This window comes from Hymenobacter telluris, from assembly GCF_017313265.1.
GTDB classification, from domain to species: Bacteria; Bacteroidota; Bacteroidia; order Cytophagales; family Hymenobacteraceae; genus Hymenobacter; species Hymenobacter telluris.
In genome coordinates this window covers 1-56,892 of record NZ_JAFLQZ010000010.1, presented here as the reverse complement: position 1 = coordinate 56,892, position 56,892 = coordinate 1, and the positions used below count along the sequence as shown (strand labels likewise).

The following is a 56,892-nucleotide window of genomic DNA, read 5'->3' as shown; positions in this document are numbered from 1 at the left end:
CTGGGCCGTGAACTACGAGGTGTTTGTGCCGCGCCGCACCGCGCTGGCGCTGAGTACCTACAACGGCGGCATTAGCATAGAAGGGGTGCAGGCCGCCGTTTCGTTTGAAGCGTATAATGGCGGCATCAACCTGGCCGACCTGGGCGGCGACGTACGCGGTACCACCAAAAACGGCGGCGTAAACGTGACGCTCACCGGTACCAAGTGGGAGGGCAAAGGCCTGGATGTAACCACCACCAACGGCGGCATCAACTGGCGGATTCCGAAAACGTATTCGGCGCAGCTCAAAACCGCCACCCAGCACGGCGGCCTCAACACCGATTACCCGATAACCGTAACCGGCAAAATCGGCCGTAGCCTTGATACCAAGCTCGGCGAAGGTGGCGCCCTGGTTTCCGTAACCACCACCAACGGCGGTATCAACCTGAGGAGCAGCAGTATGGAAGGCATGCGGAAGCTGTAGCTGACCTCACCCCTAACCCCTCTCCAAAAGAGAGGGGAATTAGGTTTTAGTTTTTAAACCAACTGTTTTCTAGAGCTAGTCCCCCTCTCTTTTGGAGAGGGGTTAGGGGGGAGGTCCCTCAGTTGCACGAAATATTTCGTACATTATACTTGCATCTACGACGTGCTTCGTATATGTTTGATGTACGAACTGATTCGTAGTATTAAAACAGCGGTAATCATGAGCAAGACCCCCATTCCCAAGCCGACCGAATCGGAGCTGGAGATTCTCCAGGTGCTGTGGCAGCACGGCCCCAGCACTGTCCGGTTCACCAACGACCAGCTCAGCCAGAAGCGCGAGGTGGGCTACACCACCACCCTCAAGCTGCTCCAGCTCATGCTCGATAAAGGCCTGGTGCTGCGCGAAGACGACTCCAAAACCCACGTGTACCGGGCCGCGGTGCGCGAAGAGGAAACCCAGGGCCTGCTGCTCGACCGGTTCGTGGATGCCACGTTCGGCGGCTCGGCCGGTAAGCTGGTGATGCAGGCCCTCGGCAACCACCCCACTTCCGCCGACGAGCTGGCGCAAATCCGCAGCCTGCTCAACCAGATTGAGCAGCAGCGCAACAACACGTCCAACGCTAAAGGTCAAACCGATGAGCCTGCTTGAACACTATGGGTCGCCGGCGCTACTACGCGCCTTGGGGTGGACGTTGCTACACTCGGTTTGGCAGGGTGCATTGGTGGCCCTCACCGCCGCCACGCTCCTGATGCTTTTGCACCGCCACGCCGCTGCGTTGCGCTACCGGGTGGCCGCCGGGGCCATGCTGCTATTGTTGGTACTGAGCGGCCTTACTTTCGGGTACTACTATACATCCTTTCAGGCTGCTGGCAGCAACTCACTAGCGGAAACTGGTGCTACCGTATGGTCCGCCACCGCGCCGGCTGATGTGGTGCCAGTACCAGAAACCGGCGTGGTACTCCATGATGGCGACGGCACCACCTTCACCGATGTCCTTACGCCACTGGAAGAGCCCAGCCGCTTGCAACAGCTGCTGCAAACCAGCAAAACTTACCTGGAGCGCAACATGCCGGTTGTGGTAGTAGCCTGGCTGCTGGGCATGCTGGCCATGACCTTGCGCTTCCTCGGCGGCCTGGCCTACGTGCAGCGGCTGCGGCGCTACCGCGTAGCAGCCCTGCCGGCCGAGTGGCAAACCCGCCTCGACGCGCTGGCCGCCCGCACCAACCTGCGCCGCCCGGTGCAGATTCTGGCCTCCGGGCTGGTACCGGGGCCGCTGGTGATTGGCTGGCTGAAGCCGGTGGTGTTGCTACCCATGAGTGCCGCTTCGGGCTTATCGGGTAGTGAGCTGGAGGCTATTCTGGCGCACGAACTGGCCCACGTCATGCGCCGCGACTACCTGTTCAACCTGTTGCAGTCGGTGGCCGAAATCCTGTTCTTCTACCATCCGGCCGTGTGGTTTCTGTCGGGCTGCCTGCGCACCGAGCGCGAAAACTGCTGCGACGATATTGCCACTGAGCTGTGCGGCGACTCGTTGGTGTTGGCGCAGGCCTTGGCTTCCCTGGCGGCCCTGCAACACGCGCAATCCACTTTCACGCCACGCTTGGCTATGGCCGCTGCCGGGCAAGAAGGCTCGTTGCTGAGCCGGGTGCGCCGCTTGGTGCAGCACCGCGCCGCCGCGCCTACCTTCTCCGATGGGTTCTGGGCGGCGTGCGTGGTGCTGTTGAGCGTGGGGTTGCTGACCGTAACCACGGTGCTGTCGTTGAGCGCCGCTTCATTTAGCACGCCCTCATCTGCCGCCACTGCCGAGCACGATGCCGTAATGCCAACGGAAGCCGAGGCAGCAAAGGAAATCGTTTTGGAAGCTCTTAGCAAGGTGCCCGACCATGGCGACTATGAGCCCGGCGACAGTCAATTGCTCGACGACACCGTGGTGGTGTACGCCCAAAGCAACCCCAAGCTGCTCACCAAGTCCGGCAAGGCCAAGCTCAACGAAATCAAAGGCCTGACCGTGGTAGTGAAAGACGAAAGCGGGGCTATTTCCGAGGTGTACGTCGATGGCAAAAAGGTGCCCGCCGCTGAGTTGCCTGCTTACCGCGAAGCCTTGGCCAAAACCGAGGAAGTGAAAAGAGCCACCAAAGCCCAGTCGGCTATTGCCCAAGACCAGCAGGAACGCATGACCGTGCTGTCCAACCGCATGGCCGCAGCGGCCCTATCCGGCAATTCGCCCAGCGCAGCCGATGCCGAAGAACTTTCCAAACTGGCTATGTCTACGGCGCGCTTATCGGTGTCGATGAGTCAGCTCAACGGGGACATGAAGGAAATGGAAAAGTCGTTCAGAATAGCTGAGAAAACTCTGACCGATGAGTTGAGTCAGAAAAACCTGAGTGAGGAGAAAGTCGAACAGTTGCGTGAAAGCCTCCAGGAGCTACGCGAGCAGCACATAGAGCAAATAGACGAAATCCGACGGGCAGAAGAGCAAAACCGGCTGGACGAAGAACAAGACCGCCGTGACGAAGACCAGGCCCGCCGCGACGAGCAGCAAGCCCGCCGCGACGCCGACCAGGCTCGGCGGGATGTAGAGCAGGCGCGCCGCGACAAAGAACAAGCCAAGCGCGATAAAGAACAGGCGGCCTGGCACAAAGCGTTGGTTGGTGAACTGGCGAAGGACGGTCTGATTCGGGACCCCAACAACTACAGTGTGTCGCTGAGCCAGAAGAGTTTTTCAGTTGACGGCAAAAAACAGTCGGATGCTCTGCGCGACAAGTACCTGAAGCTGTACGAAAGCCGCACAGGCCGCAAGATGAGCGCCACCGGCTCGATGAACTTGGTGGAGCAGCGCGACAGCAACTCCACCGTAGCCTACAACGACATGCCACCGGCCCCACCCGCGCCGCCGGCACCAGGCACCCCTATGGCCCCTTCGTTGCCACGGGTACCCCGCACGCCCAGCGTGCCACGGGCGCCATCAGCACTTCGCGCGCCGCTGGCGCCGCGTCCGCCCCGCGCGCCGGAGGACCGGTCGGAGCGGGTGCGGGAGGCGTTGTGGCAAGATGGCCTGCTCGATAAAAGCGAGAAGAGCTTCAGCTTGCAGCTCAACAGCAAAGGCCTGACCGTGAACGGCAAACAACAGTCGGCCACCCTGGCCGACAAGTACCGGAAACTGCTGGGGGCTTCCGAGGCCCAGAACAGCAAGTCAACTATAAATATTACGGTGAGTGAGTGATTCGCCGTGCCGGCCGCTGCTGCAACAGCGGCCGGCTTCATTATCAGCAAAGCTTTGGAAAGGTTTCTTCTGAAAAATACTTACCGATAACTGTAACCAATTGGCCATAGGGGAGTGTCTGCTACGCCAAGCCTCATTTTTTTAGTAGCTGTTTGAGTTAAGTAGGAACGTGTAGAGACGCATACTTGCGTCTCGTCGTATGCGTCTCTGCACCTCATGTCGTTCAACGATGAGACGCAAGTATGCGTCTCTACACCCTGTCAACAACCCACCGATTTAACTCAAACAGCTTCTTATTGAAGCAACCTTGCAACAATAAAATATAGAGTTCAGGCAACGTCTGAGGCATTGCGGGCATCTATGGCTCCGATTGCCTGGAGCGACCTTATTACCTCACCTTGTATGCCTGCGCGGCCACCAGCACAATTGGATTGTGGCCGCTACTGAGTTTATCTGAATTTCTGCCTTCTTGAACCCATTTCTATCCCGCCTTTTCGTCGTGACCAGCTACCGCTTTGTCTTTTTTTTCTGGCTGTTTCTGCTGCTGGCGGGTTCCGCAGTGGCCCAGCAGCCGGCCAGCCCCGCGGCTACCAGCGCCACCGACGCCAAGGTGCCCGCGCCCAAGCGCCAGCTGCAAGCCGTACGCATCACGGAAAGCATCAAGCTGGATGGGGCGCTCGATGAGGCGGTTTGGCAGCAGGCTCCCCTAGCCACCGACTTCATCCAGAACCGCCCTAATCCCGGCCCGCACGAGAAACACCCCACCGAAGTACGCATCCTCTACGATGATGCCAACCTCTACATCGGGGCCATCATGCACGACGTCAGCACCGATTCTATCCTGCGGGAGCTGACGCCGCGCGACGATGCCGGCAACACCGACTTCTTTGGCATTTTCCTCGATACGTACCAGGACAAACTCAACGGCTACGGCTTCTTCGTGACGACGGGCGGAGTGCAGATGGACTGCCGCTACTCGCCGGCCGGCGGCGAAGACTTTGCCTGGAACGCCGTGTGGGACTCACGCACAGCCCTCAAAGGCACCGATTGGGTGGCCGAAATGCGCATTCCGTACTCGGCTATCCGGTTCAGCAAAAACGTTGAGCAGCTGTGGGGCCTCAACTTCATGCGGCAGCGCAAGCGCGACAACCAGGCGTTTTTCTGGAATGAAGTGCGGCCCGCCGTGGATGGGTTTGTGAACCAGTGGGGCACACTGCAAGGCATCCAGGGTATCAAGCCGCCGTTGCGCCTTTCACTCACGCCGTACGTTTCCAGCTACGTCAACCACAACCCGCTCAACGCGGAAGGCACCCGCCGCACCACCACCAGCTTCAACGGCGGCGCCGACATCAAGTGGGGCATCAACGAAAGCTTCACGCTGGACGCCACGCTGGTGCCGGATTTCGGGCAGGTGCAGAGCGACAACCAGGTGCTCAACCTCTCGCCGTTCGAGGTGCAGTTCAACGAAAACCGTCAGTTCTTCACCGAAGGCACCGAGCTGTTCAACAAAGGCAACCTGTTCTACTCGCGGCGGGTGGGCGCCACGCCGGTGGGCTTCTATGATGTGGCCGTGGGCGACGACGAAAAGCTGGTGCGCAACCCCCAGGAAACCCGCCTGCTGAACGCCACCAAAGTGTCGGGCCGCACCAGCAAAGGCTTGGGCGTGGGCATCTTCAACGCCCTGAGCAACGACGTGTACGCCACGGTGCGCAACACCGAAACCGGCCAGGAGCGGGAGGTGCTCACCCAGCCGTTCAGCAACTACAGCATTGCCGTGCTCGACCAGAGCCTCAAGAACAACTCCTACGTTTCGCTCATCAACACCAACGTCACGCGCGCCGGCCGCACCTACGACGCCAACGTGACGGGCGGGCTGTTCCGGTTTGCCAACAAGAAGAACTCCTACGCTTTGGATGGGCAGCTGGTGTACTCGCGCCGCCGCGGCAACGGCTTCAACTCCGAGCAGCAGATTGATGACCAGAACGGTTACAAGTACAAAGTGGGGTTCGGCAAAATCAGCGGGGCGTTTACCTGGGGCGTGAACCACGGCATCGAGTCCGACCACTACAACCCCAACGACCTGGGCATCCTGTTCGGCAACAATAATATCTCGCAGGATGTGTACGCCAACTACAACAAGTACAAGCCCTTCTGGAAAGTAAACAACCTCTACAACTGGGTGAACGTCAGCCACTCGTTGCTGTATCGCCCGACCCGTTACCAGAACGTGAATATTTCGGCGGGCTCCCAAACCACGTTCACCAAAAGCTTCCTCACCACCGGCTTCAACGTGAACTTCGACCCCGCCAAAAACGACTTTTATGAGCCGCGTACCTTCCCGCTGGGCGAGTACTACGTGCGCGTGCCGGGCAGCGTGAACCTGGGCGGGTTTCTGTCGTCGGATTACCGCAAAAAGCTGGCTTGGGACGTGAACGGGGGCATCCGCAAATACGCCCGGGACGAGCGGGCCGAGCTGAACCGCTCCAACCGGGCCGGGTACGGGCTGAGCGTTTCGCCGCGCTACCGCGTCAACAACAAGCTCAACTTCCGCTACAGCCTCGACTGGAACCTGAGCCAAAACCAAATCGGCTACGTGAACGGGGGCATGCGCCGCGACGAGCCCCTCGACCAGGAATTTCTGAATCAGGTGATTTTAGGCCGCCGCAACGTGGTAACGGTGTCCAATGTGCTGCAAACGGCTTACACCTTCTCCAACCGCATGTCGTTCACGTTCCGGGCGCGGCACTACACCAGCAACGTGCGCTACCAGGATTTCGCCCGCCTCACCCCCGGCGGCCACGAGGAACTGGTAGACTACCGCCGTAACCGCAACAACACCTACAACGCCTTCAACATTGATGCGGTGTACTCGTGGTGGTTTGCGCCCGGCTCGCAGGTGAGCATCGTCTGGAAAAACGCCGGCTACACCGACCTGCAAGCCAACGAAGCCACGCCGCTCTACTTCAACAACCTGAGCAACACCATCAACACGCCGCACAACAACTCGGTGTCCATCAAGGTGCTCTACTACCTCGATTACCTGGCCCTCCGCCCAAAACGCGGATGATATACGCCTGAGTGCACCACAATCCGGTGCTCCTTACCTTCGGTCCGTTGCTCTTCCTATCTATAAAGGAGCAGCGGGCCGAAATCCGTTTTACGCATTCCTTTCCATCTTATGAGCCAATATATTGGAGCCCTCACGCTGCTCGTCCGTGACTACGACGAAGCCGTGGATTTCTACATTCAAAAGCTGGGCTTCAACTTGGTGGAGGATACCGACCTGGGCAATGGTAAGCGCTGGGTGCTGGTGGCTCCTAATGGGCCGGGCGCTACCCAATTGCTACTAGCCAAAGCAGTGACAGAAGCGCAAATTCAGCAAATCGGTAACCAAGCCGGCGGCCGGGTGTTCCTGTTCCTGCACACCGACAACTTCGCCGCAGACTATGCCCGCCTGTTGGCGCAAGAGGTGCAGTTTCTGGAAGAACCTCGCCACGAAAGCTACGGCAGCGTGGCCGTGTTTCAGGACCTGTATGGCAACAAATGGGACCTATTGCAACTAGAATTATAGCCCTGTCATTCCGACGCAGGAGGAATCTGAGTACAATCATTCAATGACTCTCTCCCAGATTCCTCCTTTGTCGGAATGACAAAGGCTACAACCCCAACAGTTCCGTAGCGGCGCCGAAGGCGGATTGGCGGCCTTCGAGTACGCGCTGCTGCACGGATGCCAGTTGGGCCTGCACTTCGGGGCGGGCGTAGAAGCGGGTTTCCAGCGTTTCACGGATGGTTTCGTGGAGCCAGTGTAGGTTCTGTTCTTGGCGCCGCTGCTGGAAGTAGCCGCTGGCCTGGGTTTGCTGCACGTACCGCTGCACCACTTCCCACACCTCGGGCACGCCCGCACCGGTGAGGGCCGAGCTGGTGGTAACCAACGGCGCCCAGGCGCTGGGAGCCAGCGGGAACAGGTGCAGGGCGTTTTGGTATTCGCGGCGGGCCCGGCGCGAAGCCAGTTCATTGTCGCCGTCGGCTTTGGTGATGGTCACGGCGTCGGCCATTTCCATGATGCCTTTCTTGATGCCTTGCAGCTCGTCGCCGGCGCCGGCCAGCATCAGCAGCAGGAAGAAGTCCACCATGCCGTGCACGGCGGTTTCACTTTGGCCCACGCCCACGGTTTCCACAAAAATAACGTCGTGGCCCGCCGCTTCGCACAGCAGCATGGCCTCGCGGGTGGCCCTGGTGACGCCGCCCAGGCTGCGGCCGGCGGGGGAGGGGCGAATGAAGGCGTGCGGGTGAGCGGCCAGCAGGTTCATGCGGGTTTTGTCGCCGAGGATGCTGCCGCCGCTGCGCTGGGAGCTGGGGTCAACGGCCAGCACCGCCAGCCGGTGGTGGTGCGCAGCCACCAAGTGCAGCCCCAGCGCTTCGATGAACGTGCTCTTGCCCACGCCCGGCACACCCGTAATGCCTACCCGCACCGAGCGGCCGGCGTGCGGCAGCACCGCATCAAGCACCTGCTGGGCCAAAGCCTGGTCGGAGGGCAGGGTGCTTTCCACCAGCGTAATGGCGCGGCTCAGCATTACGCGGTTGCCGCTCAACACGCCGTCGGAGTACTCGGAAACGGAAAAGCGCTTGGCCATCAACGAAGGGGCGGAGAGAGTCGGCGAAAGGCTAAATAGGAAAATAGCCAGCTAAAGTAGTTGCAAACTAAGTGATGCGCTACATTTGGCCGGAATACCAGCGTGTTGTTACCAGGTCTTTCGTCCACTTTATTTCATACACTTTGAATAAAACTAGCTACTCTCTTCTAACAACGCTGTTATTGAGCGCCGCCGCGCCCTTGTACGCGCAAAACGAGCTAAGCAACTTCACAGCCACGGGCCGCGGGGGTGTGGCCACACCGTTGGTAACTGATTATCAGGCGCTCGGCATCAATCCGGCCAACTTGGGCCGCCGCGTTGAAGGCACACCGCTCGTAACCGTGGGCTTGCTGGAGCTTGGCTTGGGAGCCGGCTCCCGGTCCCTCACCCGCGACCAACTGAAAAACCTGGTTTTTCACGCCGAAGATGGTTTGTCGGCCGCCGACAAGCAGGCGCTGACGGTGAGTTTCACCAACGGCAATGCCCTGAACGTAAATGCTGCGGCTATGTCGGTGGGGCTGTCGGTGGCGCTGCCCGTAGGAACGGTGGCACTCAGCAACCGGCAGCGCGTAGTGGGGCACGTGGGCCTCAACCAAACGGCCGCCGATGTGCTGTTTAACGGCTCCAACGCCCAGATTTACCAGGCCGCCACTTACCAAACCAACGGCCAGTACGACCCCGCCAAGGCGCCCATGATTTCGGCGGCGCTGCAAGGCACCGAGTTGCAATTGCAATGGACCGACGAATACAACGTGGGCTACGGCGCCCAGGTGATTGATGCCGATGGGTTCAAGCTGTCGGTGGGCGTGGGCTACCGTTACATCCGCGGCATCGGCATGCTCGATGTGCGCGTGGACGACGGGGAAGTGAATGCCTTCAGCTCCCTCTCACCACTGTTTAAAGTGAACTACGGCAGCGTAACCGGCAACCCCAACTTCGATTACCGCACGGGTTCGGGCCTGAAATCGGTGGGCAGCGGGCACGGGTTTGATCTTGGCGTAACGGCCGCAGCCAGTGACCTGGTGCGGGTGGGCGTCTCGCTAACCGACCTGGGCAGCATGACCTGGAAAGGCAACGTGCTGACCGCCAACGACCAGGCCCTGAAGAAAGTAACGTCGGGCGGGGTGAATACCTACAACATCTTCAAGGAAGCTTCCCAACTGTTCGGCAGCAGCTCCGACGCCGCTTTTACCTACAATCCTGACCGCCAGAAAAAGGAAAAGCTACCTGCCAAACTGCGCGCCGGAGCGGCCTTCACCATCACCGAAAAGCTCGACGTGGGCGTGGATGCCGCCGTGCCCCTCAACAATTTGGCCGGCAACCTGAACTCCACCTTGCTTGGCGTCGGCCTCGATTTCAAGCCGGTGTCGTGGGTGCGGCTGAGTTCGGGCGTGACGGGCGGCGCGGGCTACGGTACTAGCGTGCCGCTGGGCATCACCTTCTCCACGAAACACTACGAAGCCGGCATCAGCACCCGCGACATTACGGGCCTGATTTCCGAAGACAGCCCGTATTACTCGGTGGCGCTGGGTGTACTGCGCTTCAAATTCGGGCAGGCAAAGTAGTTGCTGCACTCTGCTTGTCACTGCAACCCCTGCTTCTGGATAAAACTGGAGGCAGGGGTTTTTGATGAGCCGAACTACCGAGTACTAAGGCGTATTCGGTACTACCTAACCCAAGTTACGGACTAGCCGCGTAGCGGCGAAAGGTTGGTAGCTACCAGATTCTGTTGGAACGGTGCGCCGCGTAGCGGTGCCAGAAGGGGGTGTGCCTCTGGCACCGCTACGCGGCGCGGCCCGTCTGTGGCCTGCTGAGCTACCCACCTTTCGCCGCTACGCGGCTAGTCCGCAACTTGGGTTACCTAGCTAAAATACCTACAACTAGGTATTGTGGAACGCGAATATTAACGGTCTATTTGTTGTGGAATTAATGATAAAATTTCACGACAGAATTATATGAACGTTTCTATTCATTTGTTGGCTTTATTGACTTTGGGTTTAGCCGGTAGGGCTGCTTGTGCCCAGACCGAGCTAAACAACTTTTCCACGGTGGCGCGGGGCGGGGTGGCTACCACTTTCGTCACCGACTACCAGGCCATCGGCATCAATCCGGCCAACTTGGGGCGCACCGGCAATGCACGCGTGGCGCTTACCATCGGCGAGTTTGGGTTAGGCGTTGGGTCCCAGTCCTTGACCCGCTCGCAGCTAGAGAAATTTGTGAAGCACGCCGACGACAAGCTAACCCCCGCCGATAAGCGCACCCTGGCCCGCGCCTTCACCTCCGACAACGTGCTCAACATCAACGTGGATGCTACGCCGGTGGCATTTTCGGTGGTGTTGCCTGTGGTGGGCAGCTTTGCGTTCAGCAGCCGGCAGCGGATAGTGAGCCATTTGGCCATGAACAAGAACATGGCCGAGTTGCTGTTTCTGGGCAAAGACGCGCCTATTTACCCGGCCAACTTCAACCCGGCCACCGCCCCGCTTATTTCGGAAGTGCTGGATGGTACGGCCGTGCAGCTAGCCGCCTACAACGAATACAACGTGGCCTACGGCCGCCGCATCATCAGCTTGCCGGCTTTTAAGCTGTCGGGCGGGGTGGGCTACCGCTACATTCAGGGCGTGGGCGTGATTGATATTCGCTCGGAAAACGGCAAGCTTGAAGCTTACAGCGCCCTTTCGCCACAGTTCAAAGTGAAATACGGCGCTATAGCCAACAACCCCTCGTTCAACCTGCAAAAAGACACCGACAAGCTGCTGCAACCCGTGGGCCGGGGCCACGGCTACGACCTGGGCTTGGCGGCAGAAGTAGGCAAGATGCTGCGCCTAGGTGTATCGGTGACGGATATCGGGAACATGACCTGGGAAGGCAACCTGCTGACGGCCAACGACCAGAAGCTGCGGCGCCTGAAGTCCAGCGGCGTCGACAGCTACGAGTTCTTCACCGAGCTGGCCGACCTTTTTGCCAACGGCACGGACAGCCTGCTGCAATACAAGCCCGCCGACCAGCGCCGCGCCAATTTACCCACCAAGCTGCGGGCCGGGGTGGGCCTGAAAGTAGGCACCCGTCTGGAGCTGGGCCTCGACGTAACCCAGCCGCTCAACGGCGTAGCCGGCAACATCCCCGATACTTTCTACGGGCTGGGCGTGGACGTGAAACCGCTCAGCTGGATTCGCCTGAGCACGGGCATTAGCCGCGGTGCGGGCTACGGCACGGGTTTCCCGGTGGGCTTCGCCATTGCCTCCAGCTTCTACGAACTTGGCTTCAGCACCCGCGACCTGCAAGGCCTGCTCAGCGACGAAGACCAACCCTACGGCTCCCTCGCCATGGGCTTCCTGCGGCTGAAAATCGGCAAAGTGAAAGAGTAGCTTTGCTGGAGTAACTGAGCAGCGGAGTAACGGAGTAAGTTGTTGTAATGGCGCGAATGGCGCAGTCAGAACAACTTACTCCGTTACTCCGCTGCTCAGTTACTCTATTTCCCTGGTTCGGTGATGAAATTGGGCAGGCCGAGCTTGCTGCGGCGGCCGCCGAGCTTGAAGCCGTCGTCGGTGTATTTGGCGGTGCTGGCGTCGCCGTTGGGGTTGGTAATGACGCCGAGGAAGGGGTTGTCTTCGCGCGCTACGTAAATTTTACCGTCGGGGGCACGTTGCAACTGGCCCACTTTGCGGTTAGCCGATTTGCCGATAACGGCAGCTTTGCCGGTTTTCAAATCGAACTGGAAAATCTGGGCCTGGCCGCCACCTTCCCCGTTGCTGGACCCGTACAGCTTGCTACCGTCCGGCGAAAACTCGATGCCGTAGGCCTCCGGGTAAGGCGAAAATACCTTGGGGTTTTTCACCAGGCCGGTGGCCCTATCAAAGTCGAATACCTCGTAGCGGTTGGCCTCGCGCCACACGGCCACGCCTATTTTGCGGCCATCGGGCGAGAACTTCATGGCGCCAATAGCGTTGCGGCCGGGTCCGGCGTGCATACCGCCCACGTTGCTTAGTATCGGCTTGGTTTGCACGCCGTCGGCTGTTACAAGGTAGCTCACAAAGGCGTTGGAATTCCAGCGGTGCGCCACCACCCACACGTCGCGGCCGTTGGCGTGGCGCACGGCGGCCAGCTTCTCGGCCACCGGCGAAATCAGCAGGATGTTCACGCGGGGCACGTCGCCGAGGCCATTGTCGCGGGTCATGTCTACCACCGAGTAGCGCATGCCCTCCTTACCGCCCTGCGCGCCCACCGTGAACAGGTAGAACACGTTGCCGCTGCCGGGGTCGGGCACGATGAGGGCGCTTTGGGTGCTGGCGCTGGAGCCCGTCAGCTGCCGGCCGTTGGGCATGATGGTGTGCTGGCGGTTGAACACGTTTTCGCCGTTGGTGTAGAACAGCAGCTGGCCCTGGGCATTGGTGGCTACCGCCGAGCCTTCGTAGGTGGTCATTTTGCCGTTGAGCAGCGGAGTGGGGGCGCCGCCACCCACCGGGAAGCTCAAACCCGCCTGTTGCCCAAAGTACCAGAGGCTTTGCTCGCCCTGTGCCCAGGCAGCAACGGGCGCAAGCGTAAGAAGCAGAAAAAGGAGTCGTTTCATGTCGGAAAGATAAGCCCAACCCCTAAACGCAATTTCGTGCCAGATAATGTGAGGTGGTGAGGTGGTGAAGTGGTGAGGTGGTGAGGTGGCGAGTTTTATGTTTTGATGGTGCGAGTCTGCGCAAATCGAACGTCAACTCACCACCTCACCACTTCACCACTTCACCACCTCACCACTAAGTAGCGGGCCGATGAGGGGGGTGATGATGCGGTAACTTGCGCCCCAGAGCTGGTAGCCGCCAGCAATGCGGTAAAAGGCTACGCGGCGCGGACCCGGCCAGCCGGGCAACTGCCAGTCTTCCTCGGCGTGCTGGGCGGGGTCGGCGAGGTGGCGGAGCGGAATTTCCAGCACCTCATCTACTTCGCGCTGCTGCCATTGCCACACCTCGGGCCGCCGGATGCGCCCCAGAAACGGCGAAATACGGAAGCCGCTGGGCACGGCCACCGTGGGCAAGGCGGCCAGTATTTCCACGTTGGTTGGTAGCAGCCCCACTTCTTCTTCCGCCTCTCGCAACGCCGTAGCCACCAACGACGCATCGGTAGGCTCGTGCTTGCCACCCGGAAACGCCAACTGCCCACCGTGCACCCCAAAGCTGCTCCGGCGCACCATCACCACGTGCAGCTCCCCCGCCTCGTCGCGGAAAATGGGGACCAGTACGGCCGAGTCGCGCAGGGTTGCAGGTAGCGGGAAGTCGTCGGGGGTGAGCATGGAGTGGATGATTGGATGAGTGGATGATTGGGTGAATGGATGATTGGGTGATTGGATAAGTGAGGGAATAAGGGAATGGGGGTAATTGTTTACGAAAGCAAGCTGTTTACCCACTTACTCATCACCCGCTCATCCATTCATCCAATCATCCATTCACCCGCTCATCCATTCACCCACTCATTCACTGGGCAGTTGGTGGTAGTCCTCGAAATACTGATAACCCGCCACCAGGCTCTGCCAAAAGCCGGTGTGCGGACTAGCTACACGGCGGGCCAGGTTTTCGGCCGTCAGCTCGAACGGGAAAATGTGCACCGCAATGGTGGGTTGGCCGGCGGCGCGGGCTTCCACGGCCAGCACGTACAGCTCCCGAATGCCCGCGTCGGTGATGGGCAGGCAGCCGATGGTGACGTTGGAGCCGTGGATGAAAATGTCGTTGCCGGGGTCGGGGGCGGCGTGGCGCAGGTCGGTGGCGTTGGGGTAGTCGAGGCCCAGGGAGAGGTGGTACTTGCTGTCGGGGTTGAAGCGGTTGATGCTGTAGAACCCTTCCGGCACTTGCCCGTCGCCGGCGCGGCGCTTGGGCCCGAGCGTACCCGAGGTGCCCGCTAGCCGGTAAGTCCGCAACAGCACAAACTCGCCGGTACCGGTGGGTCGGCCCCAGGCTTCGAGCCGCCGCCCCACCTTAAATGCCCGCAGATACAGCTCCAGCTGCCCCGCCGGAATACCATTACGCCGCAACAGTGCGTGCAGGTCGGCTTCGTGCAAGGCATAGGCTGCCCGCACCCGCGGAAACCGTTGCTGCTGCGCCCGAAACGCCGGATTGGACTCAACAGGCTGGGTTACAGGAGATGCCGAACGGGCACACAAAGTCAGCAGCAAGGCCGCAGCCAGCAGAGCAAGAACACGCATGAAGTAGGAGTGAGGCCTCGCCGCTGGTTTAGTGCAAACCGCCAGTTGGCCCTGTTTGCTGATGAACGGGTAAGAGGTTGCATCTAGTATGCGTCGAAAAATATATAGTCGTGAATGCAGCGCATTTGCCGCGCCCCAGTCCGATGCTGTAGGCATCCGGCAGCAATAGAATCAGTAGCCGCTTCATTTCCGTACTGGCCTTATGACTGCTCCCACTGACCCCGCTTCCTACCAACCCGACCCGCTAGGTCCCGATTTTCAGCTGCGCCACTTACCTCAGCCCAACGACTACGAAGGCGCGGTGCGGGCTACGCTGGTACGCCACGTACCGGCCCCGGCCAGCAACCGGGCAGTCCTCTATGTGCACGGCTTCAACGACTACTTCTTTCAGCGCGAAATGGCCGCCGAGTACGCCGCCCACGGCTTCCGGTTCTACGCCCTCGATTTGCGCAAGTATGGCCGGGCTCTGCTGCGCCACCAGCGCCCGAACAATGTGCGCAACCTAACAGAGTATTTCGAGGATTTGGACGCCGCACTGGCCGTAATTCGGGCCGAAGGCAGCTATACGCTGGTGCTTAGCGGGCACTCTACGGGCGGCCTCATTGTGTCGCTATATGCCCAAGCACGCCCAACTGCCGGCTTAGCCGCGTTGGTGCTGAATAGCCCGTTTCTGGATTTGTTTCAGCCCTGGTATAAGAAGTTGGCCATACCGCTAGTGGCGCAAGTTGGTGCCTTGGTTCCTAATTTGAAGGTGCCCTCGGGCTTGTCGGATACGTATGGCCTGAGCTTGCACCGCGCGTATCGGGGGCAATGGGAGTACGATTTGGCCTGGAAGCCTAACCAGGTGTTTGATGTGAATGCTGGCTGGCTGCGCGCCATTCGGAGAGGGCACCAGCAGGTGCGGCGCGGACTTCAATTACCCATGCCCGTGCTGGTGCTGCACTCCGACCGAACCGCCGCCAGCCGCAAATGGTCCGACGATTTTCTGAGTGCCGATATCGTGCTGGATGTGGCCCACATCCGGGCGCTCAGCCCCCGGTTGGGGCCCCAGGTAACGGTGCAGGCCGTAGCGGGGGGCATGCACGACCTGTTTCTGTCGGCCCCGGCAGCGCGGGCAGCGGCGTACCAGGCGGTGTTCGAGTGGCTGGAATCGGTATTACCGCCCGAGACTAGCGCGTGAGGCGGCTGCCGAGACTCACTTTCACGCCAAGCTCCAAGAGCAGGCCGTAGCGGCTATTCTCAAACTCAGGCGTGTAGTAGTACCGCCCCGACCGGCCAATCCCCGCACCGACGTAGGTATTAAGCCAGCCGTATTTGCCTACCCGACGCTGCATACCCCAAATGGCGGTAAGGCCCGAATAGCGGTAATTACTATAGTTGATGGCGGGGCGGAACACTGAAGAAGCCTGTAACGCTACATAATTGCCTACAAATGGGCCAGTGGGGCGCCCTTTCAGGCGGCGCTTTTCCTGGTTGTAGTAGTACCGGATGCCGGCATCAAAGCCGTAATAACCCACGCCGAATCTCCGATACTGATCGAACAGGCCATTATATAGATGGAAACCGCTGAACCCGTTGGCGTATAGTGAAACAGCCGGAGAAAGATGGTGCTCAACACTTAGAATCAGCGGCAGGGACAGGCCTCCAAAGCCACCAAACTCGAAGCCTGGCGTAACAATGCCGGTACCCAGCGTAATTAAAGTGCCTATAGGCCGCGTGCGGACAGCTGTTGAGTCGGGCGTTTGGGCGGCGGCAGGTAGAGAAACAAACAGCAAGGCGCCAACAACCATGCTTAGGCTAGGGATACCAACAAGGGAATACATAGGAGAGTAAAAATGTAGTGTGATACCAAATATAAGATCCTCGCAACCATAGCGAAGTTGCACGTAATTGTAATTAGCGGGACAACGAACCACTGGCATTATTCGTCTGTTTGAAGCCGTGTGAGTGAGCAGCAAACTGGTATGGCGTTGTGGCTGCCGCCTGGTCCTTAATGCCTTGGCAAACACAGGTACAGTCAGTTGAACTGGCTATACACCTTTTCACTCTGCACCACGAATTCCCTCCATATGCGTTTCACTCCTTTATGCTGGCTGCTGGTAGTTGGTGGCTTATTGCTGGCGGCTACGGTTCAGGCTCAAACCAAGCCTGCTCAACGGTCATTGGCTGCTCTCCTGAAAGCCAGCCGCTGGCAGAAGCGGGTATTGCTGCTGTGCGCACCCACCGCCACCGATGCCGCCCTGCTCCGTCAGCGGCAACTGCTGGCTCCGGCGCGCCCCGACCTCGACGCGCGCGACCTGCTGGTGCATGAGGTACTGCTCGATAACCTCTCGGTGGCCGATAAGAAGTACGTAACCGAAACCTTGCGCACTTCCGGCACCGGGTTTACGGTGCTACTCATTGGGAAAGATGGCGGGGTGAAGCGCCGCGAAACCGAGCCGGTAACGCCAGGCTCGTTGTTTAAAACCATCGACGTAATGCCGATGCGGCAGCAGGAAATGCGGAAAAATTAAAAATTGCTGCCAGCTGAATTGCTGGTTGTTATGGAGGCAGAGCCATGCCTTCTCGACAAATCAACAAGCAGCTGTTCATCAATCAACAGTCAACAATCAGCAATCCATCTGTGAACACCTCTCACCTATTTGACTTCCTCTCCGAGCTTACGCTGCACAACGACCGGGAGTGGTTTCAAACGCACAAAGCCACCTACGACCAGCTGCGGCAGGATTTCGAAGCGGCCGTGGGGCGCTGGCTGAAACAGCTGGCTACGCAAGACCCCGCGTTGGCAGGGCTGGAAGCCAAGAAGTGCATCTTCCGCATCTACCGCGACGTGCGTTTCGCTAAAGACAAGCGGCCTTATAAAACGCATTTCAGCGCTTATTTCTCGGCGGGGGGCAAGGCCGGCAACGGGCCGGGCTACTACGTGCAGCTGGGCCCCAACGGGCAGACGTTGCTGGCCGGTGGCCTCTACGAACCTGAAAAGGAGCAGCTGGCCCGCATCCGCCAGGAAATCGACTACAACGGGGAGGCATTGCATGCGTTGCTCGATGCGCCCGGCTTCCGAAAATATTTCGATGGTATGGCGGGCGACAAACTCAAGAAAGCTCCCGCCGGCTACCCCACCGACCACCCCGACATCGAGTTGCTCAAGCACAAAAGCTTCGTGGTGAGCCATGTCGTGCCCGACGCCACCGCCCGCCAGCTCGACCTGGATACCTATGTGCCCGCTGCTTTCCAAGCTATGCAGCCGTTCTGCGCGTATTTGCAGGAGGCCATCGACGGGTAAAAACCTGGGCGGGTAGTACCTTCGTTTGTGTCCGTTGCGCCTGTTACGTACGACGTAGTTATTGTAGGGGCCGGGCCGGCGGGGGCGGCCTGTGCGTTGGCGCTGCGCCACAGCGGGTTGCGGGTAGCCCTGCTAGACAAAGGCCAATTCCCGCGCGACAAAATCTGCGGTGATGCCATTCCCAGTCCTACCCTCAAGCACCTCGCCCGCCTAAGTCCCGCCTACGCTGCCGAACTGCACGAGCTGCTAACCCCGCACCGCGCCGATACCACCCATAGCCGCCTGCTGGCTCCCAATGGCCGTGAGCTACTCATCAAGTGGCACAAGCCCGCATTCAATAGCCCGCGCCTGCATTTCGATGATGCGCTGCTGACGCTGGTGCGCCGCCACACTACCACGGAAATTCTGGAAGGCTATACCGTCCGGGACCTGCTGCCTGATGCGGCGGGCATCACGCTTGTGCCGGCGGTAGGCGCGCAGCCGCCAGTGCGCGCCGGCCTCGTTATTGGCTGCGACGGGGCTAATTCAGTGGTGGCGCGCCACCTGATGCCCCAGGCCCGGCTGAACCGGGCGCACCATTGCGCAGCCGTGCGGACGTACTACCGCGGGGTAGCGGAGGCCCCCGAGCATACCTCCGACTTCTATTTTCTGCGCGAATACCAAGCGGGCTACTGCTGGGTGTTTCCGGTGGGCGGCGGGGTATACAACGTGGGCTTCGGGGTGCTGTCGGAGGAAGTAGCTGCCCGCCGGCTTGATTTAAAGCACGAGTTGCGCGAGTTGCTGGCTACGCACCCACACCTGGCCCCACGTTTCACCCAGGCCGAAGCGCTTACGCCCATCACCGGGTTTGGGCTGCCGCTGGGTGGTTCGGGCCGGGCGGTGCATGGCACCCGGGTGCTGCTGTGTGGTGATGCCGCCGCCCTCATCGACCCGCTGCAAGGCCACGGCATCGATAAAGCAGTACACAGCGGTATTCTGGCGGCCCAACAGGCGCAACGGTGCTTCCGGGCCCAGCACTTCGAGGCCGACTATCTGGCCCGCTATGCCCAGGAAGTGCAGCGCCTGATTGGCCGCGAGCTGACGCAACGCTATCACCTGATGCGGTTTTTGGCGGGCAAAGCATGGCTGGTAAACCTAGCCGTAGGAGCTGCCCGCTGGTCTTGGCTGCGGCGGCAGTTAGTGCGGGCAGTAGGCTGAGAATAAGTGTGCTAGTGGGCACGAAGCCGGATGGTAGCGCGTTGTTATAAGTAGGTGAGTACCAAGGCCGGTTGGAGTAGCTGCCGGTGTGGTTTGCTTGCTAGCTACACGGCGGCGCGTAGTTGCGCCGTGGCCTGCCGTTTGGTATATTCAGCAGGCACTATGCCAGTTGCCCGTCAGCTTTATATTATGCCGAATCACTTACAGAATTACTATACCGTGCTGGGCGTGCCGCATACGGCTACCCTAGCCGAAATAGAGCAAGCCTACCGCCGCATGCACGCCCGCATGCACCGTCGCGCCGCCGTAGACCCTGCCCAGAATGCCCGACTTCAGGATGCCTATGAGGGTTTTCAGATTCTGGCCGACCCGCGCCGCCGCTGGGCCTACGACCGGCTTTTGCAGCAAGAACCCGAGTCTTTCGCGCCGCCCGTGCGCCCCCCCGACCCCACCAAGCTGATACTGGCCCGCGCCGCACCTACGGCCCGCTGGGTGAATTGGGTGCTGCTGGCCTGCTGCCTGTTGTTTGCCTTAGATTGGGGCTTGCCCCTGCGCGAGTTTGCCAACGAAGAAGTGCTAAGCCGCCAGATTGTATCGGTGGGCTCATCGGCCGCCAACCCCCAAATGGCCTACGACATTGCAACCACCAACACCAAGTTTCGGCTGCCTAGCGCCATTGCGCCCCGCGCCCGCGAAGGCCAGCGCCTAACGGTGTGGCAAACGCCTTTGCTGCGGGTGGTGCGCCAGGTTAGTTCGCCAGCTTCCCCCGACGGAGCGGCTCCGTTTCAGCCTTACGGCGGTGGCCTGTATAGTGGCCCGATGGCCCTGCTGCCGGTTGCGCTGCTGGGCGTATCGGTGGTGGGGGTGCTGCCCCGGCGGCCTCCCGAGGTGCGCGTGAATACCGCCGTAGTAGGCGTGCTGCTGTGGGTGGTGGCTGTGGTGCTGTTGCTGATATTTTAAAGGCCAGCCCGTGAAATGCAAAGCCCCGGCGCTGAAACGTTCAGCGCCGGGGCTTTGCATTTCACGGGCTGGCTCCAACGAAAGCAGATACGTTAGGCTCCCCCTCTCTTTTGGAGAGGGGGCCGGGGGGGAGGTTGCCCGCCAGAACGATCCAACTTTTTAGCCGATGCTCCGGATAACACCGCCATCTACCCGCACGGAGGCGCCGTTGGTGGCAGAGGCGAGTGGGCTGGCCAGGTAGGCTACCATGCTGGCTACCTCGTCGGTAGTAGCAAAGCGCTGGAGCAGGGAAGAGGGGCGGGCTTGCTGGAAGAAGTCCTTTTCGGCTTCCTCCTTGCTCTTGCCCTCGGCCGACATCTTGCCGATAAACTCTTCCACGCCCTCCGATGCCGTGGGGCCCGGCAGCACCGAGTTGACCGTAACAGCCGTGCCTTTGGTGAGTTCGGCCAGGCCGCGGGCTACGGCCAGCTGGGCGGTTTTGGTGGTGCCGTAGTGAATCATTTCCTCCGGAATCTGGAGGGCCGACTCGCTGGAGATGAACAGGATGCGGCCCCAGTTCTGCTTTAGCATCAGCGGGAAATACTGGCGCGAAAGCCGCACGCCGCTCAGCACGTTCACTTCGAAAAACCGTACCCAGTCTTCATCCGGAATTTCTACGAACGGCTTGGGGTCGAAGATGCCCACGTTGTTGACCAGAATATCCACCGTCGGTACTTCGCGCAGCAGGTTGCCAACTTCCTCGGCTTTGCCGAAATCAACGGCCACGCCGCGTACTTGGGCGCCGGGCGTCTCGGCAAGGATGGCAGTGCGGGCTTCGCTGATGCGCGCCTCGGTGCGGCCGGTTAAGATTACCTCGGCGCCCTCGGCGGCCAACCGGCGCGCAATGGCCAGCCCGATGCCGGCCGTAGACCCTGTGACTAACGCTACTTTGTTGGTGAGTTGCAAATCCATGAAGCAGGAATGGAAAGAGTGAAACACAGCCTAAACCTGCCAGCGTTGGATTTGTCTGTATAAGGCCGCCGTTTGTTGGCCGCACGGCCGGGCTTTAAGGCAAGAATCAATCAATTTTGCCGGCCGGCCGTATTATCCGCGAAGCTTAACCGAATTTCACCTGCTGACCTCATGGATTTCACTTCTTCCCGTCCCGAAGACCTCTTGTTTGATGCCGCCCGCCGCGGCGACGTAGCCACCATCAGCGCCCTACTGGCCGAAGGCACCGACGTAAACACCCAAGACGGCCGCGGCTACACGGCCCTGATTCTGGCCGCCTACGACAACCACATCGAGGCCGTGCGGGTGCTGCTGGAAGCCGGCGCCGACCCCAACCGCCACGATGCCAGCGGCAACACCGCCCTGATGGGCGTCAGCTTCAAAGGCTACCCCGAAATTGCCCAGCTCCTCATCGACAACGGCGCCGACCTGAACGCCCGCAACGGCAACGAAGGCACGGCCCTGATGTTCGCCACGCTGTTTGGCCGCCACAACATTGTGCCGGTGCTGCTTGAGGCCGGCGCCGATACCACCCTGCGCGACGTGCGCGGCCTTTCGGCCCGCGACCTGGCCGTGCAGCAAGGCAACGAAGAAGCTCTGAAAGTGCTGCCGCCGCAGTAACACCGTGCGTTGCGTATTATTTCCAGAAACCACTTAGCCCCCGTACCCATGAATGATTCCGTTGCTCGTTTCGCGCCTCATGCCTTTGCCATTCTGCGCATTGTGGTAGGCGTATTGTTCGCCATGCATGGCAGCCAGAAACTGTTTGGTACCCCCGGCGACAAGCCGCCGGTAGAGCTGGCTTCCTTGATGGGAGTGGCCGGTATCATTGAGTTTGTGGGTGGGCTGCTGATTGCCGTGGGCTTTCTGACTCGTCCTGCCGCGTTTTTATCTAGCGGCACTATGGCCGTGGCTTACTTTATGGCCCACGGATTTCAACACCCGTTGCCTATCATCAACCAAGGCGAACTGGCAGTGGTGTACTGCTTTGTGTTCCTCTACATCTGGGCGCACGGCGCCGGTATCTGGAGCCTTGATAGTATGCTGGGCCGCAACCGCGCGGCAGTGGCCGTGTAGCGCCCGTCGAGCGGCTGCTCTTATCAAGTAGGTTTTATAGCAAAGGCCCGGCAACTTGCCGGGCCTTTTGCGTGCTGGGTGTTCAACTAACGGCTGGTTTTCAGCTCAGGGGCTGCCAGGTTACGTCGGCTACGGCGGCGGTGTTGGTGGAGAGGTATTGTTCGTAGAGCTGTTGGGCGGGGCCTTGTTCCGGCTCACTCCCATCGGATTGCAAGACCAGCAGTAGGTCGTTGGGGGCTAGGCGTAGCCGCTGCATCAACTGCTGGCGCAGGTCAGGTGGGGTGTTCGGCAAACCGTCCTGTAGTTTCACCACCGTCACCAACTGGCCGTCTTGCTGGATTTGGGCATACACGCCGGCGGGGCCCGTAGAAAAAGTATCTGCACTCATGGGGAAGAGGATTGGCTGGAACTATCTGGGATTCGCAAGGCCGTCACTGGTGTGCTGGTGAGTTCTATTGCCGGCGTTTGGTGGGCCAGGCGCCGGTGCACCACAGCGCCCAGCCCATCAGCACAGGCTGAAAAAACAGCCGGGCCAGCCGCTTCTCATCCGAGTCGAGGCCAAAGGCGCTTATGTGGTGGGTGTACTGGTGCACGTTGCCGGGAAACACCATGCCAAAGAAGGCTGCCAGCCCTTGCCCCATCAGCTTTTTGCGGCGCTTGGCCAGCAGCAACGACACCCCCAGCCCAATTTCCACCACCCCCGACAACAGCACTACCGTGTCTTTATTGAGCGGCACCCAATCGGGTACTTGGGCCTGAAAATCTTTCCGCACGAAAGTGAGGTGCCCGGTGCCGGCCGTTACCATAAAGGTGCCCAGCACAACGCGGCCAAGGTCTTGCAGGGTGGTCGTCTTGGTGTCGTATTGCATAGCTGGATGGCGAGGAATGGCCCCGCTACTCCGGCATACGCTCAAACTCGAAAACCGGGTACATTGGCTCTGGTTGTTGGGAAGCAGCCCAGCCCTAGCTGCTAGACGCCCCGGCGGAAATCCTTGATGCTGGTTTGCGTGAGCGTGCAGCTCTCAAACCGGGCACTGGTGCCTTTTCCTACCGGCGCCTGGGTGCTCACGCCCAGCCAGATGGTGGCGGGATACTCGTTTTTGTAGAGGCGGGCCAGTTCCCAGTTGCGGCCATCGAGCGAGTAGTAAAAGCCGATGGTCTTGGTGTCGGACGAAATTTTCAGGAACACGTTCTTCTGCTTCACCAAGTCGTGGTTGTTGTCGTCGGAGGTGCCGATGGTGCGTACGCTCACAATACGGGTGCGGGCCAGTTCGTCGCGCTCAAAGCAGAACTTCTGCCACAGCTTAGGGTTCAGGTACACGTAAAGCACCCCGGCATCATACATATCTAGGAACTCGGGCGTGACGTTGGCCGTGAGGGTGAAGGGCTGGCGGTTGTTTACTTCCGTGAGCAGGACTGGGGCGGTGTTATTGGTGAGCTTGCCGTCGGGGTCGTTGAAATTGTCGCGCTTGGCGTCGCTGCGGAGTGTGAGGCGGCCGGCAGCCACCGTTGCGTTCTGGGCCGCGCCGTTGAGGGAGTGGGTGAACGTGAGGCCTGCTACCTGCACGTTGCACGCCTCGCCCGGCGCGGCAGTGGCCGTTGCGCTGCTGTCGGCGGGCGCGGCGGCGGATTGGCCGGCGGTGGTAGTGGCCGTGGAGGGCGCGGAGTTGCAGCCGGCAAGCACAGCTAGCGCGAGGGGCAAAACGTAGCAGAAACGCATCATGGTAGGGAGGGATTTGGAAGGTGGAAGCTAGGAATATTGTTGCCGACTACCAGGCTGTGTGGACTTTTAGTAGATAAGGCCGTCATGCAAAGGCGCAGCCGAAGCATCTCGCGTGCTAACATCAGGATTACTGTTGCAATATCAGCGTGCGAGATGCTTCGGCTGCGCCTCTGCATGACGTTCTGTTTGTTTATAGTTCTCTCATCAGCAAGCCCAATTACTGCTGGCCCGTAATTGCCAGCAACGTAGCCGCCAACGGCTCCAGGCTGGTTATTTCCTCGACGTGGGGTAGCGGCCGGGTAGCGCCAAACCGGTTCAGCCACAGCGGCCGAATGCCTGCCTCCAAGGCTCCAATTACATCAGCCGTCCAGTTGTCGCCCACCATGACGGTTTCGGGGGCGCGGCTTTGCAGGCGCTCCAGCGCTACCTGGTAGATGTGCGGGTTGGGCTTAGGCACGCCCACGTCTTCGGAGGTAATCAGGGCATCTATCAGGTGCGTCATGCCCAGTTGGGCCAGCTTTTCCTGTTGCTCGGCGGTGCGGTTATTGGTCACGATGCCAATGCGGTAGTGCGGTTTCAGGGCGTGCAGCAGCTCCAAGGCACCGGGTACTGGCCGGCGCAGGCGCTGGTAGCTGCCGTAGTGCTGTACCACAAATAGGTCGAGTTCATCGAGCGTGGTAGCATAGCCGTAGGGTGCCAGTAGCCGCTGAAACCGCAGGCGGCGCGCTTCTACAGGAGTGAACTCGCCGGCCAGCACCCGCGGGTGGATTTCCTCCAGAATTTCGCTGTATTGCTGGTAGAGCACTTCCAGGTCCACGGCCTGAAACTCGGGCAGGCCCGTGGTGCTGTTGGCCAGGGCCGCCCGCGCCGTATTGGCGTGGTCGAAGAGCGTATCGTCTAAATCGAAGAGGATGGTGGTTGGGCGAGGGAAGGGCAAGGATGTGGGGAGTGGCAGCATGGGGTAGGGAGCGGAACAGCGGCAGAAACCCACCGAAGCGGAATTGCCGGGGGCAAACACCAGCAACAAGCGCCCCAAAGATGATACTTGTAGCAGTTTAACAAACGGTATACGTGCCGGTTCGGCGGCTTCTTCAGCCGGCGGGCCAGTCACCGCCTGCACGGCACAGGGTATGAAACAACGGGCGCTTACTTCTGCCGGCCCGCCGGCTAAAAAAGCCGCCGGGCCGGCCGGGGCCAGCCGCTACACCGCTCGTGAAACTGCTATATAAACGCGCGGGCTGCTTGCGGCGCCACTGTATCGTGTGGATCCTGGGCCGCCAGGCGCACGACCGGGCGAATAGGTTGGGCAATCCGTCGATTCTAATAGGAGTTTGATAGAGCGGCAGCGGCTGTGGTGGGAGTCCGGCATTGGGTTTGAATAGAGGGAATCAGGACGCAACGTTCCACCCACCATTCGACATCAACTTCAAACTCTGTTATCATGAAAAAGCAACTCTTCAGTTTCGCCCTCTTGCTCAGCCTCGGTACTTCGTTTGCTAGCTCATCTTTCGCCGCCACTACGGCCGCCATCGGCCAGGAGCAGCGCCAGGACCGGGACCATGACAAAGGCCGCAAAGGCGACAAGAAAGGTCAGCGCGGCGCCCAGCACCAGCAGCGCCGCCTCGACCAGATGGCCAAAGACCTCGACCTCAGCAGCAAAGACAAAGCGAAAGTCGAAAAGATATTCCAGGAGCAACAGCAGCAGATGCAGGCCCTGCGCAGCCGCTCCAGCTCTGCCGACCGTAGCCAGGCCATGGCCGAGCGCAAACGCATCCAGGAAAGCACCGACAAAAAGCTGAAAGATGTGCTGTCGAAAAAGCAGTACGCGCAGTTTGAAGCCAAGCGCCAGGAGCGCCAGCGCCAGATGGCCGACCGCCACAACGACCGGCGCGGCAACGACCGTCGCGACGCCAGCCGCCGCAGTTAAGCCCGCTCATCTTACGTAAGCAACCCGCCTTTTCCGGCTTCGGAGGGGGCGGGTTGTTGCGTTTGGGGGTTAAAGCTAGAAGTTTAGTTCCCCTCCTCAGCTGAGGAGGGGTTAGGGGTGGTTGAAAAACCAGAGCTAAAACTAGTTGTCGTTCAACGGCAGGTCAACCACCCCTAGCCCCTCCTCATCCGAGGAGGGGAACTAGCTTTTTAGTTTTCTAAACAGCTTATGTATCCTCGGTGTAAAGTATTTCGGGTATCATTCCGTTATTAGAGAGTAGCAGCGCGTGTGTTCCGCTGCTATTTGCTTTCATCTATGCCGCCTGTTAGTGCTACTGCTGCCCGCCGGGCTCGTTTCTGGGCTGCGCGCCGCCATACGCTCCAAATCATTGGTAGCATTGGCGTTGTGTTTGTGGGCGTGCTCGAAGCCATGGCGCTGCTGCTGTGGGTGCCGCGCCAGGCGCTGTTCCCGTTGGCCCTAGTGGGCTTGCCGATTGGGCTGGCGCTGGGCGTGCTGGAAGCCGTGGTGTTTCCGGCGCTGGTGCAGCGCGTGAACCTGCGCGTGGCAACCCTGCTGCAAGGCGTTGCGCATTTGCTGCTGCTGGGCGTGCTCTACGGCGCCTTTCTGTGGGTGACGTACCTGCTCGACCTGCATCAGCTGTGGCTGCCGCCCACCGGCAAAACGCCAGGACTGGTACAGAACGTGCTGCGGGTGGCCATTATCTATCTGTTTGCGGGCTCCATGACCACGCTGGTGCGCCAGCTGCTGCTACGCATGGACCGGCAGCGCCTCATGCAGCTGCTGGCCGGCCATTACCAGCAGCCCGTCAGTGAGGACCGGATTTTCCTGTTCGTGGACTTAAAAGGCTCAACCCGCTTGGCCGAAACCCTGGGCAACGACCGATACAGCCGCTTCGTGCGCGACTTTTTCGCCGACGCCAGCGTGGCCATTGCCACCACCCGCGGCGAGGTGTACCAATACGTCGGCGACGAGGTGGTGGTGACCTGGCCGGCTAAGTTGGGCGTGTCGCATGCCAACGTGCTGCACTGCTTTTTCGAGATGCAGCACCGTATTGAGGAGCGGCAAAGCTACTACCTGCGCAAGTACGGCGTGGTGCCCGAATTCAAGGCCGGGGCGCACGGCGGGCCGGTTACCACGGTGCTGGTGGGCGCGGCGCACCGGGAGCTGGTCTACCACGGCGACGTGCTCAATACCACCGCCCGCATTCAGGCTCAATGCAACGCGTTGGGCAGCAAATTCCTCGTTTCCGACAGCCTGTACCGCCAATTGGGCGCGCAGCCGGAATATCAGTTCACGCACCTCGGCAACCACCAATTGCGCGGCAAGGCCGGCGCTACCGAACTGGTTGACGTACAGGAAAAGGCATTTTACCAACCCCTTCATGCGCAAACCCTTGAGAGTACTTGGCCGGCTGGTAATTAGCTTGCTGGCCGTGTTGCTGGTGGCCGGCGTGGCCTTCGCCAACCTCAGCCCCGAGCTGGGCGGCAAGCCCACCAAAGCCCAACGCGCCGCTTACGCGAAAACCGGCCGCTACCTGGACGGCGAATTCCAGAACCTAGTGCCTACCACCCTAATGACCGGCGAAGGCAGCATGTTCGGTACGCTGTGGCGCTTCCTGTTCGATAAGCTCCCCGACGCCGACCCGCCCGGCCCATTGCCCACCCAGCCCCTCGATTCGCTGAGTATCACGCGCAAAACCCCCGAGTTGGTACGCGTAACGTGGTTCGGGCACTCGGCCAGCCTCGTGGAAATAGCCGGCCAGAACATCCTGCTCGACCCCATGCTCAGCGTGAAGATGGGGCCGCTGTCCTGGGTGACGCCCAAGCGCTACAACCCCTCGTTGGCCATCACCCCCGAGCAGCTGCCGCACATTGCCGCCGTGCTCATTTCCCACGACCACTACGACCACCTCGACTACAAAACCATCCGGACTATCAAGGATAAAGTGGCCCATTTCTACGTGCCGCTGGGTGTGGGCGCGCACCTGCTGGCCTGGGGCGTAGCGCCCGAGAAGGTGCAGGAGCTGGACTGGAACGACTCGGTGCAGCTGCCCGGCCTGACTGTTGTGAGCACCCCGGCCCGCCACTTTTCCGGCCGTGGCCTCACCAACCGCAACTCCACGTCCTGGAGCTCCTGGGTGCTGAAAACGCCCACCAAGCGCGTCTTCTACAGCGGCGACGGGGGCTACGCGCCGCACTTCGCCGCCATCGGCCAGCAGCACGGCCCCTTCGACCTGGCCCTGATGGAGTGCGGCCAATACGACGCGCAATGGGCCCAGATTCATATGCTGCCCGAGCAAAGCGTGCAAGCCGCCCTCGACGTGCGGGCGCGGGTGATGCTGCCGGTGCATTGGGGCGCTTTCACCGAAGCCCACCACGCCTGGAACGAATCGGTGAAGCGCGCCACGGCCGCCGCGGCCCTCAAGTTTCTGCCCATCACCACGCCCGAACTCGGCCAGCCCATCACCCTCGGCGCCGGCCCACTCCCCCAGGCCCGGTGGTGGGAGTAAGCAGTAAAGGGTTTGTAAGAACGATGTAGAGACGCGACACTTCGCGTCTCGGCGTTGCTGGCATCTACACTTATTCAGGCGCCTACTACCCCTCATCTGTCATCCTGAGCTTGCGAAGGACCTTATCACGCTAGAACAAGTCGTTTTCACGCTTGCCGTTCATGTGTGACAGGGTCCTTCGCAAGCTCAGGATGACAGGCGGGGAGTATCCATTCCACTACAGAATAGTAGCCACATCAAGCGTCACCTGTTCCGCCACAGAGCCCGGTAGCCGCGTACGGCCTAGCAACTCGGCCAGCGGCGCCGGCAACTCGTGCAACAGCAGCGGCCGAAGCGGCCGGGCCACCAAGTGGTAGCGCGTATCGGCGCGCTCGTGCAGGCGGGTTTTCTCGAACGAGAACAGCCCGCGCCGGGCGTAGCGGGCAAAGCTCTGGTAGCTGCTGGCTTCTTCCGCGCCATTCACTACTTCCGCCACCTCCAGTTCCGGCCGCGTCAGGAAATGCTGGTGCAGCTCCAGCAGCACCTCCTGCGAAGCCGCCACCGACTCCGGCAGTACCCCGCCGCCGGATGCTACGTGCAGGATATGGCCGCTGCTGTCCGTAGCAAACCAGTCAATGTCAGCGTCTTCTTGGTCGAAGTTGGTAATTTGCATATTGAATGCGGAGGTGTAATATTATTTTATTATTATATGAAATAGGAGAGACAAGGATGTATGTTGCGAATGACGATTTTTATTTAACTACTTCGTCATCCTCGATAATTTTTGTCTTTATGTACTCATACAGCTTTGTGATGATATTGTAATTAATGTTATGAATCTCTTCATGATTATAGCTGTCCAAGTAGATTGAACTAAAAACGCCTTCGCTCCAAAAACTGCTTAGTGTGGTTGTTTCATAGTCAGTTACGATTGCAGCCCTTACCTTGAAATGGTCTAACTTAAACTCAAACACCACAAGTATTCCGGCATCAAATCCGTTGCTAAGTTGCCGAAAATGGTACCATCGTTTTGAAAAACTTATGAATTCTATGGTATCGTTTCTGGATGTTGTGGCGTATTCTAATTTTTTCTTAAAGCTGGTCAAGTCATTATTCTCTTGAATTGTAGATGGTTTGGATACCGCTGAGGTTATATATCCAACGTATGATTTATTTATAAAAAAATCATCAAATTTTTCGCTCTGCAAAATTAAATCATCAAGCCATATCTCTATTAATAAATTATACGCCTTGTCCTCTTGATAAGTCTCATCCCAGAGCAATTTAATGCTTTCATTACGTGTTAATACTTGCTTTTTTAGTAGCGCTAGTTTCTTATCCAAATCATCTGGTTCATCTATTGATTCATCTTTAGCAGCGCGAATCATGAGGTGCAGAGATGATACTACATTCTCACTGATAAAGCGGAAGAATGGCTCTATCTCACCTGCATCGGCTTCGGCTAGGGCCGCCAGATAGCGGTTGCGGTCCGTAGCTTTGATAACAGTCATGGGGTAACCGCTACGCATCAGAATCAAATTCATCAGCAGGCGCGACATGCGGCCGTTGCCGTCATCGAAGGGATGAATGCGCACGAAACGGTAGTGAAACTCGGCGGCCAGCGCTACGGGGTGTAAGGTGGCTTGTTCAGTCTTTTGGCGGTACCAGTCCACGAGATCCGTCATTTTGCCGGGTGTTTCTTCGGGGCTGGCGAAGTAGAATATTTCGCCGGTTGCTGTCTGCACGTTGTTGGGGCCAGATTTGTAGCGGCCCGGCTGAATGTGCTTGCGGGTCGGCTGGCCGTCGGGCGTTTGCGCCGGTACGTCGTAGCCTTCGCCCAACAACACTTCGTGCATTCCCCGAATGAATTGCTCGGTTAAGGGGCGTTCGTCCCGCACAATATCTTCCAGCCAAAGCACCGCTTCGTTGTGTCCTTTTATATCCAGATGGTCGCGGATGGGTTTGCCAGCGGCGGTGAGGCCGTGTAGCAGGAGTGAGCGGGTTTCGCCGAGCGTTAGGGAGTTGCCTTCAATAGCGTTGGAATTGTAATTCCAGTCCAAACGAAACTTCTGCAAGATGCGTGCCTCTTGATCCGGCGAGAGAGGGCGCAACTCGTCTAACTCCTTTTTCAATAGGTCTACTTCTGCGAACAGCGACATACAACGCGGCTTAATTGGTTAGGCTTACGCTTACTCTTCCCCCAACTTCTCCAATATCTCCTGTGCCGCTACGGCAATGACCGTTCCCGGACCATACACGCCAGCTACGCCAGAGTTGTAGAGGAAATCGTAGTCCTGGGCGGGGATAACGCCGCCGGCAATGACGAGGATGTCTTCGCGGCCGAGCTGCTGTAGCTCCTGGATGAGCTGCGGAATCAGGGTTTTGTGGCCGGCGGCGAGGCTGCTCACGCCCACTACGTGCACGTCGTTTTCTGCCGCCTGGCGGGCTACCTCGTCGGGGGTTTGGAAGAGGGGGGCAATGTCTACGTCGAAGCCCACGTCGGCGAAGGAGGTGGCAATGATTTTCGAGCCCCGGTCGTGGCCGTCCTGGCCCATTTTGGCCACCATCATGCGGGGGCGGCGGCCTTCTTTGGCGGCGAAGTCGTCGGCCGCTTGGCGGGCCTTGGCAAATTCTGCGTCGTAGTCCATTTCCTGCGAGTAAACGCCCGATACCGTGCGGATGGTGGCTTGGTGGCGGCCGTACACCGCTTCCAGCGCATCCGAAATTTCGCCGAGGGTGGCGCGCAAGCGGGCGGCCTGCACGGCCAGGGCCAGAAGGTTGTTCTGAGCCGGGGCCTCACCCCCTAGCCCCCTCTCCGAAAGAGAGGGGGAACTAGCTTCTAATTTTATAGAGCTAGAATCTATAGCTAGTTCCCCCTCTCTTTCGGAGAGGGGGCTAGGGGGTGAGGCCCCCGCCCGCGCCGCCTCGGTCAAGGCCGCCAGGGCGGCTTGCACGGCGGCGTTGTCGCGCTCCGCTTTTAGGGTGTTGAGGCGCGCAATCTGCGACTCGCGCACGGCGGCGTTGTCGATGTCGAGGATTTCGATTTGCGTTTCTTGGGCCTGCTGCTCCGGGGTGAGGCGGTAGCGGTTTACGCCCACAATCACCTCCTTGCCCGAGTCGATGCGGGCCTGCTTGCGGGCCGAGGCTTCCTCGATGCGCAGCTTGGGCAACCCGGTTTCAATGGCCTTGGCCATGCCGCCCAGCTCTTCCACTTCCTGAATCAGCGCCCAGGCTTTGTTGGCCAGCTCGTGGGTGAGGGTTTCCACGTAGTAAGAGCCGCCCCAGGGGTCCACCACGCGGGTGATGTCGGTTTCGTGCTGGAGGTAGAGCTGGGTGTTGCGGGCAATGCGGGCCGAGAAGTCGGTGGGCAGGGCAATGGCCTCGTCGAGGGCGTTGGTGTGCAGGCTTTGAGTGCCACCCAGCGCGGCGGCCAGCGCCTCAATGGCGGTGCGGGCCACGTTGTTGAACGGGTCCTGCTCGGTGAGCGAGTAGCCCGAGGTTTGGCAGTGCGTGCGCAACGCCAGGCTCTTGGGGTTCTGCGGCTCGAACTGCTTGAGCAGCTTGGCCCACAGCAACCGGCCCGCCCGCAGCTTGGCAATTTCCATGAAGTGGTTCATGCCAATGGCCCAGAAAAACGACAGCCGCGGCGCAAACTGGTCGATGGTCATGCCCGCCGCCAAACCCGCCCGCACGTACTCCAGGCCATCGGCCAGGGTGTAGGCCAGCTCCAGGTCGGCAGTGGCGCCAGCCTCCTGCATGTGGTAGCCCGAAATGCTGATGCTGTTGAACTTGGGCATGTGCTGCGCCGTGTAAGCGAAGATGTCGGCAATGATGCGCATGCTCGGCTGCGGCGGATAGATGTAGGTGTTGCGCACCATGAACTCCTTCAGAATATCGTTCTGAATGGTGCCTGCCAGCTTATCCGGTGTCACGCCCTGTTCCTCGGCCGCCACTATATAAAAGGCCATAATGGGCAGCACCGCCCCGTTCATGGTCATGCTCACCGACATCTGGTCCAGCGGAATCTGGTCGAACAGAATCTTCATGTCCTCCACCGAGTCAATTGCCACGCCGGCCTTGCCCACGTCGCCCACCACCCGCGGGTGGTCGGAATCGTAGCCGCGGTGCGTAGCCAGGTCAAACGCCACCGACAGGCCTTTTTGCCCGCCCGCCAGGTTGCGGCGGTAGAAGGCGTTGCTTTCCTCGGCCGTGCTGAAGCCCGCGTACTGCCGCACAGTCCAGGGGTTTTGCACGTACATAGTAGGGTAGGGGCCCCGCAAATACGGCGCCTGCCCCGCCCCAAACCCCAGATGGTCGAGCCCGACTACATCGTCGGCCGTGTAGTGGCTCTTGAGTTGAATGCCCTCGGGCGTGGTTGCAGCGGCTTCTGCCACCGGCGTTTCGGGCAGCGGCGCGGCGTTATAGGCAATCTGGGAGAAGTCGGGTTTCATCGGTGGGGAGGTGATGAGAATGGGGCAATAAGGCAAATTTCTAAAAACTAGCTCCCCTCCTCAGATGAGGAGGGGTTGGGGGTGGTTGAAAAGTTAGAATTAGAAACTAGAACTAGTTAGTCGTCCTACGATCAGTCAACCACCCCCAGCCCCTCCTCATCTGAGGAGGGGAGCTAGTTCTAGTCACCTCGCACTTCATTTCCCTTGCAACCGGGCCAGCACATCCTCGGTGCTGTAGCCTTGCACGGTGAATTCCTGGAAGCCAAACACGCGCACGGCTTCCTGCATGGTAACCAGGTCGGCAGTAAGCAGCACGGGCGGCACAAACGTGCTGTCGTCTTGCGCAATACGCAGGATATAGCGCGAGAATTGGCCGAACTGCTCGGGCGTGGCATACATCAGCGTGGCTTCTTCGGGCGACGAAAACAGCACCGACAACGTACCCGCCGGGTGCGCCTCGTGCATGGCCGGCTGCTCCTGACCCGGCAGCAACCTTAGAAACGACTCCTGAATCAGCTGGTTGGTGTGCGCCCCGAGCAGCACCACGGCCGCCCGCTTCTTGCGTTTCTCGCGCCGCTCGAAGTGCAGGCTGGTCGCCAGCCGCAGCACCTCCGACGGGTACGTGGCCCGCGTCGAGTCGAACTCCCGGCTCCGCAGCAGCTTCTTGGGGTTGAAATCAAACTGCTCCCGCGTGTTCTGGAAACGGTTGGTGCCCACTACCACCTGCTCGCCGGTGGCAATGCGCCGAAACTGGGCCTGGGCAGCGGTGTGGAGTTCCTGCATCACCTTGCCCACCGCCTTGGGCAGGCCGCCTTCCAGCTCGATCTGCTGAAACAGCGCCCACGCCTCCTGGGCCAGCGTATCAGTCAGGGTTTCCAGGTAGTACGAGCCCGCCGCGGCATCCTGCACCTGCCCCAAACCCGCTTCCTCGCGCAGTAGCACCGACAGGTTGCGGGCCAATCGGTCGGAAAACTCGTTGGGGTCGTGAAACAGACTGTCGAAGGGCCGGATGCTGAGTACGTCGGCGCCGCCGAGCACGGCACTCATAGCCTCGGTGGTAGCCCGCAGCAGGTTGGTGTGGGCATCCAGCGTGGTTTGGCTCCAGGAAGAAGTTTCGGCCAGGATAGACAATTGGGCGGTTTCCGCTGGCAGTTCGTAGGCGTGCAGCAGCGTCGTCCAGAGCTGCCGCAATGCCCGCAGCTTGGCAATTTCAAAAAAGTAGTTCGGGTTGACGGCCACGTGCACCCGCAGCGCGGCGGCTACCTCCGCAGTTGTCAAAGTATCGGTTGGTAGGTCGCTCAGGTAGGCGGCGGCGGCAGCCAGCGTAAAGGCAATCTGCTGGGTAACGGTGCCGCCCCGGTTGCCGAAAAAGGCCGCATTCAGCGTCAGGCCCTGAAAATCGGGCATCGAGCGAGTCAGCATCAGCACTTCCCGCAGCTCCTGCAACTGCCCCTTCAGGTCGGGCAAATGGTCGGTGATGGGGTCGAATTGCAGAAAACCGCGCAGCTTGGTGGTGCCAGTAGCCAGCAGCCGCTGCACGAAACTTGCCGGCGCGGCCGTGAGCGAGTAGCCAATGTAGGTGGTATCGAGGGGCAAGCGGGCGTGCAGGAAGTCCACGTCGAAGGCGGTGGTATCCGCCAGCACAAAGTGGGCTCCGTCGGCGCCGCGCGCCAGGGCATCGGTGGCCCGCATAATGGCCGCGCGGCCTTTTTCTCCGGCTGCCACCGCGTAGCTGGGCACGTTGCGCCACGCAGTGGTAGAAGCAGCTGGCCGAAGTTGTGGGGTCGGAACGTTGGGCAACGCCGCCAGGGCTTCGCGGTGGTAGAACGGCTCCAGCGTGAAGCCATCCGGCGTGAGCCAGCGTAGGGTAGCCGGGTCGGCGCCTTTCAGGTCACGGGCAATGCGCGCCTGCCAGGCCTCCGCGCTCAGGGGTTCAAACTCGGAAAAGGAAACAGACACGGGGCGCGGCGTATCAGACATAAGAAAACGTGGGAAGGAGGCTGGAAGCGGAAACGGCTAAAGATACCAGTCGGGCGGGAAACGGGGCATCAGAAAACCCAGGAGGCTGCAAGAGTGCAGGCTCTACTCTGCCTAGAGCCTGCACTGAGAATGAACTTCCGTCTCCTCGCCATCCTTTACGGCTTAGCTGAAAAATTGTCCGGCAGAAGCCACCAAGCCCCACTTTACGAATGCCAACTTTCCCACAACCGGCCCGGACTTTGGAGCGTGCTCCCGCCGAACCGCTCGTATGAGTTACCTTTGTAGTCCGTTCCTTTAGTTTTCTGCCATGCACCTGTTTCCTTCGCGTCTGGCGGCGCTAAGCCTGCTCACCGCTCTAGCCTTCTCAACGGCTTGCCAGCGTGGTACCTACGTAGCCAAGCCACAGCTGGCGCCCGTTACGGCCCAGCCCGTCACCCCGACGCTCCCCGACGACGCTACGGCCGTGGCCACCATTGCGCCGTACCGCCAGCGCGTCACCGAGCAAATGGCTATGGTACTGGGCACAGCGCCAGTTGCCATTACCAAGAACTCGGGCGAGTCGCCGCTGGCCAACTTTGTGGCCGACTTGCAGCGCACCCGCGCCAGCCGCGAAATGGGTACGCCCATTGATTTGGGCGTGATGACCAACGGCGGCCTGCGGGCTCCTTTGCCGGCTGGCCCCATCACCATGGGCTCGGTATTTGAACTGATGCCGTTTGAAAACGAGCTAGTCGTGCTGGATGCTTCCGGCGAAGTGGTGCAGCATCTTTTCGATTATGCGGCCCGCGTGAAAATGGCAGTTTCCGGCGCTACCTACACTGCCACGCCCGACGGCAAAGCCACGGCCATCCTTATCAACGGCCAACTGTTCAACCCCGCCCAAGACCGGCTATATACCATTGCCATTTCCGATTACCTGGCTGGCGGCGGCGACCAACTAACGTTCTTCAAAGCCATCAAGCCCCGCGACACCGGCGTGCTATTGCGCACCGCCATCGTCGAGCAGATTCAGGAGCTCAACAAGCAAGGCAAGCCAATAGAAGCCCGCGTAGAAGGTCGGGTGAAATTCTGATATGCAAAGTAGCGAATGGTGGTTGTTATTGATGCTCGTCAGATTACGGATCATGTCTCCTTTCATACTGTTTTCGCACAAGCTTTTGGCTTCCCAGAATTCTATGGTAAAAACATGGAAGCCTGGATTGATTGTATGAGCTATCTAGACCAGTCAACAGCCAGAATGACTACAGTGCACTGTGAAGCAGGTAGTGCTGTGACGTTGCGTTTAGATTACGCTGCCGATTTTCTTGAAAGATTGCCGATGATCTTTCAAGATCTTATAGAATGCTCTGCATTCGTTAACTGGCGAAGAGCAGTTAATAATATGCCTGGCATTCTTATTCTGGCTTATCACAACTAGTAAATCGAAAAATTAACAACGTGAATCGTCGCGAATTTCTTAAGCATACTGGAGTTGGGGCTGCCAGCGTAAGCCTGCTGGGGCTGAGCGTGCCGGCAGTGGCCGAAACCAAAGCCGACCGGCTGGTGATTCTGCATACCAACGACATGCACTCCCGCATCGAGCCGTTTCCGGCCAATGCCGCACAGTACGCCGGTATGGGCGGCATGGCGCACCGGGCCAGCCTCATCAAGCAGATTCGGGCGCAGGAGCCACACGTGCTGCTCCTCGATTCCGGCGACATCTGGCAGGGCACGCCGTACTTCAACTTCTTCATGGGCGAGCTGGAATACAAGCTCATGAGCGAGATGCAGTACGACGCCAGCACCCTCGGCAACCACGACTTCGACAATGGCTTGGAAGGCTTGCAGAAGCAGCTGCCCAATGCCACCTTCCCCTTCCTGATTGCCAACTACGACTTCTCGAATACCATTCTGGCCGGTCGTTTTCAGCCGTATAAGGTGTTCGAGAAGGCCGGCCACCGCATCGGCGTGTTTGGGCTGGGCATAGAAATGGCCGGGCTGGTAGCCGATAAAAACTTCGGTGCCACCAAGTACCTCGACCCCATTGCCACCGCCAACCAAACGGTAGCCAAGCTGCGCGGTTCCGAAAAATGCGACCTGGTTATCTGCCTTTCGCACTTGGGCTACAAGTATGCCAGCGCCAAAATCGACGACTTCAAGCTGGCCGCCGGTGCCCCCGGCATCGACCTCATTCTGGGCGGCCACACCCATACTTTCCTCGACAAGCCCGATGTGGTAGCCGGCCCCAACGGCCACCAGACCCTCATCAACCAGGTGGGCTGGTCGGGCATCAACCTGGGCCGCCTCGACTATACGTTTGAGCGCGGCACCCGCCGCCCAACCGTGGCAATGGCTGGCGTAGTGCCCGTACGCGCCGCCTGATAAAAGCTCGACAAATGCAAGTGGAAAAAGGGTTTTTTGTCTCCTGAGTTTTCCACATTTTTGTCTCCCTTTATAAAAAACGGGCCTTTCTGAGGCCCGTTCGCGCCTCCTCTATTCTGCCCACGCACCTGCTGCTTTTGTTGTAACTACTTGATGTTGAAGGATTGCCATACGGTCTGGGCCAACTGCCTTCGCGTCATCCAAGCTACCATTGGTGAGCAGAGCTTCCGCACGTGGTTTCTACCCATTGTGCCGGTGGCGTTGCAAAACAACGTGCTTATCATTCAGGTGCCGAGCACCTATTTCTACGAGTTTCTGGAGGAGCACTACGTAGAAGAATTGAAGCGGGCTATTCACCAAGAGCTGGGCCCGGAAGGCCGCCTGGAGTACAGCATTGTGGTGGACCAAGGCAACAGCCAAAACCAGCCCCGCACCCTCAACCTGCCCACCACCCGCAAGGCCGCTGGCCCCGCGCCGGTAGCCACGCCCGCCGCTGCACTGGCCGCCGGCCCTATGTCGTCGTCGGCGCGCAATGTGGCCGCGGCAGCAGCGGCTCCGATGGCACCTGCTACGCTCCGCAACCCCTTCGAGGCCAGCAAGGCCGTGGATCGGCACTACTTGCACTCACAGCTGAATGGCAGCTACACGTTCGAGAACTACATCGAGGGTGACTGTAACCGGCTGTCGCGCTCGGCGGGGTTGGCCGTGGCCAACAAGCCCGGTACTACCAGCTTCAACCCGCTGATGATTTATGGCGGCGTAGGGCTTGGCAAAACGCACTTGGTGCAGGCCATCGGCAACCACATCAAGGCCAGCAATTCCGACAAGTTCGTGCTGTACGTGTCGGCCGAGAAGTTCACCAACCAGTTCATTGAAAGCCTGCGGGCCAATGCGGTGCAGGACTTCGCCAACTTCTACTTACTGGTGGATATTCTAATTCTCGACGACGTGCAGTTTCTGTCGGGCAAGGACAAGACGCAGGAGATGTTCTTCCACATCTTCAACCACTTGCACCAAGCCGGTAAGCAGATTGTGATGACTTCCGACCGGCCCCCGCGCGACCTGGTGGGCTTGGAAGACCGGCTGCTTTCCCGCTTCAAGTGGGGCCTCACCGCCGACTTGCAAAGCCCCGACTTCGAGACGCGCATGGCCATCATCCAAAACAAAATGCAGCAGGATGGCATCGACATCCCGCCGCAAGTGGTGGAATACCTGGCGCACTCGGTCAATACCAACGTGCGGGAACTGGAAGGCGTACTGATTTCACTGGTGGCGCAAAGTAGCCTCAACCGCCGCGAAATTGACCTGGAAATGGCCAAGCAGGCGCTCCGGCACATCATCGAGGAAGTGGAGGCCGAGGTCAACATCGACTTCATTCAGAAAACCTGCGCCGAGTATTTCAGCGTGCCGTTGGATCTACTGAAGGCCAAAACCCGCAAAAAGGAAGTGGTAACGGCGCGGCAGGTAGCCATGTATTTTGCCAAGGAGCACACCACCCACTCACTCAAAAGCATCGGTCACCACTTCGGCGGCCGCGACCATAGTACCGTCATTCACTCCGTACAAACCGTGTCGGACCTGATTGATTCCGATAAGGCGTTCCGCGGCCAGATTGTAGAGTTGCGCAAGAAATTCGCAGGTAAGTAAGCACCTTGTAGCGCGGAAATCCGTTCCGCGACGAGCGAAGCGAGTTCCTACGCGTTGGTGCGTTACCAAACACTCGCTCCGCTCGTCGCGAAACAGATTTTCGCGTTACATTTTTCGTGTAAAACAACGCCCCGCACTGCTGTTGCAATGCGGGGCGTTGTTTTGCTTCGGGTGATACCGTTGCCGGTTTAGGTGGCGCTGCCTTCCTGAAATGGAATCTGGTATTGGTTGGCGAAGGCGCGGAGTTGCTCCATGAGCAGGCGGCGGCGCTTCCGGCCCCGCACTTCTCGCAGGCTTAGGGCATACGTGCCTTCCTCTCTGGTGTGCAGGCGTATCTGCCGGGGTACTAGTTCCAGGCGGGTGATATTCTCGGCCGCAAACACCTGCTTCGGCCGGAACAAACCGCCTTTGTGTACGATGTAGCCCGGCGTGAATTCCAGGTAGCTCTGGGTGCCAAACACCGGCGCATTGTGTACCAACACGTAGCCGATATAAATCAAGCTGAAAATCAGGAAGACGTAATGCAGAAAATGCATGTCGTTCAGGCCACTGTCGGTGACAATCAGGGCCAGTGTGTACCCTACCCAGACAATGCCGAAGAACATCTGCCCCCAAAACGGGATGCGCGACGTGTTGGCGGGTTGGAGACGGATGCGGGTAGAAGTAGAAGCTGAGGGCATAGCGGCGTAAATGGTCGCAACAAAGGGCAAAGAAAGCGAAAAACCGGCAACGCGGAGGGCGAAGCCGGTTTATTCAGTTGCCGGTTATCAGTTGTCAGTTGTGAGTAGCTTATACAGCTGGCAACTGACAACTGGTAATTCGCAACTTATTTCAGCGTAGCCGACGCCAGTTCCATTTCCGGTACGGCGCTCAGCAATTGCGAAATCGGGCAATGCTCCTTGGCATTCTCGGCTTGCTTCTGGAATTCCTCCTGCGAAATACCCTCCACTTCCCCCTCAGTGGTGAGGACGATTTTCACTACTTTCGGCACGGCGCCCGACGTGTCTAGCGTCACCTTCGACTCGGTCCGGATTTGCTTTACTTGGGCTCCGGCTTTGGTAAGCTGGCCCGTGAGGAACATAGTATAGCAGCCTGCGTGCGCCGCACCAATGAGTTCTTCGGGGTTGGTGCCTTTTTGGCCTTCGAACCGGGCTCCTACCGAATACGGAGCCTTAACGGTGCCGCTTTGGGTGGAAATTTCACCGCTGCCTTTGATGTCGCCGTTCCAAACTGCATTTCCGCGTTGATTGACCATGGTGTGGGGTTGGTTGAGTAATTGAACTGTTGAGTTGGTGTCCGTAATACGGATTGCGGGCAAATATGGGTACAGCCGTCTGATGTCCACGCATCTTAGCGGCCTTCTATCTTTGGCGCGGGAGCCGGCATAGTCCCACAGGGCTGTGCGCTCATTCACTCACCCACTCATTCACTGCCCATGGGCCTGAAATCCGCTTTGAGCCGCCCGCTGGCCTCGTACGTCACTAGCCGTTACCAGAAGTGGCAGCAAGACCCTATCGGTACGCAGCAACGGGTGTTGCGCACCCTTGTGGCCAAGGCCAGTGCTACCGCTTTCGGGCGGGACCATGATTTCGGGGCCATCCAGTCGGCGCAGGATTTAACCCGGCTGGTGCCCGTGCGCGACTACGAGGCGCTGAGTCCGTATTTCGAGCGGGTGAAGCACGGCGAGGCCAACGTGCTGTGGCCCGGCAAGCCCCTGTACCTGGCCAAAACCAGCGGCACCACCTCCGGCGCCAAATACATACCGCTCACCAAAGACAGCATCCCCAACCACATCAACGGGGCGCGTGATGCGCTGCTCCACTACGTACACCGCACCGGTAAAAGCGCGTTTCTGGATGGCAAGCTGATTTTTTTGTCGGGGAGCCCCGAGCTGGAGCAGGTGGGCGGTATTCATACGGGGCGGCTGTCGGGCATCGTCAACCACCACGTGCCGGCCTACCTGCGCCGCAACCAGTTGCCGAGCTACGCCACGAACGTCATCGACGATTGGGAAACTAAGCTGGGGCGTATTGTGGATGAAACGCTGAGCGCCCGCATGACCTTGATTTCGGGGATTCCGCCCTGGGTGCAGATGTATTTCGATAGGATAGTGGCGCGCACGGGCCGGCCGGTGGGGGAGGTGTTTCCTGATTTCAACCTGTTTGTGTACGGCGGCGTCAACTTCGAGCCCTACCGCAAAAAGCTGTTTGAAACCATTGGGCGGCCCGTGGATAGCATCGAGTTGTTTCCGGCCTCAGAGGGCTTTTTAGCGTTTCAGGACGAGCCCGGCAACCCCGGCATGCTGCTGTTGCTCGACGCGGGCATCTACTACGAGTTTGTGCCGGCCGAGCGGTTCTTCGAGCCCGACCCACCCCGCTTGTCGTTGGCTGAAGTGGAGCTGGACAAGCAATATGCGCTGGTGCTCAACTCCAACGCTGGCCTCTGGGGCTACAGTCTCGGCGACACCGTGCGCTTCACCCAGAAATACCCGTTTCGGGTGGTGGTGAGTGGGCGCATCAAGCACTTTCTGTCGGCGTTCGGCGAGCATGTGATTGGTGAGGAAGTGGAGCAAACTCTGCGCGAAGCTATGCAGCAGCACCCTGAAGTGGAGGTTGTGGAATGCACCGTGGCGCCCCGCGTCAGCGACGACCCGGCGGTGCCCTCGCGCCACGAGTGGCTGATTGAGTTTGCCCGGCCGCCTCACGATGCTGCTGCCTTTGCTGCCGCCCTGGAAACCGGCCTACGCCGCCGCAACGTGTACTACGACGACCTGCTGGCGGGCCACATTTTGGCGCCGTTGCTACTCACGGCCTTGCCCGCCGGGGCGTTTCAGCGCTACATGAAGAGCCTGGGTAAGCTCGGAGGCCAAAACAAAGTGCCGCGCCTCAGCAACGACCGAACCGTAGCTGATGGGTTGCTAGGAATTAGCTAGCGCCGCCTATCTTGCAGGCAACCGCTACCTATTCAACCTCGGCGAATCTGCATGAGTAGGGTATTGCGGCGCGGATTCGTCAGGGGGTTCGACTCCCCCCATTGGCGTGGTGCTGCCCGGAAGGGCATCTGTCTTTAACAGACCTGCCGAAGGGGAAGAAACAGGGCTTTCGGGCCCGAGCAATTGGGTGGTTTGCAACCATCCGGATACCGGCAGCCGTAGTGCTGGCTGCCTCAAGGGTGGTTCCCCGCCCAGTTGCGTTTCTTCCCCTTCACTGGTTGATTCTATCTAACTCCGTATTAGCCATGGGTTTGTTCACCAAAACGTATCAGGTTAAGCCCAACCAGCAAGGGTTTCTGTACCGCGACAATACGCTGGAAAAAGTGCTGCCGCCTGGTCGGTTTGAAGTAGCGGACTGGCGCAACCGCACAGAACTGCTGCTGCTGCCCACTACCAGCCGGCTGCTCACCGTAACCAACCAGGAAGTGCTGACGCGCGACAGTATTGCACTGCGGTTTTCGTTTGTGGTGCAATACCGCATTGTCAATGGGCAGCAGTTCCTGAGCCAGTTCGAGTTGAACCGGCCGGTAGCGCAGCTCCTTATAGAGGCCGAGCAGCGCATTTTCCAAACCATTCAGCTAGCGGCTCGCAACAAGATTGGGGGTTTTGATAGCGAGGAATTGCCGGAGCGCCGGACCGAACTCGTGGATTTTAATGGCCCGGAGGCTGCGCAGCAGTTAGCCGAGCTAGGTATTTTGGTGGAGCAGGCCCAGCTCCGGGACCTCACGTTTCCCAAGAACATTCAGGACTTATTTGCGCGCTATCTGGAGGCGCGCATCCGCTCCAAGGCCGACCTGGAAAACGCCCGTACGGCCGTAGCCACGGCCCGCGCCCTCAAAAACGCCGCCGAACTCATGAAGGGCGACGACAACCTGCGCTTCTTTCAGTATTTAGAAACCATTACCAAAATTGCCGCCAAAGGCAAACATACCTTCCTGGTAGGCGAGTACCCGGCCGGTACCAAATCCGTTTCCTAGCTCGCCGCCCGCTGCTAACCTATCCAGCCTGCAACCATGCGTATTGCCTTCGATCTGGATAACACGCTCATCCGTTGCAGCCATGATTTCCCACTGGAACAGCCCAAACGCCGAGTCTGGGCCCGGCTGTTGGGCGGCGAACAGCTACGGCTAGGCGTGGTAGCAGTGGCGGAGTATTGCCGGCAGCGCAAGTGGGAGGTATGGGTGTACACCACATCATACCGCAGCAACTGGTACATCCGCAAGCTGTTCTGGCTGCACGGTATCAAGTTGGCCGGGGTAGTAAATCAGCAGCGCCACGACCGGGAGGTAGCCATCCGTTGTACCAAGCATCCGCCCACTTTTGGCATTGATTTGCTGTTCGATGATTCAGAAGGAGTACGGCTGGAAGGGGAGAGGTATGGCTTCAAAACCATTGTAATTCAACCGCAAGACACCAAATGGGTGTTGAAAGTACTGGCGGTGCTGCACGAACTAGAGCGTCAGTCTGCTAAGTAATAGCAAGGATATGAGTGGATAGTGTAAGTGCGCTATGCCGTGAAAGGTAAAAATTCTATTAATTGTCCTATGTTTGTACTTCGAAATATAAGGGAAGGCAAAGCAGGGAAGTATAGAGGAGCCGTTTGTCAGGTACAGTGCTGTTTTACAAAAGAATACTTAAGTGCGTATGATCAATGAATACCCCGCTTCGTCGCCGACTCTGACTTGCGCAGTATTAGACGACGATGAAATCAACCGGTTTACCCTAGAGCACTACATCAAGCTGAACAAGTCCCTAAAACTGGAGGCTTCCCTATCAGGCAGTGTGCAGGGACTAGACTTTTTCAGTACCGACCGGCGTGTGGACGTACTGTTTCTGGACGTGGAGATGCCCGATTTGAGCGGGTTAGATATGCTACGCTTGCTACCCGAGCCGCCACAAGTGGTGCTTACCACGGCGCACGATGATTTTGTATGGGAGGCTTTTGAGTTGAGAATTGTGGATTATCTAGTAAAGCCTTTCGATTACGCTCGTTTCGAGCAGGCCGTGGAGCGCGTAGCCGAGCGGCTGCGTATTAGTCCTTATCCGCCTTTGCAGCAATAGCAACTGGTGTGCATTTGCCTAAGTTGAAACTGTAAGCATAGCCATACGGCGGGGATTCGTAGAAAAGCAGAGTTGAGCTGTGCTGGTGTAATGACCGTTAGCTAGGCAGCTAGCGGCGCAGTATTGTGGGGTTGAACTGGTGGTTACAGGTGGTGTAGGTGAGAAATGCGAGGCTGCACAAAGCAGAGGGTAATTGGTAACTGCCAGGATATAAGAAACAGGTAGTTATCTATCTTGGCAGGAAACTGCACATTACTATCCGTTGCTATGAACAAGAGCCTGCTGGCTGCTGCCGCCGCTATGACCTTTACCGGATTGGTCGCCTTTATTTCGCGCCATCCTCAGCCTGCCGAAGACCGAACCGAAGAATACGCAGTAGTTAGCGTGTTTCAGTCAGGTAAAAGCAATTACGTTAGCGTTACGATTGGCTCTAGGCCATCGGAAGAAAAGGAATTTGAGAAAGAGAAAAATACCAAGCGCTACGACTTGGCGCCGGTATTGAAAGAGGTTGAAAAGCTGAACGCCCAAGGTTTTGAACTGGTCAATGGCTCATCCTCCATTCATAACATGGGCCAATACGGTGGCGGGCAGCCTTTCTATTCCTTCATCATGAAGCGCCGAGCGAGATAAACCAATCTTGGTAGCTTTGGGTGCAAGCCCGGCGCCTTATTCGCCGTATATGCTTCACTATGTCTTCCATCAAAACCCAACTCCATGCCTTGTGCGCCGCCTTTGTGGGGCAGCGCATTGAAGCCGCCCAGGCCGCCATGCTTACCGCACAGGAATCGGCCAACTCCGAAACCAAAAGCAGCGCCGGCGACAAATACGAAACCGGCCGCGCCATGGCCCAGGAAGAGCGCAACCGCAACGCTGTGCAGCTTCAGCAGGCCCTGCAACTGCAAGGCGAGCTAGCCCGCATCAACCCCGACTTGTCCTGCGACGCCGTGCGGTCCGGTGCGCTGGCAACCACCAACCTGGGGCGCTTTTTCATCAGTATCAGCGCCGGCAAGCTCACCGTGGAAGGCCAAGACTACTTTGCGGTATCGGCGGCAGCTCCCATGGCTGCCGCATTGAGCGGCAAGCGGGCTGGTGAAAGTGTGCTGTTCAATGGCAAGCCGGTACGAATAGAGCAAATACAGTAGCAAGCTCTAATGGATATTTGGAAACATTGCTTGTTGTCCCAACGCAAATTTGGTGGTGACCCTGCGGACTACGTAGCCGTGCATCGATTTATGGACAGTAGCAAACTGTTCTATTTTCATGCCCGCCACCGTCTGTTGCTTCACCACACAACCGGCATTGAGTGGGCTACAGAATTACTGGGCGACTTTGTACTTAACTCGGCAGGGCGTACCGTGTTGGTGCGCGACATAGCTGCCGAGCATTGCAAAGAAGATCTATCGGGCCGCGTGCCGACGCTACACGACTGGCTTCGTGCAGCCGACACTACGCTGGCTCCGTTGGTACCGTCGCCCGATCAGTTGCTGCCGGATGCATCTGATTCAGTACGTGCCTTTGTGCTACGGCCGTATCTGCGCACGGGGTTACGCTCTGCGCTCCTGCTTACTACCAGCACCTTCGGCGTGTTCTTGGCTGAGCAGTTGCTTGGACTGGCAGCGGCCGAAGAGCTAGCGCGCCAGCTACAGCCATTGTTAACCGTAGCGGATATACTTTCCAATTTTACTTTCACCGAACCTTGGCAGTACCGGCCCGACCCCAAAGAACTGGCCTGGCTCCGGCAACACCTCAACTCCAATGAATCCAATCCAAACTAAAGCGCACCTTGTAGAACTGCTTCGTGCTGGCCATACCGTAACCGTCCGCTGGGACTGTGGCGGTGACGAATCGTTTGTGTATACCAGCGTGGATGGGCAGGAAGTGGAATCTGAATATGAAGAAGAGAATGACTTTGCTTATGGGGTAGAAGAATTGGTTACCAATGCTCTGTCATTGCCTTCTGCTGGCGAGTTCAGTATGACAGGTAATGGTCAATTCTACCAGGAAAATGACGGTGTTGGGTTAGAGTATATATCCGACGCTGAAGTTGAAGAAGAGGATCTTGAGTATTTTTATAGGGGGTTTACCGATCAGCAACTAGCTGACATGGGAATTGAACGCCCAGCGCGCAAAGAAGAGGAAGAACAGGAATCAGACGAAGAGGAAAACGAGGAAGAGCCTAAAATGCTGCGCGACGAAGAGATGAGCAAGGAGTATTCCGGTCGGCGCATTCTGTTCCAAATATCCAGCGCATTAGACAGCTAACCGTTCGGCGAAATAACTGCCCGCTTCGCGCTACTTTTGTCTATGCCCTCTGACTTCCCTAAACGCATCACGCTGCTTGGCTCCACCGGCTCCATCGGTACCCAAGCCCTTGACGTGGTGCGTGCTCATCCTACCCGGTTTACCGTGGCGGCCCTCTCGGCCCACTCCAATGCCGATTTGCTGATTCAGCAGGCCCAGGAATTTCGCCCCGCCGCCGTAGTCATCGGCGACGAAACCAAATACCAAACCGTAAAAGCTGCCTTGGCCGGGCAACCGGAAACGGAAGTCCTGGCCGGCGAAACCGCCCTTACCGAGGTGGCCGGCCGCCCCAACGCCGACATTGTGCTCACGGCCATGGTGGGCTACGCCGGGCTGTTGCCCACGGTGGCGGCCATCCGGGCTGGCAAGGACATTGCCTTAGCCAACAAGGAAACCTTGGTAGTAGCCGGCCAGCTGATTACGCAACTGGTGCGCGAATATGAGGTAGGGCTGTACCCCGTTGATTCCGAGCACTCCGCCATTTTCCAGTGCTTGGTAGGAGAGGAACGCAACCCCATCGAGAAAATTATTCTCACGGCCTCCGGTGGACCATTCCGGGGGCGTAGCCGCGCCGAGCTGGCATCCGTTACAAAAGCTCAGGCCCTCAAACACCCGAACTGGGACATGGGCGCTAAAATCACCATCGACTCCGCTTCGCTCATGAACAAGGGGCTGGAGGTGATTGAAGCCAAGTGGCTGTTCGGCCTCCGCGACGACCAGATTGACGTGGTGGTGCACCCGCAAAGCATCATCCACTCCCTGGTGCAGTTCGAAGACGGCTCCCTGAAAGCCCAACTCGGCCTGCCCGACATGAAGCTCCCGATTCAGTACGCGCTGGGTTATCCGCACCGGCTGCCGGCCAGTTTCCCCCGCTTCTCCTTTCTCGATTACCCGCAGCTCACCTTCGAGCAGCCCGACAAAACGGCCTTCCGTAATTTGGCTTTGGCTTTCGAGGCCATGAGCCGCGCCGGCAATGCCCCGTGCGTGCTGAATGCCGCCAACGAGGTAGCCGTGGCCGCCTTCCTGCGCGACGAGGTAGGGTTCCTGCAAATGTCGGAGTTGGTGGAGGAATGCCTTTCGCGGGTTTCGTACCTTGCCGACCCGTCGCTCGACGACTACGTGCACACTGACAAGGAGGCACGCCGCATAGCACAGGAATGGTTATTGAAACAAGCGGGTAAGTCCGTTATTTAGTAAATCAACGGGGAACGTAAGCGCATGAGGATTGCATTTCAGTAGCTTACAGACTCTCCAAATCACCACTTCACTTCTTACCTCTTGGAAATTCTCACCATGATTGGCCAGCTGCTGCTGGGCCTTTCGATTTTGGTTGGCATTCACGAATTCGGCCACTTCGCCACGGCGAAGTACTTTAAGATTCGTGTTGATAAGTTTTACATCTTCTTTGACTTTCTGTTCCCGCTGCCCAATGTGCTCAACTTCGCGCTGCTGAAGAAGAAAATTGGCGAGACAGAATACGGGCTGGGCTGGTTCCCGTTGGGTGGCTATGTGGCCATTCACGGCATGATTGATGAAACCCAGGATGCCGACGCTTTAGCCGCCGAGCCGCAGCCCAACGAGTTTCGGGCCAAGCCAGCCTGGCAGCGCCTGATTGTAATGCTGGGCGGCGTCATTATGAACGTCATTACCGGCATCATCATCTTCAGCTTCGTTATCTACGCCTACGGCGAGAGCTATCTGCCACTCTCTGAGGTGAAAGATGGCATAGCCCCCACGGCCCTCGGAAAAGAGCTGGGGTTCAAGCGCTATGATAACATTGTGAAAATCAATGGCCGCTCATTCATCGATTTTGATAGTGTGTACAACAGTGATGTTCTGTTGGATAAAAACACGTATTACACCGTGGAGCGCGCCGGACAATTGTTGGACATTCCAATTCCTGCCAACCTCATCACGCGCCTCAACGAAGAGGGGGCGTTTGTGACTCCTCTGGCCCGCTTCACCGTAGATTCGGTGGCGAAGGATACCCCAGCAATGCAAGCTGGCCTGCAAAAAGGCGACCAAATCATCAAGGTGGGCAATCAGGATACACCATTCTTTTCTGATTTTCAGGAAGCATTGAAAGCTAATGCGTCTACCGTTGAGCCTCCTTCCCTTATACAGCGGTTTAGTAGTTGGATGCGGGGGAAATCAATCGAGTCGGCATCGGAAAAACCAACGCCGCTATTGGTACAGCGTGGCGGGCAGGATATAACCCTGCAAGTGAAAATCCCCGCAAGCGGCACTATTGGATTCTTTCCGAAGAGCTCTTTGAAATCTGGAACCCACCATTACAATTTTTTGGAGTCGATACCCAGGGGTGTGAAAAAGTCTTTCGGCGTGATTACCGGTCAGATTAAGGCGTTTGGTAAGATATTCCGGAATGAAATTTCATTCGCCAAGTCGGTAGGCGGGCCGGTTGAAATTGCGCAACAATACGGCGGAAACTGGATTTGGGAACGGTTCTGGATATTGACCGGCTCCCTTTCGATGGTGCTGGCGTTCATGAACTTACTGCCCATTCCGGCGCTGGATGGCGGCCACGTTATTTTCCTGCTTTATGAAATGATAGCCGGCCGCAAGCCTTCCGATAAATTCCTAGAGAATGCCCAGAAAGTGGGTACTGCCCTGATTTTGGCTTTGATGTTTTTTGTACTGGTTGTCAAACGGTTCATCTAAGCCAACCACATAACTTCCTGCTAGTGAATTTGTGGTGCCTCGGCTGTGTTAGCGGAGGCACCACATTGTTTCTGACGGTTTCGCTTATGCTTCGCAAGCAACTTCTGCTTTTCCTGTTCTTACTCACCGCCAGCCTTACGGCGTGGGCGCATGCCTACCATGCCAGCATTATGGACGTGCGCTACAACGCGCAGAAGCAGCAGCTGGAAATTGCCCTCAAGGTATTCACCGACGACTTCGAGAAGGCGCTTTCTACGGGGCGCCCCGCTTCCATCGACCTGGAACAGTCGCCGAAGCCGCTGGTGACGCAGCTAACCACTGACTTGCTGCGCAGGCAGCTGGCCTTTGGTACCAGGGCTGGCGAAACGCTGCCTTTGCAGCTACTAGGCATGCAGAAAGAAAGTGACGCGCACTGGCTCTACTGCACCGTGAAGCTGACCAAGCCGCTTACCAGCTTCAACCTGCGTCACTCCTTGCTGCTCCCTACCTTCTCCGACCAGATGAACATTGTGAACGTGGAAGCCGGCGGTAAAAAGCAAAGTCTGCTGTTTCGTGACGGAGAAGAGGAGCAGAAAGTAAGCTGGTAGAAGCTGCTACAGAAAATTGAAAAAGGCGCCTCCTACAAAATGTGGGAGGCGCCTTTTTGTGTGGTGTGTACGGTCGGTAGCTACTTCCAGTCGCCACCACCGCCACTAGCGGGTTCTTCTTTTTTGCCTTCCGCGTTGGGCTTAATCAGCCGGAACTCTACGCGGCGGTTGGTTTTGGCGTCTTCGGGCGTGGCTTCTTCTTTCAGTGGCTTCGTGGAGCCGTAACCGAAACTCTCAATCCGGTTGGGTTGGAGCTTACCTTTGGCCTCGATGTAGCGGCGAATAGCTTCGGCGCGGTCCTGCGACAGTTTCTCGTTGAAATCCGGGTCGCCCTTGGAATCGGTGTGGCCGGAGATGCTTAGCCGGAACGTGGGGTGGTCGACCATGAACAGCGCAATCCGGTCGAGGATGGGGTGCATGGATTGCCGGATGGTGGCTTTGTCCTGGTCGAACTCGATGTTCTGGAACACCAGCGGCAAGCCGTAGTCGATGGAGTTGGTCATGAGCTTCATCACCGTGTCGCCTTTCAGCTCGAAGCTCTTTTCCACGCTAAAGAAATCCGGGCTTTGAATCAGCATCACGTAGTGCGAGCCCTCAATCAAATCGAAGTCAAAGGAGCCATCAGGCCGCAAGTATTTAGCGGCCACTTCAATGCCATTGTCGGTATCAATAACGGTTACAATACCGTTCAGCGGCCTGTGCGACACCGAGTCCGTCAACGTGCCTTCGATGTGCGTGGTGGCCAGCGGCTGGGCTTCCATGGGCAGCGGGAACGAGTAGAGGTCGAGGTTCTTCATGTCCTTTTCCTCGGAGCGGGCATAGTACAGGTTCTGTGAGTCGGAGTCGATGGTGAAATAATACTCCGAGCCTTTGCCGTTTACCAGCGGCCCGATGTTCTTGGGCTCCTGCCAGCGGCCCCGCACCCGGTAGGTTTTATAAATGTCGAAGTCGCCGTAGTTGAGCAGCTGCCCCCTCGACGAGAAGTACAGTACGTTGTAGAGCGGGTGGTAGAAGGGGCTCACCTCACTTTCGCGCGTATTCACCACGGGGCCCATGTTTTCGGCGGGCGCCCACTGGTTGTTCTTGTTTTTGTAAGTGTACCAGATATCGGCCAGCCCGAACCCGCCCAGCCGGTCGGAGGCGAAATACAGCGTGTCCTCGTTCAACGAGAGAGTCGGCTGCGAATCCCAGGCCGGCGAGTTCACCTGTGCCCCCAGGCTCTTCGGTACCGACCATTGCCCATCCTTGAACGTGGACGTGAACAAGTCGCAGTTGCCGTGGCAGCTAGGGCACTCGCACCGCGCGAAATAGATGGTTTTACCGTCTTTGGTGAAGCAGGCCGAGCCCTCGTTGTACAGCGAGTTGATGGGTTTGGGCAGCGGTTCGGCCTCACTCCACATTTCCCCGTCCTTGCGCGACACGTACAAATCCTCATCCACCACGCCGTGAATGCCGCGCACCTTGCGCTTCGAAGAGAAAAGCAGCATACCGGCCGTGGAGTTCAGCGTCGGGCCGTAGTCTTCGGCCTTGGAGTTGATGGCCTCGCCCATGTTGGTGTATACACCCTTAGGCGGCCGGAACGCCACAATACTCTTGCGGTATTCCACCAAATCGTAGTACACTTTCAGCGGCACGTAGAGGTCGGCCGTTTTCTGCTCCAGCGAATCGTAGTAGAGCTGTACCTTCTTAACATCTTGCCGATGATGCTTGAGAGCCAGCCGGAAATAGGCTTTAGCAGTTTCCTCGTTGCCGGCCTTTTCCCACAGTTGGCCCAGGCGCCACAGTAGCGGCGTGTCTTTGGCAAAGTTCTCGATGCCGAACTTGCCCACGTAGGCGGTCAGCAGGGTGCGGGCCTCCACGTAATTGCGTCGTTTTTCGGCTTTCTGAATGGCCCGTAGCTCCTTTTTATTCTCGTAGTACGGAATGCGGTTTACGTTCAGAAACACCGGCGTGCCATCGGGGCGGAGCCGCAGTTGGCGCGTGGTGCGGCCCGTGAGCTTGCGCTGCCGCAGTGGGGCATTGCTTTTCTGCTGTGCCCACAACACAACCGGCAGGAAAACCAACAGCAGCAGGAAAAACGTGCGTAAGGAGCGAAGCATACTAAATAGGGTGCCGGGGGCCAGGCGGTATAGCGCAGTAAAACTCAAAAATAGGAATTTCCAGGTACTAAAAGCCGGCTTTAGGCTGTGGCAACTAATCTACCGATATTGCCGGCGCTACCGCATAAGTTGAAGCCGTGGGCCTGCCAGAGTGGGCTTACCTTTGCATGGCACGGCACTTGTCAAACTAGTATCTTCGGAAGTCCGCCCACCTAAGAACGACGTTCCGCAGTGCTGGTCTGCCATTGTGGCACTGCTTTCCGCTCCCTATTTCAGTATGTCTGCTATTCCCCCCGCCTTCTCTTCGCCTTTCCTATTGATGTCTGAAAACTCTGCCGAAGTAGTTTCTATTGTGGCTACCGACCCCGAGCAGCCGCTCGACCTGCAAGACGCCCCGGCTACGCTGCCCTTATTGCCCGTACGCAACACCGTGTTATTTCCGGGCGTGGTATTGCCCGTTACGGTCACCCGCAAAAAGAGCGTTCGGCTGGTGCGCAAAGCCTACCGCGGCGACAAACTGGTAGGGGTAGTGGCGCAGAAAAACAATCAGCAGGAAGATCCGGCACTGGCTGATTTATACGAAATGGGCACGATGGCCAAAATCCTGAAGCTGCTGGTACTGCCCGATGGCAATACCACCATCATCATTCAGGGCCAAAGCCGCTTTCAAATCGAAGAGCAAACCCAAGCCACGCCGTTTCTGACGGCGCGCGTGAAATATTTCACCGAGACGTTCCCCACTAAGAACACCAAGGAAGTGAAAGGTCTGGTGGCTTCGCTGAAAGACGCCGCCGCCAAAATGCTGCGCCTCAACCCCGACATTCCGCAGGAAGCCCAGGTGGCGCTGGATAATATTGAGTCGCCGGCTTTTCTCACGCATTTCCTTAGTTCCAACATCAACGTGGAAGTAGGGCAGAAGCAGAAGCTGCTCGAAATCAACGATGGGATTGAGCGTGGCACTCTGCTGCTGGAAATGATGATGAAGGAAATTCAGCATCTGGAAATCAAGCACGAAATCCAAAGCAAGGTCCACACCGACATCGACCAGCAGCAGCGCGACTATTTTCTGCGCCAGCAGATCAAGGTGCTGCAAGACGAGCTGGGCGGCTCCGAAGGGCCTGACCAGGACGTGGACAAGTTTCGGCTGCGCGCCAAAACCAAGCAGTGGCCCGAGGCCGTAGCCAAGCACTTCAGCAAAGAGCTGGACAAGCTGAGCCGCGTGAATCCGCAGGCGGCCGAGTATCCGCTGAGCGTGAACTACGTGGAGTTTCTGCTGGAATTGCCCTGGGGCGAGCAAACCAAAGACAATTTCAACCTCAAGCGCACCCGCAAAATTCTGGATGCCGACCACTACGGCATGGAGAAGGTGAAGGAGCGCATTGTGGAGTACTTGGCCGTGCTGAAGCTGAAGCAGGACATGAAAGCGCCGATTTTGTGTTTGTACGGCCCGCCCGGCGTGGGTAAAACCAGCCTGGGCCGCTCGATTGCCAAGGCGTTGGGCCGCAAGTACGTGCGCATGAGCCTAGGCGGCGTCCGCGACGAAGCCGAAATCCGGGGGCACCGCAAAACCTACGTGGGTGCCATGCCCGGCCGCATTATTTCGCAGATCAAGAAAGCCGGCGCGTCAAACCCGGTTATCGTACTCGACGAAATCGACAAGCTGGCCTCCGACTTCCGCGGCGACCCGTCTTCGGCCTTGTTGGAAGTGCTTGACCCCGAGCAGAATTCCACCTTCACCGACAACTACCTGGAGGTGGAGTACGACCTGAGCCGCGTGCTGTTCATTGCTACGGCTAACTCACTCGATACCATTCAGCCGGCCCTACGCGACCGGATGGAAATAATCGACCTGACGGGGTACACGCTGGAAGAGAAAACCCAGATTGCCAAGAAGCACCTCTGGCCCAAGCAACTCACCGACCACGGCCTCAGCGTGAAGGACGTAGCCATTACCACGGCCGCTTTACAGCGCGTAATCGACGATTATACGCGTGAGTCGGGGGTGCGAAGCTTGGAGCGCAAGCTGGGTGGAGTGGTACGCAACATTGCCAAAAGCAAAGCCATGAATGAGGCCTTTCCGGCTTCGTTGGAGCCTAAAGACATCGAGCGGATTCTTGGCCCGGCCATTTTCGACCGGGATTTATACCAAGACAACGAAACGGCCGGCGTGGTAACGGGCTTGGCCTGGACCTCGGTGGGCGGGGATATTCTGTTCATCGAAAGCCTGCTCAGCCGCGGCCGGGGCAAACTCACGCTGTCGGGGCAGTTGGGCGACGTGATGAAGGAATCGGCCATTACGGCGCTGAGCTACCTGCGCAGCCGCGCCGAGGAACTGGGCATCGACTACCGCCTCTTCGACCAGTACGACCTGCACATTCACTTTCCGGAAGGCGCCGTGCCCAAGGATGGGCCCAGCGCCGGTATTGCCATCTTCACCAGCATTGCCTCGGTGTTTACGCAGCGCAAAATCCGCAGCCACTTGGCCATGACCGGCGAAATCACACTGCGAGGCAAGGTGCTGCCGGTGGGTGGTATCAAGGAAAAGATTCTGGCTGCCAAGCGGGCTGGCATCCGCGACATTATCCTGTGCAGCAAAAACCGCAAGGACATTCTGGAAATAGCGCCCGAGTATCTCAAGGAAGTTACCATCCATTACGCCGACCGAGTAGACGATGTGCTGAAAGTGGCTCTGCTGGATGAACTGGTAGAGCATCCGCTCAAACTAGTAGTGCGCGACGAGCCGCTGGCCGCGCCTGCGCCAAGCGTGGAAGTGCAGTAAGAACGCACCAATAAAACGTGGGTGGCACGGGCTTCGGTTCGTGCCATGAGTTGCTGCGCAATAAAATGCCCGCTGCTGCGTCTTAGTCCCGAAATACATCTTGAACGCCGTATCTTGTTTTCATGATTCCACTGCTACAGTTTCGGGCTATTACTATTCTATCGGTTGGTTTGGGGCTGGGTGCAGCTCCGGCGGCAGTAGCTCAGATTGGGGGCCAGCAGGCCTTCTCTTTTCTGAACTTAGCCCCTGGTGCCAAAGTGGCGGCCTTAGGCGGCGTCAACGTATCAGCGCGCGACTCTGACCCGACCATGTTTTTGAGTAATCCGGCGTTGTTGAATGCCGATATGGAAGGCCGCCTGGCGCTTAGCTTCGTGGATTATGTGGCTGATATCAAGCAAAGCACAGCCGCTTACGCATTCAAAGAAAGCAAAGCTGGCCGCTTTGGGGTCGGCGTAACGTACCTGAGCTACGGCAAATTCGAGGAGTACGATGCGGCAGGTAACTCGCTGGGTCAGTTTTCAGTGAATGAATACGCTCTGAGCGTAGCCGATTCTTATACGCAAGGCAACTTCACGCTGGGGGGCACCGCACGGTTAGCGGTGTCGGGCATTGCCGGCAACCACTCAGTAGCCGCTTTAGCTGATGTGGGAGCGGTGTTTAAGCACCCCGAGCAGGACTTCACAGTAGGATTAACGGCCCGCAACGTGGGGTATCAGCTCAAAACGTATGCCGGGGCCGGCCGTGAGCCCATGCCGCTTGACGTGCAGATCGGGGCGTCCATCAAGCCCGAGCACATGCCGCTGCGCTTCTCCATCACGGCGCATCATTTGCAGCAATTCGACATTGTGTATCTCGACCCCAACCAACGCGGCCAACTCGACGAGTTTGGCAATGAAGTAGTAAAAAAGAAAAGCGTCGGCGACAAGATTGCCCGGCACTTTGCGGTGGGTGGCGAGCTGATTTTGGGCAAAAACCTGAACGTGCGCGTCGGCTACAACCACCTGCAACGCCGCGAACTGCGCCTCGATAATACCAGTGGCGGCGCGGGCCTTTCGTTTGGTGTAATGCTGCGCATCAGCCAGTTTCAACTTGATTACACGTATGCTGGCATTCACGCCAGTGGGGGCGCCAACTATTTCACGGTAGCCCGAAACCTAAATACGCTATTCACCAAAACCCAATAGCGTGCAGTAGTTTTGGGGCGTGTTGGGCAATTAAGCGTACACCTATTCATGTGGGTGCGACTCGCCTGACTACTTCCTTTTCCTGATTTTCCGTCTATGCTTGATTCCAATAGTTTCCTGACGCCGGCACAGATTGTAGCCGAGCTTGATAAATACATCATTGGCCAGCACGATGCCAAACGCCACGTAGCCATTGCCCTGCGTAACCGTTGGCGCCGCTTGCACGCGCCAGCAGACATGCAGCGCGAGATTGTGCCCAACAACATCCTCATGATTGGCTCAACGGGTGTTGGTAAAACTGAAATTGCCCGCCGCCTGGCCGCCATTGCCGATGCGCCCTTCACTAAAGTAGAAGCTTCCAAGTTCACAGAAGTTGGCTACGTCGGCCGCGACGTGGAAAGCATGGTGCGCGACTTAGTGGAACAGTCGGTGAACCAAGTGAAGCAGCGTCGCAAAGAAGCAGTAAAAGTGCAAGCCGCGCAGGCCGTCGAGGATCTGATTCTGGATGCCCTGATTCCGCCTGTTACTAGTGGGGGAGGGGCCAGCAAGTCTTCAGTTGGTTTCGGAGGCGCAACGGATGGCGCAGCTATGCCCGAATCAGACTACGAGTTGAACGAGCGGACGCGTGATAAATTCCGCGAGAAAATCCGCAACGGTGAACTGGATGAACGTAAGATTGAAATCAAAGTAGCCCAGAATAACACACCTGGAATTGGAGTAGTAGGTGGTGCTCCGGGCATGGACGAAGCCTCGATGGCCGGCATCCAGGATATGATTGGGGCCATGCTGCCCAAGAAGACCCGCAAGCGCAAAGTAACCATTGCCGAAGCCCGTAAGATTCTGCTCGACGAAGAAGCGGCCAAACTCATCGATATGGATGAGGTAAAAGACGAAGCCATCCGCCAAGCCGAAAACGCTGGCATCATCTTCATCGACGAAATCGACAAAGTAGCCAGCCGCAGCAGCAAAGGCGGCGGTGGCCCCGATGTCAGCCGGGAAGGTGTACAGCGCGACTTGCTGCCTATCGTGGAAGGCTCGGCTGTGAGCACCAAATACGGTATCGTCAACACCGACCATATCCTGTTCATTGCCGCCGGCGCCTTCCACGTGGCCAAGCCCTCCGACCTGATTCCGGAGTTGCAAGGCCGGTTTCCCATTCGGGTGGAACTGCAAAGCCTCACCAAAGAAGATTTCTTCCGCATTCTGAAAGACCCCAAGAGCGCGCTTACCAAGCAGTATGAGGCCTTGTTGCAGGCAGAAGAAGTGTTCTTGAGCTTTGAAGATTCGGCGTTGGAACGGTTAGCAGAAATAGCTTTCGAAGTAAACGCTGAAGTAGAGAATATTGGGGCTCGGCGGCTGCACACGGTGATGAGTCGCCTGCTCAACGACATTCTCTTCGACGTGCCGGACCTCATCGGACCCAATGCCCGCATCGTTATCGACCGTGAGCTAGTAGATGAGCGCCTGCAAGGCATGGTCCGTAACCGCGACGTATCACAGTATATTCTATAAGGTCATTTCAGACTAGGAAGTGTTAACAGTGGTTATTTTGCGGCATGGAACAGATGTTGACGGACGCGCAGTGGGCGCGGTTAGCGCCG

52 protein-coding genes (1 of these 52 only partly in view) are annotated in these 56,892 nt (G+C 58.4%); 35 read left to right on the top strand and 17 right to left on the bottom strand.

The window, feature by feature from the left end; all coding sequences use genetic code 11:
• The 5 genes from J0X19_RS15005 to J0X19_RS14985 all read left to right on the top strand — a co-directional run.
• Positions 1-463 carry the 3' portion of a DUF4097 family beta strand repeat-containing protein gene (locus tag J0X19_RS15005; protein ID WP_206985200.1) on the top strand. It extends 365 nt beyond the left edge of the window, so 463 of the gene's 828 nt are visible here — the last part of the coding sequence; the start codon falls outside the window, past its left edge; its stop codon occupies positions 461-463.
• A 219-nt stretch (positions 464-682) separates the two neighbouring features.
• Entirely contained in the window at positions 683-1,111 is a 429-nt protein-coding gene (locus J0X19_RS15000; RefSeq protein WP_206985199.1) for a BlaI/MecI/CopY family transcriptional regulator, read from the top strand.
• Positions 1,098-3,686 carry a M56 family metallopeptidase gene (locus tag J0X19_RS14995; protein ID WP_206985198.1) on the top strand — a complete coding sequence of 863 codons (2,589 nt, stop codon included), beginning with the start codon at positions 1,098-1,100 and terminating at the stop codon, positions 3,684-3,686. The genes J0X19_RS15000 and J0X19_RS14995 overlap by 14 nt, the downstream gene beginning before the upstream one ends.
• 469 nt (positions 3,687-4,155) lie before the next feature.
• On the top strand, positions 4,156-6,753 hold the full coding sequence (locus J0X19_RS14990; protein WP_206985197.1) for a DUF5916 domain-containing protein: 2,598 nt from the start codon (positions 4,156-4,158) through the stop codon (positions 6,751-6,753).
• Positions 6,754-6,864: 111 nt separating this feature from the next.
• Positions 6,865-7,257, top strand: a complete 393-nt coding sequence (locus J0X19_RS14985) for a VOC family protein (RefSeq protein WP_206985196.1) — start codon at positions 6,865-6,867, stop codon at positions 7,255-7,257.
• Positions 7,258-7,342: 85 nt separating this feature from the next.
• Here J0X19_RS14985 and meaB read toward each other — a convergent pair whose 3' ends face one another.
• A complete protein-coding gene (meaB, locus tag J0X19_RS14980) occupies positions 7,343-8,320 on the bottom strand; it encodes a methylmalonyl Co-A mutase-associated GTPase MeaB (protein ID WP_206985195.1) in 978 nt (325 codons plus the stop codon).
• 143 nt (positions 8,321-8,463) lie between these two features.
• Here meaB and J0X19_RS14975 point away from each other — a divergent pair, with 143 nt between their 5' ends.
• Together J0X19_RS14975 and J0X19_RS14970 are read left to right on the top strand one after the other, a co-directional pair.
• Positions 8,464-9,885 (top strand): DUF5723 family protein, encoded by a 1,422-nt coding sequence (locus tag J0X19_RS14975; RefSeq protein WP_206985194.1) that lies wholly within the window; start codon positions 8,464-8,466, stop codon positions 9,883-9,885.
• Positions 9,886-10,275: 390 nt separating this feature from the next.
• A complete protein-coding gene (locus J0X19_RS14970; RefSeq protein ID WP_206985193.1) occupies positions 10,276-11,685 on the top strand; it encodes a DUF5723 family protein in 1,410 nt (469 codons plus the stop codon).
• A gap of 104 nt (positions 11,686-11,789) precedes the next feature.
• On the opposite strand, the gene J0X19_RS14965 is transcribed toward J0X19_RS14970, so the two are convergent.
• The 3 genes from J0X19_RS14965 to J0X19_RS14955 all read right to left on the bottom strand — a co-directional run bounded on the left by J0X19_RS14965 (position 11,790) and on the right by J0X19_RS14955 (position 14,501).
• Positions 11,790-12,887: a TolB family protein gene (locus tag J0X19_RS14965; RefSeq protein WP_206985192.1), complete on the bottom strand. Its 1,098-nt coding sequence runs from the start codon at positions 12,885-12,887 to the stop codon at positions 11,790-11,792.
• Positions 12,888-13,040: 153 nt separating this feature from the next.
• A complete protein-coding gene (locus J0X19_RS14960; RefSeq protein WP_206985191.1) occupies positions 13,041-13,595 on the bottom strand; it encodes an NUDIX hydrolase in 555 nt (184 codons plus the stop codon).
• Positions 13,596-13,772: 177 nt separating this feature from the next.
• A complete protein-coding gene (locus J0X19_RS14955; protein WP_206985190.1) occupies positions 13,773-14,501 on the bottom strand; it encodes a L,D-transpeptidase family protein in 729 nt (242 codons plus the stop codon).
• A gap of 202 nt (positions 14,502-14,703) precedes the next feature.
• On the opposite strand from J0X19_RS14955, the gene J0X19_RS14950 reads away from it, so the two are divergent.
• Complete coding sequence (locus J0X19_RS14950; RefSeq protein WP_206985189.1) at positions 14,704-15,681, top strand: alpha/beta hydrolase; 978 nt, start codon at positions 14,704-14,706, stop codon at positions 15,679-15,681.
• Here the strand turns inward: J0X19_RS14950 and J0X19_RS14945 are convergent.
• Positions 15,671-16,324: a hypothetical protein gene (locus tag J0X19_RS14945; RefSeq protein WP_206985188.1), complete on the bottom strand. Its 654-nt coding sequence runs from the start codon at positions 16,322-16,324 to the stop codon at positions 15,671-15,673. The two genes, J0X19_RS14950 and J0X19_RS14945, sit on opposite strands and share 11 nt — an antisense overlap.
• A gap of 246 nt (positions 16,325-16,570) precedes the next feature.
• On the opposite strand from J0X19_RS14945, the gene J0X19_RS14940 reads away from it, so the two are divergent.
• The 4 genes from J0X19_RS14940 (at position 16,571) to J0X19_RS14925 (ending at position 19,944) form a co-directional block, all read left to right on the top strand.
• On the top strand, positions 16,571-17,014 hold the full coding sequence (locus tag J0X19_RS14940; RefSeq protein ID WP_206985187.1) for a DUF4174 domain-containing protein: 444 nt from the start codon (positions 16,571-16,573) through the stop codon (positions 17,012-17,014).
• Between the two features lie 44 nt (positions 17,015-17,058).
• Positions 17,059-17,787, top strand: coding sequence for a DUF2461 domain-containing protein (locus J0X19_RS14935; protein ID WP_206985186.1), 729 nt, complete (start codon positions 17,059-17,061; stop codon positions 17,785-17,787).
• A gap of 27 nt (positions 17,788-17,814) precedes the next feature.
• Positions 17,815-18,984 carry an NAD(P)/FAD-dependent oxidoreductase gene (locus J0X19_RS14930; RefSeq protein WP_206985185.1) on the top strand — a complete coding sequence of 390 codons (1,170 nt, stop codon included), beginning with the start codon at positions 17,815-17,817 and terminating at the stop codon, positions 18,982-18,984.
• 189 nt (positions 18,985-19,173) lie between these two features.
• Entirely contained in the window at positions 19,174-19,944 is a 771-nt protein-coding gene (locus tag J0X19_RS14925; RefSeq protein ID WP_206985184.1) for a J domain-containing protein, read from the top strand.
• A 159-nt stretch (positions 19,945-20,103) separates the two neighbouring features.
• Here J0X19_RS14925 and J0X19_RS14920 read toward each other — a convergent pair whose 3' ends face one another.
• A complete protein-coding gene (locus J0X19_RS14920; protein ID WP_206985183.1) occupies positions 20,104-20,895 on the bottom strand; it encodes an SDR family NAD(P)-dependent oxidoreductase in 792 nt (263 codons plus the stop codon).
• A 171-nt stretch (positions 20,896-21,066) separates the two neighbouring features.
• Here J0X19_RS14920 and J0X19_RS14915 point away from each other — a divergent pair, with 171 nt between their 5' ends.
• Together J0X19_RS14915 and J0X19_RS14910 are read left to right on the top strand one after the other, a co-directional pair.
• On the top strand, positions 21,067-21,555 hold the full coding sequence (locus J0X19_RS14915; protein WP_206985182.1) for an ankyrin repeat domain-containing protein: 489 nt from the start codon (positions 21,067-21,069) through the stop codon (positions 21,553-21,555).
• A 48-nt stretch (positions 21,556-21,603) separates the two neighbouring features.
• Complete coding sequence (locus J0X19_RS14910) at positions 21,604-22,011, top strand: DoxX family protein (RefSeq protein WP_206985181.1); 408 nt, start codon at positions 21,604-21,606, stop codon at positions 22,009-22,011.
• A 100-nt stretch (positions 22,012-22,111) separates the two neighbouring features.
• On the opposite strand, the gene J0X19_RS14905 is transcribed toward J0X19_RS14910, so the two are convergent.
• The 4 genes from J0X19_RS14905 to J0X19_RS14890 form a co-directional block, all read right to left on the bottom strand.
• Positions 22,112-22,399 (bottom strand): hypothetical protein, encoded by a 288-nt coding sequence (locus J0X19_RS14905; RefSeq protein WP_206985180.1) that lies wholly within the window; start codon positions 22,397-22,399, stop codon positions 22,112-22,114.
• A gap of 64 nt (positions 22,400-22,463) precedes the next feature.
• Positions 22,464-22,880, bottom strand: coding sequence for a DoxX family protein (locus J0X19_RS14900; RefSeq protein WP_206985179.1), 417 nt, complete (start codon positions 22,878-22,880; stop codon positions 22,464-22,466).
• 101 nt (positions 22,881-22,981) lie between these two features.
• A complete protein-coding gene (locus J0X19_RS14895; RefSeq protein ID WP_206985178.1) occupies positions 22,982-23,734 on the bottom strand; it encodes a DUF1349 domain-containing protein in 753 nt (250 codons plus the stop codon).
• A gap of 217 nt (positions 23,735-23,951) precedes the next feature.
• Entirely contained in the window at positions 23,952-24,692 is a 741-nt protein-coding gene (locus tag J0X19_RS14890) for an HAD family hydrolase (protein WP_206985177.1), read from the bottom strand.
• Between the two features lie 483 nt (positions 24,693-25,175).
• On the opposite strand from J0X19_RS14890, the gene J0X19_RS14885 reads away from it, so the two are divergent.
• The 3 genes from J0X19_RS14885 to J0X19_RS14875 all read left to right on the top strand — a co-directional run bounded on the left by J0X19_RS14885 (position 25,176) and on the right by J0X19_RS14875 (position 28,191).
• Positions 25,176-25,661 carry a hypothetical protein gene (locus J0X19_RS14885; RefSeq protein WP_206985176.1) on the top strand — a complete coding sequence of 162 codons (486 nt, stop codon included), beginning with the start codon at positions 25,176-25,178 and terminating at the stop codon, positions 25,659-25,661.
• A gap of 315 nt (positions 25,662-25,976) precedes the next feature.
• Positions 25,977-27,104 (top strand): adenylate/guanylate cyclase domain-containing protein, encoded by a 1,128-nt coding sequence (locus J0X19_RS14880; RefSeq protein WP_206985175.1) that lies wholly within the window; start codon positions 25,977-25,979, stop codon positions 27,102-27,104.
• Positions 27,064-28,191 (top strand): MBL fold metallo-hydrolase, encoded by a 1,128-nt coding sequence (locus J0X19_RS14875; RefSeq protein ID WP_206985174.1) that lies wholly within the window; start codon positions 27,064-27,066, stop codon positions 28,189-28,191. The genes J0X19_RS14880 and J0X19_RS14875 overlap by 41 nt, the downstream gene beginning before the upstream one ends.
• 217 nt (positions 28,192-28,408) lie before the next feature.
• Here J0X19_RS14875 and J0X19_RS14870 read toward each other — a convergent pair whose 3' ends face one another.
• The 4 genes from J0X19_RS14870 to J0X19_RS14855 all read right to left on the bottom strand — a co-directional run bounded on the left by J0X19_RS14870 (position 28,409) and on the right by J0X19_RS14855 (position 34,601).
• Entirely contained in the window at positions 28,409-28,843 is a 435-nt protein-coding gene (locus tag J0X19_RS14870) for a hypothetical protein (protein WP_206985173.1), read from the bottom strand.
• Between the two features lie 79 nt (positions 28,844-28,922).
• Positions 28,923-30,329, bottom strand: coding sequence for a Fic family protein (locus J0X19_RS14865; protein ID WP_206985172.1), 1,407 nt, complete (start codon positions 30,327-30,329; stop codon positions 28,923-28,925).
• A 30-nt stretch (positions 30,330-30,359) separates the two neighbouring features.
• A complete protein-coding gene (scpA, locus tag J0X19_RS14860; protein WP_206985171.1) occupies positions 30,360-32,621 on the bottom strand; it encodes a methylmalonyl-CoA mutase in 2,262 nt (753 codons plus the stop codon).
• 195 nt (positions 32,622-32,816) lie between these two features.
• Complete coding sequence (locus J0X19_RS14855; protein WP_206985170.1) at positions 32,817-34,601, bottom strand: methylmalonyl-CoA mutase family protein; 1,785 nt, start codon at positions 34,599-34,601, stop codon at positions 32,817-32,819.
• Positions 34,602-34,908: 307 nt separating this feature from the next.
• Here J0X19_RS14855 and J0X19_RS14850 point away from each other — a divergent pair, with 307 nt between their 5' ends.
• From J0X19_RS14850 to dnaA, 4 genes are all read left to right on the top strand, one after another.
• Positions 34,909-35,673, top strand: a complete 765-nt coding sequence (locus J0X19_RS14850) for a 5'-nucleotidase C-terminal domain-containing protein (protein WP_206985169.1) — start codon at positions 34,909-34,911, stop codon at positions 35,671-35,673.
• A 15-nt stretch (positions 35,674-35,688) separates the two neighbouring features.
• A complete protein-coding gene (locus tag J0X19_RS14845; protein ID WP_206985168.1) occupies positions 35,689-36,018 on the top strand; it encodes a barstar family protein in 330 nt (109 codons plus the stop codon).
• A 20-nt stretch (positions 36,019-36,038) separates the two neighbouring features.
• Entirely contained in the window at positions 36,039-36,962 is a 924-nt protein-coding gene (locus tag J0X19_RS14840; RefSeq protein ID WP_206985167.1) for a bifunctional metallophosphatase/5'-nucleotidase, read from the top strand.
• Positions 36,963-37,115: 153 nt separating this feature from the next.
• On the top strand, positions 37,116-38,609 hold the full coding sequence (gene dnaA, locus J0X19_RS14835; protein WP_206985166.1) for a chromosomal replication initiator protein DnaA: 1,494 nt from the start codon (positions 37,116-37,118) through the stop codon (positions 38,607-38,609).
• A gap of 188 nt (positions 38,610-38,797) precedes the next feature.
• Here dnaA and J0X19_RS14830 read toward each other — a convergent pair whose 3' ends face one another.
• Positions 38,798-39,289 (bottom strand): hypothetical protein, encoded by a 492-nt coding sequence (locus J0X19_RS14830; RefSeq protein ID WP_206985165.1) that lies wholly within the window; start codon positions 39,287-39,289, stop codon positions 38,798-38,800.
• A 146-nt stretch (positions 39,290-39,435) separates the two neighbouring features.
• A complete protein-coding gene (locus J0X19_RS14825) occupies positions 39,436-39,864 on the bottom strand; it encodes an OsmC family peroxiredoxin (RefSeq protein ID WP_206985164.1) in 429 nt (142 codons plus the stop codon).
• Between the two features lie 180 nt (positions 39,865-40,044).
• On the opposite strand from J0X19_RS14825, the gene J0X19_RS14820 reads away from it, so the two are divergent.
• From J0X19_RS14820 to J0X19_RS14770, 11 genes are all read left to right on the top strand, one after another.
• Entirely contained in the window at positions 40,045-41,541 is a 1,497-nt protein-coding gene (locus J0X19_RS14820; protein ID WP_206985163.1) for a GH3 family domain-containing protein, read from the top strand.
• Positions 41,542-41,846: 305 nt separating this feature from the next.
• Entirely contained in the window at positions 41,847-42,578 is a 732-nt protein-coding gene (locus tag J0X19_RS14815; protein ID WP_206985162.1) for a slipin family protein, read from the top strand.
• Positions 42,579-42,614: 36 nt separating this feature from the next.
• On the top strand, positions 42,615-43,076 hold the full coding sequence (locus J0X19_RS14810; RefSeq protein WP_206985161.1) for a hypothetical protein: 462 nt from the start codon (positions 42,615-42,617) through the stop codon (positions 43,074-43,076).
• A 169-nt stretch (positions 43,077-43,245) separates the two neighbouring features.
• Positions 43,246-43,662 (top strand): LytR/AlgR family response regulator transcription factor, encoded by a 417-nt coding sequence (locus J0X19_RS14805; RefSeq protein ID WP_206985160.1) that lies wholly within the window; start codon positions 43,246-43,248, stop codon positions 43,660-43,662.
• Positions 43,663-43,929: 267 nt separating this feature from the next.
• Positions 43,930-44,292 (top strand): hypothetical protein, encoded by a 363-nt coding sequence (locus tag J0X19_RS14800; protein WP_206985159.1) that lies wholly within the window; start codon positions 43,930-43,932, stop codon positions 44,290-44,292.
• A 59-nt stretch (positions 44,293-44,351) separates the two neighbouring features.
• Entirely contained in the window at positions 44,352-44,804 is a 453-nt protein-coding gene (locus J0X19_RS14795; protein WP_206985158.1) for a 3-oxoacyl-ACP synthase, read from the top strand.
• A gap of 9 nt (positions 44,805-44,813) precedes the next feature.
• Positions 44,814-45,437, top strand: coding sequence for a DUF6915 family protein (locus J0X19_RS14790; protein WP_394369119.1), 624 nt, complete (start codon positions 44,814-44,816; stop codon positions 45,435-45,437).
• On the top strand, positions 45,418-45,924 hold the full coding sequence (locus tag J0X19_RS14785; protein ID WP_206985156.1) for a hypothetical protein: 507 nt from the start codon (positions 45,418-45,420) through the stop codon (positions 45,922-45,924). The genes J0X19_RS14790 and J0X19_RS14785 overlap by 20 nt, the downstream gene beginning before the upstream one ends.
• 42 nt (positions 45,925-45,966) lie before the next feature.
• Complete coding sequence (locus tag J0X19_RS14780) at positions 45,967-47,157, top strand: 1-deoxy-D-xylulose-5-phosphate reductoisomerase (RefSeq protein WP_206985155.1); 1,191 nt, start codon at positions 45,967-45,969, stop codon at positions 47,155-47,157.
• An 84-nt stretch (positions 47,158-47,241) separates the two neighbouring features.
• Complete coding sequence (locus J0X19_RS14775) at positions 47,242-48,642, top strand: M50 family metallopeptidase (RefSeq protein ID WP_242582732.1); 1,401 nt, start codon at positions 47,242-47,244, stop codon at positions 48,640-48,642.
• Between the two features lie 86 nt (positions 48,643-48,728).
• The gene (locus tag J0X19_RS14770) at positions 48,729-49,229 is read left to right on the top strand and encodes a DUF6702 family protein (RefSeq protein WP_206985154.1); all 501 of its coding nucleotides are present in this window, start codon (positions 48,729-48,731) and stop codon (positions 49,227-49,229) included.
• A gap of 80 nt (positions 49,230-49,309) precedes the next feature.
• On the opposite strand, the gene J0X19_RS14765 is transcribed toward J0X19_RS14770, so the two are convergent.
• Entirely contained in the window at positions 49,310-51,328 is a 2,019-nt protein-coding gene (locus J0X19_RS14765; protein WP_206985153.1) for an OmpA family protein, read from the bottom strand.
• 319 nt (positions 51,329-51,647) lie between these two features.
• Here J0X19_RS14765 and lon point away from each other — a divergent pair, with 319 nt between their 5' ends.
• The 3 genes from lon to hslU all read left to right on the top strand — a co-directional run bounded on the left by lon (position 51,648) and on the right by hslU (position 56,803).
• Positions 51,648-54,107 (top strand): endopeptidase La, encoded by a 2,460-nt coding sequence (lon, locus tag J0X19_RS14760; RefSeq protein ID WP_206985152.1) that lies wholly within the window; start codon positions 51,648-51,650, stop codon positions 54,105-54,107.
• 122 nt (positions 54,108-54,229) lie between these two features.
• On the top strand, positions 54,230-55,291 hold the full coding sequence (gene porQ, locus J0X19_RS14755; protein ID WP_206985151.1) for a type IX secretion system protein PorQ: 1,062 nt from the start codon (positions 54,230-54,232) through the stop codon (positions 55,289-55,291).
• 96 nt (positions 55,292-55,387) lie between these two features.
• Entirely contained in the window at positions 55,388-56,803 is a 1,416-nt protein-coding gene (gene hslU, locus J0X19_RS14750; RefSeq protein ID WP_206985150.1) for an ATP-dependent protease ATPase subunit HslU, read from the top strand.
• The last annotated feature ends 89 nt before the right edge of the window (positions 56,804-56,892 follow it).

What these genes read in the sequence shown, in the direction of transcription:
- J0X19_RS14820 (WP_206985163.1), top strand. Translation starts at nt 40,045, where the DNA reads ATGGGCCTGAAATCCGCTTTGAGCCGCCCGCTGGCCTCGTACGTCACT.
- J0X19_RS14795 (WP_206985158.1), top strand. Translation starts at nt 44,352, where the DNA reads ATGTCTTCCATCAAAACCCAACTCCATGCCTTGTGCGCCGCCTTTGTG.
- J0X19_RS14800 (WP_206985159.1), top strand. Translation starts at nt 43,930, where the DNA reads ATGAACAAGAGCCTGCTGGCTGCTGCCGCCGCTATGACCTTTACCGGA.
- porQ (WP_206985151.1), top strand. Translation starts at nt 54,230, where the DNA reads ATGATTCCACTGCTACAGTTTCGGGCTATTACTATTCTATCGGTTGGT.
- J0X19_RS14865 (WP_206985172.1), bottom strand. Translation starts at nt 30,329, where the DNA reads ATGTCGCTGTTCGCAGAAGTAGACCTATTGAAAAAGGAGTTAGACGAG.
- J0X19_RS14935 (WP_206985186.1), top strand. Translation starts at nt 17,059, where the DNA reads ATGCCTTCTCGACAAATCAACAAGCAGCTGTTCATCAATCAACAGTCA.
- J0X19_RS14885 (WP_206985176.1), top strand. Translation starts at nt 25,176, where the DNA reads ATGAAAAAGCAACTCTTCAGTTTCGCCCTCTTGCTCAGCCTCGGTACT.
- J0X19_RS14815 (WP_206985162.1), top strand. Translation starts at nt 41,847, where the DNA reads ATGGGTTTGTTCACCAAAACGTATCAGGTTAAGCCCAACCAGCAAGGG.
- J0X19_RS14855 (WP_206985170.1), bottom strand. Translation starts at nt 34,601, where the DNA reads ATGTCTGATACGCCGCGCCCCGTGTCTGTTTCCTTTTCCGAGTTTGAA.
- hslU (WP_206985150.1), top strand. Translation starts at nt 55,388, where the DNA reads ATGCTTGATTCCAATAGTTTCCTGACGCCGGCACAGATTGTAGCCGAG.
- J0X19_RS14965 (WP_206985192.1), bottom strand. Translation starts at nt 12,887, where the DNA reads ATGAAACGACTCCTTTTTCTGCTTCTTACGCTTGCGCCCGTTGCTGCC.
- J0X19_RS14870 (WP_206985173.1), bottom strand. Translation starts at nt 28,843, where the DNA reads ATGCAAATTACCAACTTCGACCAAGAAGACGCTGACATTGACTGGTTT.
- J0X19_RS14790 (WP_394369119.1), top strand. Translation starts at nt 44,814, where the DNA reads ATGGATATTTGGAAACATTGCTTGTTGTCCCAACGCAAATTTGGTGGT.
- J0X19_RS14970 (WP_206985193.1), top strand. Translation starts at nt 10,276, where the DNA reads ATGAACGTTTCTATTCATTTGTTGGCTTTATTGACTTTGGGTTTAGCC.
- J0X19_RS14960 (WP_206985191.1), bottom strand. Translation starts at nt 13,595, where the DNA reads ATGCTCACCCCCGACGACTTCCCGCTACCTGCAACCCTGCGCGACTCG.
- lon (WP_206985152.1), top strand. Translation starts at nt 51,648, where the DNA reads ATGTCTGAAAACTCTGCCGAAGTAGTTTCTATTGTGGCTACCGACCCC.
- J0X19_RS14845 (WP_206985168.1), top strand. Translation starts at nt 35,689, where the DNA reads ATGGTGGTTGTTATTGATGCTCGTCAGATTACGGATCATGTCTCCTTT.
- J0X19_RS14955 (WP_206985190.1), bottom strand. Translation starts at nt 14,501, where the DNA reads ATGCGTGTTCTTGCTCTGCTGGCTGCGGCCTTGCTGCTGACTTTGTGT.
- J0X19_RS14905 (WP_206985180.1), bottom strand. Translation starts at nt 22,399, where the DNA reads ATGAGTGCAGATACTTTTTCTACGGGCCCCGCCGGCGTGTATGCCCAA.
- J0X19_RS14805 (WP_206985160.1), top strand. Translation starts at nt 43,246, where the DNA reads ATGATCAATGAATACCCCGCTTCGTCGCCGACTCTGACTTGCGCAGTA.
- J0X19_RS14825 (WP_206985164.1), bottom strand. Translation starts at nt 39,864, where the DNA reads ATGGTCAATCAACGCGGAAATGCAGTTTGGAACGGCGACATCAAAGGC.
- meaB (WP_206985195.1), bottom strand. Translation starts at nt 8,320, where the DNA reads ATGGCCAAGCGCTTTTCCGTTTCCGAGTACTCCGACGGCGTGTTGAGC.
- J0X19_RS14785 (WP_206985156.1), top strand. Translation starts at nt 45,418, where the DNA reads ATGAATCCAATCCAAACTAAAGCGCACCTTGTAGAACTGCTTCGTGCT.
- J0X19_RS14850 (WP_206985169.1), top strand. Translation starts at nt 34,909, where the DNA reads ATGCACCTGTTTCCTTCGCGTCTGGCGGCGCTAAGCCTGCTCACCGCT.
- J0X19_RS14880 (WP_206985175.1), top strand. Translation starts at nt 25,977, where the DNA reads ATGCCGCCTGTTAGTGCTACTGCTGCCCGCCGGGCTCGTTTCTGGGCT.
- J0X19_RS14925 (WP_206985184.1), top strand. Translation starts at nt 19,174, where the DNA reads ATGCCGAATCACTTACAGAATTACTATACCGTGCTGGGCGTGCCGCAT.
- J0X19_RS14900 (WP_206985179.1), bottom strand. Translation starts at nt 22,880, where the DNA reads ATGCAATACGACACCAAGACGACCACCCTGCAAGACCTTGGCCGCGTT.
- J0X19_RS14895 (WP_206985178.1), bottom strand. Translation starts at nt 23,734, where the DNA reads ATGATGCGTTTCTGCTACGTTTTGCCCCTCGCGCTAGCTGTGCTTGCC.
- J0X19_RS14915 (WP_206985182.1), top strand. Translation starts at nt 21,067, where the DNA reads ATGGATTTCACTTCTTCCCGTCCCGAAGACCTCTTGTTTGATGCCGCC.
- J0X19_RS14875 (WP_206985174.1), top strand. Translation starts at nt 27,064, where the DNA reads ATGCGCAAACCCTTGAGAGTACTTGGCCGGCTGGTAATTAGCTTGCTG.
- J0X19_RS14950 (WP_206985189.1), top strand. Translation starts at nt 14,704, where the DNA reads ATGACTGCTCCCACTGACCCCGCTTCCTACCAACCCGACCCGCTAGGT.
- J0X19_RS14910 (WP_206985181.1), top strand. Translation starts at nt 21,604, where the DNA reads ATGAATGATTCCGTTGCTCGTTTCGCGCCTCATGCCTTTGCCATTCTG.
- J0X19_RS14920 (WP_206985183.1), bottom strand. Translation starts at nt 20,895, where the DNA reads ATGGATTTGCAACTCACCAACAAAGTAGCGTTAGTCACAGGGTCTACG.
- scpA (WP_206985171.1), bottom strand. Translation starts at nt 32,621, where the DNA reads ATGAAACCCGACTTCTCCCAGATTGCCTATAACGCCGCGCCGCTGCCC.
- J0X19_RS14780 (WP_206985155.1), top strand. Translation starts at nt 45,967, where the DNA reads ATGCCCTCTGACTTCCCTAAACGCATCACGCTGCTTGGCTCCACCGGC.
- J0X19_RS14945 (WP_206985188.1), bottom strand. Translation starts at nt 16,324, where the DNA reads ATGTATTCCCTTGTTGGTATCCCTAGCCTAAGCATGGTTGTTGGCGCC.
- J0X19_RS14995 (WP_206985198.1), top strand. Translation starts at nt 1,098, where the DNA reads ATGAGCCTGCTTGAACACTATGGGTCGCCGGCGCTACTACGCGCCTTG.
- J0X19_RS14985 (WP_206985196.1), top strand. Translation starts at nt 6,865, where the DNA reads ATGAGCCAATATATTGGAGCCCTCACGCTGCTCGTCCGTGACTACGAC.
- J0X19_RS14810 (WP_206985161.1), top strand. Translation starts at nt 42,615, where the DNA reads ATGCGTATTGCCTTCGATCTGGATAACACGCTCATCCGTTGCAGCCAT.
- J0X19_RS14770 (WP_206985154.1), top strand. Translation starts at nt 48,729, where the DNA reads ATGCTTCGCAAGCAACTTCTGCTTTTCCTGTTCTTACTCACCGCCAGC.
- J0X19_RS15000 (WP_206985199.1), top strand. Translation starts at nt 683, where the DNA reads ATGAGCAAGACCCCCATTCCCAAGCCGACCGAATCGGAGCTGGAGATT.
- dnaA (WP_206985166.1), top strand. Translation starts at nt 37,116, where the DNA reads ATGTTGAAGGATTGCCATACGGTCTGGGCCAACTGCCTTCGCGTCATC.
- J0X19_RS14940 (WP_206985187.1), top strand. Translation starts at nt 16,571, where the DNA reads ATGCGTTTCACTCCTTTATGCTGGCTGCTGGTAGTTGGTGGCTTATTG.
- J0X19_RS14830 (WP_206985165.1), bottom strand. Translation starts at nt 39,289, where the DNA reads ATGCCCTCAGCTTCTACTTCTACCCGCATCCGTCTCCAACCCGCCAAC.
- J0X19_RS14890 (WP_206985177.1), bottom strand. Translation starts at nt 24,692, where the DNA reads ATGCTGCCACTCCCCACATCCTTGCCCTTCCCTCGCCCAACCACCATC.
- J0X19_RS14765 (WP_206985153.1), bottom strand. Translation starts at nt 51,328, where the DNA reads ATGCTTCGCTCCTTACGCACGTTTTTCCTGCTGCTGTTGGTTTTCCTG.